Source organism: Streptomyces sp. NPDC051822 (assembly GCF_044452745.1).
Classification (GTDB): Bacteria; Actinomycetota; Actinomycetes; order Streptomycetales; family Streptomycetaceae; genus Streptomyces.
In genome coordinates this window covers 46721-104391 of the sequence record NZ_JBITBZ010000014.1, presented here as the reverse complement: position 1 = coordinate 104391, position 57671 = coordinate 46721, and the positions used below count along the sequence as shown (strand labels likewise).

The 57671-nt window shown below is 71.9% G+C and carries 36 protein-coding genes and 3 pseudogenes (1 of these 39 cut by a window edge); 17 read left to right on the top strand and 22 right to left on the bottom strand.

Features of this window, described 5'->3' with window-relative positions:
* The 6 genes and pseudogenes from ACIA8N_RS32675 to ACIA8N_RS32650 all read left to right on the top strand — a co-directional run.
* On the top strand, positions 1–466 hold the end of the coding sequence (locus ACIA8N_RS32675) for a right-handed parallel beta-helix repeat-containing protein (RefSeq protein ID WP_365781158.1). Its footprint begins 2939 nt before the window's first position; 466 of the gene's 3405 nt are visible here — the last part of the coding sequence; the start codon falls outside the window, past its left edge; the stop codon is at positions 464–466.
* 26 nt (positions 467–492) lie between these two features.
* A complete protein-coding gene (locus tag ACIA8N_RS32670) occupies positions 493–1773 on the top strand; it encodes a S8 family serine peptidase (RefSeq protein ID WP_365781157.1) in 1281 nt (426 codons plus the stop codon).
* Positions 1774–1952: 179 nt separating this feature from the next.
* Positions 1953–2555: a sigma-70 family RNA polymerase sigma factor gene (locus tag ACIA8N_RS32665; RefSeq protein ID WP_365781156.1), complete on the top strand. Its 603-nt coding sequence runs from the start codon at positions 1953–1955 to the stop codon at positions 2553–2555.
* 106 nt (positions 2556–2661) lie between these two features.
* Positions 2662–4071 (top strand): MinD/ParA family protein, encoded by a 1410-nt coding sequence (locus tag ACIA8N_RS32660; protein WP_365781155.1) that lies wholly within the window; start codon positions 2662–2664, stop codon positions 4069–4071.
* A 72-nt stretch (positions 4072–4143) separates the two neighbouring features.
* Positions 4144–4698, top strand: coding sequence for a hypothetical protein (locus ACIA8N_RS32655; RefSeq protein ID WP_365781154.1), 555 nt, complete (start codon positions 4144–4146; stop codon positions 4696–4698).
* 86 nt (positions 4699–4784) lie between these two features.
* A pseudogene (locus ACIA8N_RS32650) lies at positions 4785–5575 on the top strand (transposase).
* 598 nt (positions 5576–6173) lie between these two features.
* Here the strand turns inward: ACIA8N_RS32650 and ACIA8N_RS32645 are convergent.
* A protein-coding gene (locus tag ACIA8N_RS32645) for an IS5 family transposase (protein ID WP_365781153.1) occupies positions 6174–6967 on the bottom strand; the annotation gives its coding sequence in 2 pieces (ribosomal slippage) (positions 6174–6649 and positions 6649–6967; 795 coding nt in all).
* Positions 6968–7452: 485 nt separating this feature from the next.
* Here ACIA8N_RS32645 and ACIA8N_RS32640 point away from each other — a divergent pair.
* Entirely contained in the window at positions 7453–7785 is a 333-nt protein-coding gene (locus tag ACIA8N_RS32640; RefSeq protein ID WP_365781152.1) for a hypothetical protein, read from the top strand.
* A 196-nt stretch (positions 7786–7981) separates the two neighbouring features.
* On the opposite strand, the gene ACIA8N_RS32635 is transcribed toward ACIA8N_RS32640, so the two are convergent.
* The 10 genes from ACIA8N_RS32635 to ACIA8N_RS32590 form a co-directional block, all read right to left on the bottom strand.
* On the bottom strand, positions 7982–8200 hold the full coding sequence (locus ACIA8N_RS32635) for an MbtH family protein (RefSeq protein ID WP_365781151.1): 219 nt from the start codon (positions 8198–8200) through the stop codon (positions 7982–7984).
* 89 nt (positions 8201–8289) lie between these two features.
* Positions 8290–18390 carry an amino acid adenylation domain-containing protein gene (locus tag ACIA8N_RS32630; RefSeq protein ID WP_365781150.1) on the bottom strand — a complete coding sequence of 3367 codons (10101 nt, stop codon included), beginning with the start codon at positions 18388–18390 and terminating at the stop codon, positions 8290–8292.
* A 101-nt stretch (positions 18391–18491) separates the two neighbouring features.
* A complete protein-coding gene (locus ACIA8N_RS32625; RefSeq protein WP_399416860.1) occupies positions 18492–19445 on the bottom strand; it encodes a TauD/TfdA family dioxygenase in 954 nt (317 codons plus the stop codon).
* A 74-nt stretch (positions 19446–19519) separates the two neighbouring features.
* On the bottom strand, positions 19520–20296 hold the full coding sequence (locus ACIA8N_RS32620) for an SDR family oxidoreductase (protein WP_365781148.1): 777 nt from the start codon (positions 20294–20296) through the stop codon (positions 19520–19522).
* An 85-nt stretch (positions 20297–20381) separates the two neighbouring features.
* On the bottom strand, positions 20382–26726 hold the full coding sequence (locus tag ACIA8N_RS32615; protein ID WP_365781147.1) for an amino acid adenylation domain-containing protein: 6345 nt from the start codon (positions 26724–26726) through the stop codon (positions 20382–20384).
* A gap of 225 nt (positions 26727–26951) precedes the next feature.
* Positions 26952–27710, bottom strand: coding sequence for an alpha/beta fold hydrolase (locus ACIA8N_RS32610; RefSeq protein WP_365781146.1), 759 nt, complete (start codon positions 27708–27710; stop codon positions 26952–26954).
* Positions 27707–28876 (bottom strand): 50S ribosomal protein L11 methyltransferase, encoded by a 1170-nt coding sequence (locus ACIA8N_RS32605; RefSeq protein ID WP_365781144.1) that lies wholly within the window; start codon positions 28874–28876, stop codon positions 27707–27709. Before ACIA8N_RS32605 ends, ACIA8N_RS32610 begins: the two co-directional genes overlap by 4 nt.
* A gap of 6 nt (positions 28877–28882) precedes the next feature.
* The gene (locus ACIA8N_RS32600) at positions 28883–29152 is read right to left on the bottom strand and encodes a phosphopantetheine-binding protein (protein ID WP_365781143.1); all 270 of its coding nucleotides are present in this window, start codon (positions 29150–29152) and stop codon (positions 28883–28885) included.
* A 14-nt stretch (positions 29153–29166) separates the two neighbouring features.
* Positions 29167–32352 (bottom strand): amino acid adenylation domain-containing protein, encoded by a 3186-nt coding sequence (locus ACIA8N_RS32595; protein WP_365781142.1) that lies wholly within the window; start codon positions 32350–32352, stop codon positions 29167–29169.
* 31 nt (positions 32353–32383) lie between these two features.
* Complete coding sequence (locus ACIA8N_RS32590) at positions 32384–33715, bottom strand: cytochrome P450 (RefSeq protein WP_365781141.1); 1332 nt, start codon at positions 33713–33715, stop codon at positions 32384–32386.
* Positions 33716–33933: 218 nt separating this feature from the next.
* Here ACIA8N_RS32590 and ACIA8N_RS32585 point away from each other — a divergent pair, with 218 nt between their 5' ends.
* Positions 33934–35265, top strand: a complete 1332-nt coding sequence (locus ACIA8N_RS32585; RefSeq protein WP_365781140.1) for an MFS transporter — start codon at positions 33934–33936, stop codon at positions 35263–35265.
* A 153-nt stretch (positions 35266–35418) separates the two neighbouring features.
* On the opposite strand, the gene ACIA8N_RS32580 is transcribed toward ACIA8N_RS32585, so the two are convergent.
* Positions 35419–36705, bottom strand: coding sequence for a helix-turn-helix domain-containing protein (locus ACIA8N_RS32580; RefSeq protein ID WP_365781139.1), 1287 nt, complete (start codon positions 36703–36705; stop codon positions 35419–35421).
* 223 nt (positions 36706–36928) lie between these two features.
* Positions 36929–37717, bottom strand: coding sequence for an alpha/beta fold hydrolase (locus tag ACIA8N_RS32575; RefSeq protein ID WP_365781138.1), 789 nt, complete (start codon positions 37715–37717; stop codon positions 36929–36931).
* A gap of 373 nt (positions 37718–38090) precedes the next feature.
* Between ACIA8N_RS32575 and ACIA8N_RS32570 the strand changes: the two genes are divergently transcribed.
* A complete protein-coding gene (locus ACIA8N_RS32570) occupies positions 38091–38306 on the top strand; it encodes a hypothetical protein (RefSeq protein ID WP_365781137.1) in 216 nt (71 codons plus the stop codon).
* A 104-nt stretch (positions 38307–38410) separates the two neighbouring features.
* Positions 38411–38563, top strand: coding sequence for a hypothetical protein (locus tag ACIA8N_RS32565; protein WP_365781136.1), 153 nt, complete (start codon positions 38411–38413; stop codon positions 38561–38563).
* A 45-nt stretch (positions 38564–38608) separates the two neighbouring features.
* Here ACIA8N_RS32565 and ACIA8N_RS32560 read toward each other — a convergent pair whose 3' ends face one another.
* From ACIA8N_RS32560 to ACIA8N_RS32550, 3 genes and pseudogenes are all read right to left on the bottom strand, one after another.
* Positions 38609–41653: a BTAD domain-containing putative transcriptional regulator gene (locus ACIA8N_RS32560; protein WP_365781135.1), complete on the bottom strand. Its 3045-nt coding sequence runs from the start codon at positions 41651–41653 to the stop codon at positions 38609–38611.
* Between the two features lie 162 nt (positions 41654–41815).
* Positions 41816–41929: pseudogene (locus ACIA8N_RS32555) on the bottom strand (TIGR03842 family LLM class F420-dependent oxidoreductase); the annotation flags it as partial.
* 46 nt (positions 41930–41975) lie between these two features.
* Positions 41976–42203: pseudogene (locus ACIA8N_RS32550) on the bottom strand (dihydropyrimidinase); the annotation flags it as partial.
* 376 nt (positions 42204–42579) lie between these two features.
* Between ACIA8N_RS32550 and ACIA8N_RS32545 the strand changes: the two are divergent.
* On the top strand, positions 42580–43947 hold the full coding sequence (locus ACIA8N_RS32545) for an MFS transporter (RefSeq protein WP_365781134.1): 1368 nt from the start codon (positions 42580–42582) through the stop codon (positions 43945–43947).
* 59 nt (positions 43948–44006) lie between these two features.
* On the opposite strand, the gene ACIA8N_RS32540 is transcribed toward ACIA8N_RS32545, so the two are convergent.
* The 6 genes from ACIA8N_RS32540 to ACIA8N_RS32515 all read right to left on the bottom strand — a co-directional run bounded on the left by ACIA8N_RS32540 (position 44007) and on the right by ACIA8N_RS32515 (position 50626).
* Positions 44007–45899, bottom strand: coding sequence for a GAF domain-containing protein (locus ACIA8N_RS32540; RefSeq protein ID WP_365781132.1), 1893 nt, complete (start codon positions 45897–45899; stop codon positions 44007–44009).
* Positions 45900–45967: 68 nt separating this feature from the next.
* On the bottom strand, positions 45968–46807 hold the full coding sequence (locus tag ACIA8N_RS32535; RefSeq protein ID WP_365781131.1) for a 3-hydroxybutyrate dehydrogenase: 840 nt from the start codon (positions 46805–46807) through the stop codon (positions 45968–45970).
* Between the two features lie 55 nt (positions 46808–46862).
* Complete coding sequence (locus tag ACIA8N_RS32530) at positions 46863–47345, bottom strand: NUDIX domain-containing protein (protein ID WP_365781130.1); 483 nt, start codon at positions 47343–47345, stop codon at positions 46863–46865.
* Between the two features lie 124 nt (positions 47346–47469).
* Positions 47470–49071, bottom strand: coding sequence for an apolipoprotein N-acyltransferase (lnt, locus tag ACIA8N_RS32525; protein ID WP_365781129.1), 1602 nt, complete (start codon positions 49069–49071; stop codon positions 47470–47472).
* A gap of 80 nt (positions 49072–49151) precedes the next feature.
* Entirely contained in the window at positions 49152–49718 is a 567-nt protein-coding gene (locus ACIA8N_RS32520) for a hypothetical protein (protein WP_365781128.1), read from the bottom strand.
* A 113-nt stretch (positions 49719–49831) separates the two neighbouring features.
* On the bottom strand, positions 49832–50626 hold the full coding sequence (locus tag ACIA8N_RS32515) for an aspartate/glutamate racemase family protein (protein WP_365781127.1): 795 nt from the start codon (positions 50624–50626) through the stop codon (positions 49832–49834).
* A gap of 58 nt (positions 50627–50684) precedes the next feature.
* Between ACIA8N_RS32515 and ACIA8N_RS32510 the strand changes: the two genes are divergently transcribed.
* The 6 genes from ACIA8N_RS32510 (at position 50685) to ACIA8N_RS32485 (ending at position 57624) form a co-directional block, all read left to right on the top strand.
* The gene (locus ACIA8N_RS32510) at positions 50685–51887 is read left to right on the top strand and encodes a glycosyltransferase (protein WP_365781126.1); all 1203 of its coding nucleotides are present in this window, start codon (positions 50685–50687) and stop codon (positions 51885–51887) included.
* A gap of 186 nt (positions 51888–52073) precedes the next feature.
* Positions 52074–53582, top strand: coding sequence for a right-handed parallel beta-helix repeat-containing protein (locus ACIA8N_RS32505; RefSeq protein ID WP_365781125.1), 1509 nt, complete (start codon positions 52074–52076; stop codon positions 53580–53582).
* 361 nt (positions 53583–53943) lie between these two features.
* Positions 53944–54195, top strand: a complete 252-nt coding sequence (locus tag ACIA8N_RS32500; RefSeq protein ID WP_030213131.1) for a hypothetical protein — start codon at positions 53944–53946, stop codon at positions 54193–54195.
* 132 nt (positions 54196–54327) lie between these two features.
* Positions 54328–55134: an HlyD family efflux transporter periplasmic adaptor subunit gene (locus ACIA8N_RS32495; RefSeq protein WP_365781124.1), complete on the top strand. Its 807-nt coding sequence runs from the start codon at positions 54328–54330 to the stop codon at positions 55132–55134.
* Complete coding sequence (locus tag ACIA8N_RS32490; protein WP_399416859.1) at positions 55119–57422, top strand: NHLP family bacteriocin export ABC transporter peptidase/permease/ATPase subunit; 2304 nt, start codon at positions 55119–55121, stop codon at positions 57420–57422. The genes ACIA8N_RS32495 and ACIA8N_RS32490 overlap by 16 nt, the downstream gene beginning before the upstream one ends.
* 1 nt (position 57423) lies before the next feature.
* The gene (locus ACIA8N_RS32485) at positions 57424–57624 is read left to right on the top strand and encodes a hypothetical protein (protein ID WP_399416855.1); all 201 of its coding nucleotides are present in this window, start codon (positions 57424–57426) and stop codon (positions 57622–57624) included.
* The last annotated feature ends 47 nt before the right edge of the window (positions 57625–57671 follow it).

The window sequence follows — 57671 nt, the reverse complement described above, 5'->3', positions numbered from 1 at the left end:
GACGCCCCGCGGCGGTACGGGCAACGACTTCGGCCAGGAGGCGGTCGACACCCTGATGAAGCTGATGGAGGACCACCGCGACGAGGTCGTGGTCATCGTGGCCGGGTACGCCGACGAGATGCAGGGCTTCCTGGACTCCAACCCGGGTCTGGCCTCCCGGTTCTCGCGGTCCGTCTCGTTCGAGCACTACACGGACGAGGAGCTGGTGCGGATCGTCGAGGCGCTGTCCGAGAAGGCCGGTTACGTGTGCCCGCCCGAGACGTCGTCGGCTCTCGGCGAGTTGTTCGCCTCGGTGCCGCGCGACCGTACGTTCGGCAACGGCCGCTTCGCCCGCCAGACCATGGAGTCGATGATCACCCGGCAGGCCGGGCGGCTCAGCCGGCTCGACATCGACGACGTGGCGGAGCTGAGCCTGCTGCTGCCGCAGGACGTGCCCTGGGACCGCGTGCCGGGCGGTGTCGCGTGAGCCGTCGGGCGAGAGGGGGTACGACGGTGATCGCGACGGCCCTGCTGTGCGGGACGGTGGCCCCCCTTCCGGGGAGCGCCGCTGCCGCGACGGCCGGTCCCATCGCCGCGGTGGCCCCGGCGACGGCGACGGCTCCGGGTACGGACCCCACCTCGCTGCCCGCCCTCACGCAGCGGCTCTCCAGCGACGCGTGCCGCAAGGCGTCGAACCGGATGGTCACCCGGTTGCCGTGGCCGCAGGCCCGGTTGCGTCCGGAGATGGTCTGGCCGCTTTCCGAGGGCGCGGGGGTGACGGTGGCCGTGGTGGGCTCGGGTGTGGACGACGCCGCAGGGCTTCTGGGCGACCGGCTGAAGCGGGCACCGCGCCTGTTCGACGCCGGCCCGGCGAAGGACTGCGCGGGTCACGGCACCTTCACGGCCGGTCTGATCGCGGCGGCCCCCACCGCGGGAGCGGGGTTCGCGGGGTTCGCGCCCCGAGCGCGGATACTCGACGTCCCGGTCACCGACCGGCGGGGGAACACCACCCCCGACCTCCTCGCCCAGGGCATCCGGGTGGCGGCCGACGACGGCGCCCGGGTGATCGTCACCGTGGCGGTGGTGGGCCGGGACAGCCCGGCGCTGTCGAGCGCCGTGCGGTACGCCGTCTCCAAGGGCGCACTCGTGGTCGCGCCGGCCGCTCCGGACGGGGCTACCGGGGTGAACGGCGGCGGCACAGCGTATCCGGCGGCGCACCCGCTGGTGCTGTCCGTGGCGGCGACCGGCCCCGGCGGGGAGGTACCCCGTCAGGGGATCGTGGGCCGGGTGGACCTGACGGCGCCGGGCGAGGCCGTGATGGGCCCCGGACCGGGCGGCAGGGGCAAGTTCACGGCCTCGGGGCCGAGTTACGCGGCCGCGTTCGTGGCCGGAACGGCGGCCCTGGTCCTCGGCTACCACCCGGACCTGGGCGCCGAGGCGCTCGCGCATCGGCTGCAGGCCACCACGTCGAGTCCGGGCGGCCGTCTGCCGGACCCGGTGCGGGGGCACGGACCCGTAGACCCGGTGGCCGCCGTCACTGCCGTCCTCCCCGAGGAGGGGCACGGCGCCTCGCCCTCCGGTGTCCGCGCGACGGCGCCGGGGGTGGCGATGCCGCCCGGTGCCGGGCCCTCCGCCGCGGGATCCGCCTGGTGGGTGTCGGCAGGCTGTCTGGCGCTGCTGGCGGCGGTGACGGGCGCAGCCGCCGTGGTGCCGCGCGGGCGCCGGCGGCGGTGGCGGCCGGGTGTCTACCGGGCCCCGGAGGCGGACCGGAACCGAGGCCCGGAGCCCCTTTAGGAAGACGCAAGCGAGGCGTTACCACGCGGGGCGCGAAAGGCACCTGATCGTTAGCAAAGCATTAGTCAAGGTTGCGATTCTGCCGGGACGAGCCCGACGAGCCTTCAGAGGCGGTCGGTTGGTGTCGCCGTCGAGCGCCGAGGAGCCGTCGACGGCGCAGCGCGGGAGGAAGCACCGGGATGGGAATGCAGGGGGACAGTGCCGACGGCGCACCGGCGGGCGCGACCCGTGCGGGGGCGGGGCCGGGCACACGCGCGGAGGCGCGCCCCACGATGGACCGGGACACCCTGGCGGAGTTCTACCGGCTCCACTCCTCCGCCCTGCTCCGCACGCTGCTCCGCCTGACCAGCGGGGACCGGGGCAAGGCCGAGGACATGCTCCAGGAGACGTTCCTGCGCGCCTGGCAGAACCCCCAGGCCCTGGTCCGCGGACCGGAGCACGGCCGCCCCTGGCTCTTCACCGTCGCCCGCCGCATCGCCATCGACCACTTCCGGACACAGTCCGCCCGCCCGAAGGAGCTGGGCGACGAAACGCCGGAGGACCGGGCGGCCCCGGACGACCCGTTCGAGGAGATCCTGTCGGCGCACGCCATCGGCGACGCGCTCGCCGAACTGGCCCCGCACCACCGGGACGTGCTGGTGGAACTGCACCTCAACGACCGCTCGACCGCCGACGCGGCCGTCGCGCTCGGGATACCGCCGGGCACGGTCAAGTCCCGCAACTTCTATGCCGTACGGGCGCTGCGCCCCGTCCTGGAACAGCGCGACCTCGCCCCGGCCTGATCGACCGACACATCCTCACCTGAACCGGTCGCGTCCGCCGGCCCGTTCCTCCGGACGACCGACGAGAGGGGACCGCCAGGTGGTTACCGTCGTAGCCAGAAACGACATGGACGAACCCGGGCATTGGACGGACGCACCCGACTACAGCCCGGAGGAGTGGCGTACGGGCCGGGGCGAGCGCCTGCCGGCGGCGAGACCGCCGAAGGGCGACGGGGGCGACGGGGCGACGCACGGGGAGGGCCAGGGGGGCGCGGGAGGCGCGCACCCGGGTCCGACGGACGACGAAGACCTGCCCACGGCCCCGGCGACCGACGGAGACAGCGACGGAGACAGCGACGGAGACAGCGACAGCGACAGGCCTACGGATCCCGAGAGCGACGGAAACGTACGCGCGGACACGGAGGACGACGGAGACGTCACGGCGGCCGCCACGACGACGGACCCGGGCGAAGCGACACTCCCGGACCCCGCCCCGACGGCGTCGGAGCCCGACGCCGAACACTCCGTACCGGAGCCCGACGCTGAGCACTCCCTACCGCAGCCCGGGGCGACGGGAGCGCGGCCCGCGGAGGCAGCGGACCCGAACCCGGCGACGCCGCCCCCTCCCACGGAACCCGCCGCGGCACCGGCACGGCGTATCGGCTGGGCCGCGGACCGGGAACTGTCCGGCGAACGTCTGGTGCGCCGCACGGCCCGCGAGCGTTTCCGGGTCGGTCTCCGCCGGGCCCCTGCCCATGTGCCCGACGCGCTCCACACCCCGCTGCTCCGCAGCCACCGGATCGCGGTGCTCAGCCTGAAGGGCGGCGTCAGCAAGACCACCACCACCCTGGCGCTCGGCGCGGTGCTGGCCCGCGAGCGGGCCGACCGGGTCGTGGCCGTGGACGCGAACCCGGACTCGGGCACCCTCGGCCGGCGCGTCCCGCGCCAGTCCGGCGCCACCGTACGCGACCTCGTCACCGCGATCCCCGACCTGCGCACCTACATGGACATCCGGGCGTTCACCTCGCAGGCGCCCAGTGGTCTGGAGGTGATCGCCAACGACTCGGACCCGGCGGTCTCGCAGACCTTCGGTGACCAGGACTACCGGCGGGTCGTCGAACTTCTCAGCGGCCACTACCCGATCGTCCTCACCGACTCCGGGACCGGCATGCTGCACGACACCATGCGCGGCATCCTGGACCTCTCCGACCAACTCGTCGTCGCGGCGACGCCGAGCGTGGACGGTGCCAGCAGCGCCAGCGTCACCTTCGACTGGCTGGCCGCCCAAGGCTACGAGGAGAAGGCGCGCGAAGCGGTGACGGTCGTCTCCGGAGTGCGGTCGTCCTCGGGACGGCTGATCCGGGTCGACGAGATCGTCGCCCACTTCCGGCAGCGCTGCCGGGCCGTGGTCAGCGTTCCGTACGACCCGTATCTGGCCCGGGGCGGCGAGGTCGACCCCGAGTGGATGCGCGGCCGGACCCGGGCCGCGTACTACGAACTCGCGTCGCTGGTGGCGCAAGAGTTCGACCGAGGCTGACGCCCCGCCTCCCCCGCCCCATACGCGCTCCGCGACCCCGACTTCCCCGCACAAGAACACCGGAGGACACCCATGGCCTGGTACGAAGGCCCCTGCCGCATCACCGTCGTCGACGTCGACGCCGACTGGCCACAGCGCGCGGTCGTCGCGGTGTCCGGCTCGCGCGGTGCGCGCATCGAGATCCCAGGCGAGGCGGGAACGGTCCGGCACATCGACGCGCCGAGCTGGCACCTGGAGGTGGAGCACCTGCACGAGGGGAAGTGGCGTCCCAACGTCCGCGCGATCCGCAGCCGTTGGGAGACCATGGACGGCATACGGACGCAGCTGATCACCAGTAAGGACGTGGATTGGCCCCAGGGCAACCAGCACGAGCGCAATCTGGTGCTGCGCCTGGAACGGATCGGCGAGGTGGACGAGCGCGCCCATGAGGTGGGCAGGGAGGCGCCGGCACGGGCCGCCACCCAGTCGACGTCGACCACCCCGGTCCGCCTCACGGCCGCCGGGCGGGCACACTCTCCCACGGAGTCGTCCTCGGGCGGCTCCGCCTTCGACGCCCGGCCCACCACCGCTCCGGCGCACACGACCTCCCCCGGCCCGACGTCGACGAGCAGCAGCAGCCCCTGGTGAGACAGGGAACCGGCTTGCCGGCCGTCGATGCCTGCACCGGCGCCACGCGATTCCGTACATGACGCCGGCCTACGGCGATGCGGGCCATGGAGCAAGAGCCATACCCCAGCGACTTATCGGACGAGCAGTGGGCGCTGATCCAGCCGATGATCACGGCCTGGAAGCAGGACCGGGTGGCACGGTCGGCGACCGGTGATCCCGGGTCCTGTGACCTGCGGGAGGTCGTGAACGCGATCTTCTACCAGAACCGGACGGGCTGCCAGTGGCGCTACCTGCCCCACGACCTGCCGGCCTGGCCGGCGGTGTTCTACTACTTCACGCTGTGGCGCCAGGACGGCCTCGACCAGCGCATCCAGGAACTCCCGTGCTGCCAGGTGCGGGAGAAAACCCGGCGACTGGACGACCCGTCCCTCGTGACCATCGACACCCGGTCCGTCCGCGCCGCGGCGGGTGTCCCGAAGACCACGACGGGACTGGACTCGCACAAGAAGCTGTCGGGCCGCAAGCGGGGCCTGGCCGTCGACGTCCTGGGGCTGGTCATCGGCGTCGTCGTGCTGGCCGCCTCCGCCCCTGACAACGCCGCCGGCACCGCCCTGCTCGACCAGGCCGCCGAGCGGTGCGGCAACCGCCTGGAGAAACTCGAGATCGTCCGCCGCAACCGGGCCGATCAGGGCAAAGGCTTCGTTCCGCAACCGAAGAGGTGGATCGTGGAGCAGTCAACGGCACGTTGATGCTGCACCGCCGCCTCGCCGGTGAGTACGACCACCGGCCCGACACCTCAGCCTCACGCGTCTACTGGACCTCGATCGCGCACATGACCCGCCGTCTCACCACACCCTCTTCGGCCTGGCGCGACACCCTCGGGCTGGCCGCGTGAACGTCAGCGAGCTCCTGGCCGGCCTCCAGGCCCAGCACGACGAGACCACCGTCCGGGCCGGTGAACTACGCGACCAGGTTCAGCACTTGACCGCAGCCCTGGCCGAGGCCGAAGCGCGACTCGCGGACTCTGGCCACCACCGCCGAGATCGTCGCCGAACTCGCACCCGCTGGAGGCGACCCCGATCCGCCCGAGTCGAACACCGCCTACCAGGCGATCGTGAACGCCGTCCACCCAGTCAGCACCAAACCAGCACGGGAGTCAGCACCGCACCACCAAAACGGCCCCGATCAGCGCAACCCGGACAGGCTCTCTCCCGGCCCCTCTCGGGCCTTCGACAGGGTCACCACAGCAGGCCATGGAGGCCGGGCGCACACGGCACACCCGAACTATGGTGTCCCACCACATACGCCCCTGACCTGCGACTTCCTACGGTGTGGCGACACCGAATCGTCCCCGCACATGCCTGGAAGTGGTGCACATGGCCGCCGCAACACCCTCCCCGACGCCACCCAACTCCCTCAAGAAGATCGTCGCCGCCAGTCTCATCGGGACCACCATCGAGTGGTACGACAACTCATCAGACTGAGAGGATGTCTCACGTGGTGAGTTTGGCGAGTTTCTTGTAGCAGGCGAGGGCTGCGGCGAGGCCGAGGAAGGCGAGGAAGTGGCTGCCTTTTCGCTCGTACCGGACGGTGAGGCGGCGGTAGCCGAAGAGCCAGGAGATCGACCGCTCGATCTTCCAGCGGTGCCGGCCGAGTCGCTCGCCGGACTCGATGCCGGGCCGGGCGATCCGTGGGACGAGATTCCGGCCGCGGAGCCAGCGGAGGTGTTCGGCGGAGTAATACGCCTTGTCCGCGCGGATCTTCACCGGCCGTCTGCGGCGTGGTCCGCGCCGGGAACGGACGGCGGGTATGCCCATGATCAGCGGCTTGAACGCCTGGCTGTCGTGCACGTTCGCACCGGACACCGCGACGGCCAGCGGCAGGCCCTGGGCCTCGGACAGCACATGCAGTTTGCTGCCCCTCTTGCCCCGATCGACCGGATTCGGACCGGTCAACGAGCCCCCCTTTTCGCCCGCACCGACGCGGCATCGACGATCGCGGACGTCCAGTCCAACTCGCCCCTGGCACCCAGCTCGTCCAGCACCGCCCGGTGCAGCCGCCGCCACAACCCCGCTTCGGTCCACACAGTGAACCGGCGGTGCGCGGTGGCCGGGGAGACACCGAAGGACTCCGGCAGATACCGCCAGGCGCACCCGCTCGTCAGTACGTACACCACGGCCGCGAACACCGCCCGCTCGTCCACCGGAGCAGTACCCCCGCCCTGCGGACGGGTGGCGAACTTCGGCAACAACGGAGCTGTCAGCTCCCACAGTTCATCCGGAACCACCGGCGCGACAGATCAACCCTCACGGGACAGCATCATGCCGCACCATCAACTCTCCACGTGACAAATCCTCTTATTGATCCGGAAGAATTGGGGTTCTGAGTCGTTGCTACCTGCGTGAGTGAACTGGTGGGGACGCGGCAGTTCTCGCCTTTGGCGCAGGAGGCCCTTGGAAACCTGTTACGACTCACGGGAGTTCCTGGCATCCCCGTGGCCCGGCAGTTCATGGCCACGCCGGTCCGACGGGGCTGCTGGGCCGTTGGCGGTGACCGGCTGATCACCTCGGAGGTCATTGATGCCCTTCCGTGGGCCCGCCTACCTTCGGCACCGATCAGCGGCCCCACCGAGAGGCCGCTTCCGATCAGGGCAACGCCCTGATGTACGAGAGGAAGACGACAGTGGCTTCGACGCAGTACGACCGGGTTGCCTCATCCGCAAGGGCGACAGGATCCGACGGTTTCGCGAGGCTGGCGCTCAGGCTGGACGCCGTGGTCACCGGTCTCAACGGCATCGCCTACCTGGCGCTCGCCACGGCCCTCGAATCCTTCTTCGGCGTCCCGACGGCGGTCCAATACCCGGTCGGGGTGTTCCTGCTCCTCTACTCGCTGGGAGTGCTGGCCCTCGGGACGCGGAAGGAGATCAACCGCACGGGACTGGCGGCGGTCATCGTGGCGAACCTGTTGTGGGTCGTGCTCAGCCTGGTGGCGGTGGGCTCCGGCCTGCTGTCCCCGGCCGGCGTCGGCGCGGTCTGGACCGTGCTGCAGAGCCTGGTGGTCGGTGGCTTCGCCGCCCTCCAGTACGTCGGACTCAAGCGGCTGTGACCTCGTCCGGGCCCGGCCCGGGAGGGCCGCGGCGAGCAGCACGGCGCTCGGCGCCGGGAACACCCGCGAAGCAGCGCCACGTCATCGAGACGTCAGGGGTGCCCGGCAGGCGTTCGAGCAGGCGGACCCGTGCGTGGACGGGTGGACGGTAGGAGGCCCGGCCGCCGGGCGGCCGGGCCTCCTACTGGTTCTCTGCTCAGACCGCTGTGGCGCTCATCGCTGCGACGAGGCTCTTGGGGCGCATGTCCGTCCAGTGCTCGTTGATGTGGCCGAGGCAGACGTCCCTGTCCGCAGGGCCGCGGACGACTGTCCAGCCTGCGGGCACCTCGGCGAATGCGGGCCACAGGGAGAACTGGCCTTCGTCGTTGACCAGTGCCAGGTAGGAGTAGTTCTCGTTCTCGAACGGGTTCGTCATGACGTCCTCAATTCCTTCGGTGTGTGGAGTGGGGTGGGGGGTGTGGAGTGTGGGGTGGGGTTCGGCTCTTGGGTGGCGGAGCGGGCGTCTCACTCGTCCCAGGACGCCTCGAACTCCTCCAGCTCCTCGGCGCTGAGTGAGATCAGCGGAGCGGTTGCCGGTACCGGCGTCGGCGTTCCCGCCGCCGGAATCTCGATCACGGTGGCGATGCGGGCGATGCCAGCCACCGTCTTCGCTTCGAAGACGTCGCGCGGGGCCAGCCCGAGGCCGACCTTGCGTGCCCGTGCCACCAGTTGGATCGAAGCGATGGAGTCCCCGCCCAGCGTGAAGAAGTCGTCGTCGATGCCGGCCCTCGCGATGCCGAGCACGTCGGCGAACAGGTCGCACAGCAGTTCCTCGTGCGGGGTGCGGGGCGCCCTGCTGTCCGGTGCACCGGCGAACTCCGGCTCCGGCAGGGCCCGGTGGTCGAGCTTTCCGGTCACGGTCACCGGCAGCGTGTCCAGGGCGACGAAGGCGGACGGCACCATGTAGGCGGGCAGGCTCGACTCGACCCGTCGGCGCAGTGCGTCGAGGTCCAGCCGGTCCGCCGGGCCCGCCGCCGGGACCACGTACGCGATCAGGCGCTTGGTACCGGGCTGGTCCTCGCGGGCGACCACTGCCGCCCCTGCGACCTCGGGGTGGGACCGCAGGGCCGACTCGACCTCGCCGAGCTCGATCCGGAAGCCGCGGATCTTGACCTGGTCGTCGGCGCGTCCGACGAACTCCAGTTCACCGTCCGCCGTCCAGCGCACGACGTCACCCGTGCGGTACATCCGGGCACCCGGTGCGCCGAACGGGCAGGCCACGAACCGCTCGGCGGTCAGAGCGGATCGGCCGACGTACCCCCGGGCCAGTCCGGCGCCCGCCACGTACAGCTCACCCGCGGTGCCGGGAGCAACCGGCCGCAGCATCGCGTCGAGGACGTACACCCCGGTGTTGACGAGCGGGCGGCCGATCGGCGGCGTTTTTTTCGCGAGCAGCGGCCGGGAGATCGTCGCGCAGATGGTCGACTCGGTCGGACCGTAGGCGTTGTGCATCTGCCGCCCCGGGGCCCATCGGTCCACCATTTCCTGCGGCAGTGCCTCACCGGCGACGACCAGGGAGGAGATCGACGGTACGGACTCCGCGTCGATCGCCGCCAGCACCGAGGGGACGACGACGGCGTGCGTGACGCCCTGGGCGGCGATCAGGTCGACCAGCTGGTCGCCTGGCAGACGTGACTCGCCGGGGGCGAGCACCAGCCGGGCCCCTGTGAGGAGCGACATGCACAGCTCGAACACGATGGCGTCGAAGCCGGGCGAGGAGAACTGGAGCACCACGCTCCGGGGGGTCAGCCCGGTGGCGGCCACCTGGGCCCGTACCAGGCTCGCGATGCCCTGATGGGTGACCTCGACGCCCTTCGGCACGCCGGTCGAGCCGGAGGTGTAGATCACGTACGCCGCGTTCTGCGGACGGGCGGCGGCCGGTCGTTCGGCCGGGCCGAGTCCGGCGGCCGACCGCCTGGCCACGGAGTCGCGGAAGGCCGCGTCGTCGGCGAGGATCCGGTGTCCGGCGAAGGGTTCCCCGGCCCAGACCGACCCTGCCGAGGTGATCAGGCAGAACGGTGCGGCGTCGGCCAGGACGTGCCGTACCCGCTCCGGCGGGTACGCCAGGTCCACCGGCGCGAACACACCGCCGGCCTTGAGCACCGCCAGTACCGCGGTCACCCAGTCCAGGCCGCGGGGCAGGGCGACGACCACCCGGGTCTCGGGGCCGACCCCGGCGGCGAGCAGCTCGCGGGCCCACTGGTTGGCGCGGCCGTCGAGCTCGGCGTACGACCACCGGGTGCCCTCGCACACCACGGCCACCGCGCCACCGTCGCGTGCCACGTGCCCCTCGAACAGTTCCGCCATCGTCGCGGCCTCGACCGGGCTGTGGGTGTCGTTCCACTCCTTCACCACCAGCGACCGTTCCCGCTCGGACAGTGCGTCCAGCCGTCCGACGAGCCGCCCGGGGGCCTTCGCCGCCGTCACGAGGAAGCTCTTCAGCCGCTCCAGCAGCTGCCGCCCCTGCGCCGCGCCGTAGAGGTCGGGCCGGTAGTTCACCTCCAGCCGGAGCCGCGCGCCCGGGTAGACCGTCAGGCTCAACGGGTAGTGGATGACCGGGGTGTCCTCCTCGGTGAGGGGGCCGACCTCCAGGCCAGGGGCGCGCAGGGTGTCGGCGTCCCACGGGACGTTCTGGAACGCCGTGGAGGTGTCGAAGAGTTCGCCGAGTCCCAGGTGGCGCTGGATGTCGGTCAGCCCGAGGTGGTGGTACGGGGTGAGGTCGGCCTGCTGCCGCTGGATCTCGGACAGGAGCCCTTCCAGGGGCTGGGCGGGGTCGATGCGGACGCGAACGGGGACGGTGTTGATGAGCAGGCCGACGATGTCGTCCATGCCGGGGATCTCGGGCGGGCGGCCGGAGACGGTGGCGCCGAAGACCACGTCCTGCTGCCCGGTGAGGCCCGCCAGCAGGAGCGCCCAGACGCCCTGCACGACCGTATTCATGGTCAGTCCGCGGCTACGGGCGACGGCGGTCAGCCGCCGGGTGGTCTCCTCGTCGAGGTGGTCGAGGGTACGCACGGGGAGCACGGTCAGCGACGTCTCGGCCCCGGGGGCGACGAGCGTGGGTTCCTCCAGCCCGTCGAGGGCCTGGCTCCACGCGCCGCGGGCCTTCTCACCGTCCTGGGCCGAGAGCCAGGCCAGGTAGTCCCGGAAGGAGACCGCCGCGGGCAGTGCGCCGTCGTCGCCCCGGGTCTCGTAGAGGTCGAAGACGTCGGCCAGCGCCCGGGTCATCGACCAGCCGTCCCAGATGAGGTGGTGGCTGGTGAGGACCAGCGCGTGCCGCTCGGCGCCGAGACGGACGAGCAGGACCCGCAGCAGCGGCGGTACGGCCGGGTCGAACCGGTCGAGCCGGTCCTCGCGCAGCAGTCGCTCGATATGCGTCCGCTGCTCGGCCTCCGGCAGGTCGCTGAGGTCGAGTTCCCGCCAGGGCACCGTCAGTGCTTCCGGTACGACCTGGACGGCGTCACCGGAGCGGCGCACCAGGAAACCGGCGCGCAGGCTCGCGTGGCGTCGTACCAGTCCCTGGAAGGCCGCCTGGAGCGCGGTGACGTCCAGTGCACCGGTCAGGACCATCGGCGCCTGCATCACATAAGGGTCGGCCTTCTGGTCGTCGTAGTGGGCGTGGAAGAGGAGGCCTTCCTGGAGGGGGGTGAGCGGCCAGATGTCGTGGAGCGGACCCGAGGGCGCGAACGCTGTCTCGATCTCGGCGCGTTCGTCGGTGCTCAGCGTCACCAGCGGCCCGTCCACGGGGGCGAATCCGGTGGTGGGCGCCGCCTCGTCGGAGATCTCCGCCAGGGCTGCGACGGTCCTCGCGGTGAACAGGTCGCGAGGGGTGAGGTGGAGTCCGGTGTTGCGGGCGCGGGCGGCGAACTGGATGGAGGCGATGGAGTCGCCGCCGAGTTCGAAGAAGCTGTCGTCGATGCCGACGCCGCTCACGCCGAGGATTTCGGCGAACAGCTCGCACAGGATCGCTTCGCGCGGGGTGCGCGGGGCGCGGCTGTCGGCTGCTCCGGTGAACTCCGGCTCGGGCAGGGCCCGGCGGTCCAGCTTGCCGATGGGCGTCAGCGGCAGCGCGTCCAGGGCCATCACCGCGGCGGGCACCATGTAGTCGGGAAGGCGCGCGGCGACCGCCTCGCGCAGTGCGTCGGTGTCGAGGCCCTCGGGAGTGCCGGTCGCGGGCACCACGTAGGCGACCAGACGCTTCACCCCTGGCTGGCCCTCACGTGCGAGCACCACCACCTGGCCCACCGGTGCCTGGGCTCCCAGCACCGCTTCGATCTCCCCGAGTTCGATGCGGAAGCCGCGGATCTTGACCTGGTGGTCGGTGCGTCCGACGAACTCCAGCTCACCGTCCGCCGTCCAGCGCACCACGTCCCCGGTGCGGTACATCCGGGTGCCGCTCTCACCGAACGGGCAGGCCACGAACCGTTCCGCCGTCAGGCCCGCTCTGCCGAAGTAGCCACGGGCCAGTCCCGCGCCGGCGATGTACAGCTCGCCCGGGACCCCCGGCGGCACCAGGCGCAGCGCCGCGTCGAGGACGTACACCCGGGTGTTCTCCAGGGGGCGGCCGATGCGGGCCCGGGTACCGCCGATCACGCGGCCGTACGTCGAGTCCACGGCGCATTCGCTCGGTCCGTAGAGGTTGTAGGTGGCCACGCCGCTCGCGCCGAGCTCGCTCCACAGCGACTCGTCGACCGCCTCGCCGCCGAGCGAGATCAGCCGCGGCCGGTATCCGGGGGTGCGCAGCAGGCCGGCGGACAGCAGTTGCCTGGCATGCAGCGGAGTGAGGTTGAGCGAGTCCACCCCGTGCCGTGCGCAGTAGTCGACCAGGCCCTGCGCGTCCCGGCGCAGTTCGTCCCCGATCAGGTGCAGTTCGTGGCCCGAGACCATCCGCAGCAGGTCGGCCCATGCCGCGTCGAAGCCCAGGGCGGCCACCAGCGCGACCTTGAGCCTGCGGGACCCGGTGCCGGATTCGGCGGGCAGGGAGGCGCTGATCTGGGCGTGGTGCAGGTTGACGAGGTTGCGGTGGGTGATGGCGACCCCCTTGGGGCGGCCCGTCGACCCCGAGGTGTGGATCACGTAGGCGAGGTGCGAGGGCAGCAGCGGCCGGACGCGTTCCGTGTCCCGCGGGTCGTGGGACGGGGAGCCGGTGCCCGGTGTGTCGACGAGCAGGAACGGTGAGCCGTTGTCCGAGGGAACCTTGTGGGCGGCGTCGGTCACGGTCAGCACCGCGGCCGGGCGCACCTCGGCGAGGAGCGAGGCGATGCGATCGGCCGGCCAGGACAGCTCGACCGGCAGGTGGACGCAGCCGGCCTTCATCGTTCCCAGCACCGCGACAACCGCGTCGACGGAGCGGGGCACCATGACCGCCACCGGCTCGTCCGGTCCTGCGGCCAGGGCGATCAGCCGGTGGGCGAGTCGGTTGGCACGACGGTTGAGTTCGCGGTACGTCACCTGCTCGTCGCCGAACACCACGGCGACGTCGTCGGGGGTCGCGGCGGCCTGGGCCTCGAACAGCTCCGGCACGGTCAGTTCCGGCACGGGAACCTGCGTACCGCTGCCCGCGTCGAGCAGCGGGAGGCGCTCCTGCGGGGTGAGGGTGTCGACCCTTCCGACGAGGCGTGCGGGGTCGTTCGCGAAGACGGTGAGGAGTCCCTCGACCCGCTCCGCGACCCGCTCGGCCTCCGGGGCGGTGAACACGTCGGGCCGGTAGCTGACTTCGATGCGCAGCTCGTTCCCGGGGAAGACGTCGATGCTGAGCGGGAAGTGCGTGAACCCCTGGGTCTCGTCGTCGAACGGGCTGACCTCCAGGCCCGCGGTGCACAGCACGTCGTCGTCCCACGGGATGTTCTGGAACACGGTCGAGGTGTCGAAGAGTTCGCCGAGTCCCAGGTGGCGCTGGATGTCGGTCAGTCCGAGGTGGTGGTACGGGGTGAGGTCGGCCTGCTGCCGCTGGATCTCGGACAGGAGCCCTTCCAGGGGCTGGGCGGGGTCGATGCGGACGCGAACGGGGACGGTGTTGATGAGCAGGCCGACGATGTCGTCCATGCCGGGGATCTCGGGCGGGCGGCCGGAGACGGTCGAGCCGAAGACCACGTCCTGCTGACCGGTGAGCCCCGCCAGCAGGAGCGCCCAGACGCCCTGCACGACCGTGTTCATCGTCAGTCCGCGACTGCGGGCGACGGCGGTCAGCCGCCGGGTGGTCTCCTCGTCGAGGTGACCGAGGCAACGGGTGGGCAGGGCCGCCGCGGTGCTGTCGGCACCGGGGGCGGCCAGGGTGGGTTCCGCCAGGCCCTCCAGGGCCGAGGCCCACGCGGTGAGTGCTTCGTCCTGGTCCTGGACCGACAGCCAGGCCAGGTAGTCCCGGAACGGCACCACGTCGGGCAGCTCCGCGCACCCGTCCTGGGCCTCGTACAGGCCGAAGACGTCACCCATCGCACGCGACATCGACCAGCCGTCCCAGAGGATGTGATGCCCCGTCAGCACGAGGACGTGGCGCTCGGGTGCGAGCCGGACGAGCAGGGCGCGCAGCAACGGCGGGGCGGTCAGGTCGAACCGGACGTGGCGGTCCTTCCGGAGGAGGTCGCGCAGGCGTGCCTCGCGCTCCGGTTCCGGGACGACGGTCAGGTCGATCTCCCGCCAGGGGATCGTCGCCCCCGCGGGGATCACCTGCACGGGCCGGCCGGCCCGGCGCACCAGGAAACCGGCACGCAGATTCGCGTGGCGCTCCACCAGCCCCTGGAGCGCACCGCGCAGCGCACTCGGGTTCACCCTTCCCGACAGGACCAACGGCATCTGGGTGAGGTAGGCGTCCGGCGGCCCGGCGGAATCCCGGTCCGTCCCGACGCCGTGTCCTGCGCCCTGCCCGTCGTACAGGGCGTGGAAGAGAAGGCCTTCCTGGAGGGGGGTGAGCGGCCAGATGTCCTGGACCGGGCCCGCCGCCGCGAACGCGGCCTCGATCTCGGTGCGCTCCTCGTCCTCCAGGGCCACCAGGGGGCCCTGGACCGGTACGAAGGCGGGGGCGTGCGTCGTGAGGGTGGCAGCGGTCTCGGCGAGCGCGGCCACGGTCAGGCGGGCGAAGACGTCGCGTGGTGTGAGGTTCAGTCCGGCGCTGTGGGCGCGGGCGGCGAGCTGGATGGAGGTGATGGAGTCACCGCCCAGCTCGAAGAAGCTGTCGTCGATGCCGACCGTCGCCACGCCGAGGACCTCGCAGAACAGCTCGCAGAGCAGCACCTCGCGCGGGGTGCGCGGGGTGCGGCTGTCGGCGGCTGCGGTGAACTCGGGTTCCGGCAGGGCCCGGCGGTCCAGCTTGCCCGTCGCGGCGACCGGGAAGCTCTCCAGCACGACGAAGACCGCGGGCACCATGTAGTCGGGGAGGCGCGCGGCGACCGCCTCGCGGAGGGCGTCGGTGTCCAGTGCGGCGGGAGTGCCGGTCGCGGGTACCACGTAGGCGACCAGACGCTTGGTGCCCCGTTCGTCCTCACGGGCCATCACCACCACCTGCCCGACCTCGGGCACAGTGCTGAGCACGGCCTCGACCTCACCCGGTTCGATGCGGAAGCCGCGGATCTTGACCTGGTGGTCTGTGCGTCCGACGAACTCCAGCTGGCCGTCCGCCGTCCAGCGGACCACGTCCCCGGTGCGGTACATCCGGGTGCCGCTCTCGCCGAACGGGCAGGCCACGAAGCGTTCCGCGGTCAGGTCCGGACGGTTCAGATAGCCCCTGGCCAGCCCCGCACCTGCGATGTACAGCTCGCCCGAGACGCCCGGGGCCACCGGCCGCAGGGCGGGGTCGAGGACGTAGGTCCGCATTCCGTCCAGCGGGCGCCCGATGGGCATCGACGCGGGCAGGCCGTCCGAGGGGGCCAGGGCGAAGGCGGTGGCGAAGGCGGTCGTCTCCGTCGGCCCGTAGACGTCCACCACCACGAGGCCGGGGCAGGCCTCGCGCACCCGTCGCACCGCTTCCGCGCGCACGGCCTCGCCGCCGGTCCACAGTTCGCGCAGTCCGGCCAGGCAGCCGGGGTCGTCCTGGGCGAACGAGTGGAACAGCGCCGTCGTCAGGAACATCCCGGTGACGCGGTGCCGCTCGGTCAGTTCCCGTACGAGCAGGGCGGTCAGGGGTTCGGCGGGCGCGAGCACGACCCGGCCGCCGGAGAGCAGGGGCACCCACAGCTCGTAGGTGGAGCCGTCGAAGGTGAGTGCCGAGTGGGCCAGTACGACCTCGTGCCCCTCGGAGAACCGGCTGTCCCGTGCCAGCGCCACCACGTCGGCATGGGTCGCCTCGACGCCCTTGGGCACACCGGTCGACCCCGACGTGAACATCACGTACGCGGCACTGCTGGGGAACAGTCCGCCCGCGCGCTCCGCCTCGGTGAGGTCGGCCGGGGAGCGGCCGGCGACGGCGGTCCTGGTCGCCTCCTCGTCGAGGAGCACGTGGGTTCCCGCGAAGGGCTCCCGGGACCACGGGGAGTCACCCGAGGTGACCAGCAGTGCGGGGGCGGCGTCCGTGAGGACGGCCCGGGACCGCTCGTTCGGGGAGGCGGGGCCCACCGGTACGAACGAGCCGCCCGCCTTGAGCACCGCCAGCACGGCGGTCATCCAGTCCATGCCGCGGGGCACCGCCACGGCGACGCGCGCTTCGGGGCCCATGCCCGCGGCGATGAGTTCGCGGGCCAGCCGGTTCGCCCGGTCGTTCAGCTGCCGGTAGGACCACTGGTCGTCACCGTGGGCCAGGGCGATCGTGTCGGGGTCGCGAGCGACCTGTGCCTCGAACGCGGCGACGATCGTCGAGGTGGCGCCCTCGCGCACGGCTCCGGCGCCGCTCCACTCCTTCAGTACCAGCGACCGCTCCTGTCCGGAGAGCAGGTCGATCCGGCCGACGGGGAGGCCGGGGTCGGCGGCGAGGAAGGTGAGCAGCCTGCACAGCCGCTCCACCAGGGCTTCGGCGAACGCGGTGTCGAACAGGTCGCTGCGGTAACTGACCTCGAAGTTCAGGCCCTTGCCCGGGAACACCGCGAGGCTCAGCGGGTAGTGGGCGAATCCCGGCGAGTGGCTCTCCTCGGACGACAGCAGGTCCATGTCCTGGCCGCGGAGGAATCCGGCGTCCCAGGAGTCGTCGTGGGCCGTTTCCCTGGAGAAGTTCTCGAACGCGGTGGAGGTGTCGAAGAGTTCGCCGATTCCCTGGTGGCGCTGGATGCTCTGGAGGCCGAGGTAGTGGTACGCCGTGAGCGCCGACTGCTGCTCCTGGATGCGGGCCAGCAGCGCGTCCACCGGCTCCTGCGGTTCCAGACGGACCCGGACGGGGACGGTGTTGATGAGCAGGCCCACGATCTCCTCGACGCCAGGTACCTGCGGCGGGCGGCCCGAGACGGTGGAACCGAAGACCACGTCCTGCTGTCCGGTCAGACCGGACAGCAGGAGCGCCCAGGCGCCCTGCACCACCGTGTTCATGGTCAGCCCGCGGGTCCGTGCGACCGATTCCAGCCGGGCGAAGGCTGCCTCGTCCAGGCTGCCGACGGTCCTGGCGGGCAGCGAGGGCAGCGAACCGTCGACGCCGGGGGCGACCAGGGTGGGCTCTTCGAGTCCCTCCAGGGCCGCGGCCCACGCGGTGAGCGCCTCGTCCTGGTCCTGGACCGACAGCCAGGCCAGGTAGTCGCGGAACGGCACGACCTCCGGAAGTCCGGCGCTCCCCTCCCCCAGCCCGCGGCCGAAGACCTCGCCCAGCGCCCGCGACATCGACCAGCCGTCCCACAGGATGTGATGGCTCGTCAGTACCAGGACGTGCCGCTCCGCCGACAGGCGGACCAGCGTCGCGCGCATCAACGGCGGTGCCACCGGGTCGAACCTGTCCAGCCGGTCCTGTGCCAACAGTCGGCCGAGCCGTGCCGGGTGCTCCGCTTCGTCGACGCCGCTGAGGTCGACCTCGCACCACGGGAGCTCGACCCCGGCCGGCACCACCTGCACCGGCGTACCGGTACGACGTACCAGGAAGCCCGCGCGCAGGCTCGCATGCCGGTCCAGCAACTCCGCGAACGCCGCCCGCAGCCGCCCGGTGTCCACCTCTCCCGACAGCACCAGCGGTGCCTGGACCAGATAGGGGTCGGCCTTGTCCTGGTCGTACAGGGCGTGGAAGAGCAGGCCCTCCTGGAGCGGGGTGAGCGGCCACACCTCCTGCACCGGGCCCGACGAGGCGAACGCGGCCTCCACGTCCGCCTGCTCGTCGGCGTCGAGCGGCACCAGCGGCCCCTGGGCGGGTACGAAGTCCGACCCCGCCACGACCTCCGTGGCGGCCTCGGCCAGCGCCGCGACCGTCTCGCCCTCGAAGATGTCGCGGTACTCCAGGGCGAGGCCCGCCGCGCGGGCCCGGGTGACCAGTTCGATCGAGGCGATGGAGTCGCCGCCCAGTTCGAAGAAGCTGTCGTGGATGCCGACGTCCGTCGCCCCGAGGATCTCTTCGAACAGGGTGCTCAGCAGATCCTGGCGGTGCGTTCGGTGTGTTCGCGGCGTGCGGGAGTCCGCCGTGCTGATGGCCTCCGGCGCCTGCGCGGTCTGCACGGCGGGCTGGTTCATGTCTCTTCTTTCCCTTTGCTGATCGGCGAATGCGGGGGGCGGCGTGTGCCGGTGTGGCGGGCGAACGCCGGTGTGGCGTGCGTCCGGGAGGGCTACGGGGGCTACAGCAGGACCCGGCTCAGGGGCCGGACGCCGTCGGTGGACAGGTCGCGGCTGACGACGATCTTGCGGAGCCAGCGGTCGGTGCCGTCGTAGCGCGCCTGGAAGGACTCGCGGGCGTGCACGACACTGCGGTTGTCGAGGATCAGGAGCGTTCCGCGGGCCGCGACCAGTGGCCGTCGCACCCGTTCCAGCTCGTCGAGCAGGGCGCGCAGCGCCCGTTCGGCCGCCGGGTCGTCATCGACGCAGCGCATGAACGGCACGTCCAGCCGGACGTGGGGGTTGCGCGGATCGTCGAAGAGAACGGAGACCGGCTCCGGGCGGTCGCGCATCTCGACGGCACGCCGGAGCGCGGGATCGCCGGGCGCCCTCAGCGCCAGCTGCCGTATGTGCTCGTCGTCGGGAAGGATGTGGAAGCGCTTCTCGGACAGCAGGGCACGGTCCTCGTCACGGAGGACGACGTCCTGCACGGCCGCCACGTACGTCGGGACGACGTCGGGGTTGCGCACGCCGAAGAGCAGCAGGTAGTCGCAGGAGTCGGGGCGGAACGCGTCGTCGGTGTGGAAGTTCAGATACGCGTCGCTGCCGTGCCCGCTCTCGCGCCGCTCGTCGCCCCTGATCGGGAAGACGTCCTGCACCATGCGTCCGTACTGGAGCGTCGCCCAGGCGAACGGTTCGCCCAGCGCCGAGCCGCACATGGCCAGGTAGATGTCCGACTCGACGGTGGACCCGTAACCCTCGGGCCGCTCCCAGTGTTCCGGGGTCGGCCCCGCGGCGGCGTCGTCGACGGGGAATCCGTGAACCTGGCAGACGGCCGATGCCGGGTCGTCACGGAATTTCTCCAGGAATCTCCGCAGGCCGACCGGAAGGATTTCCTGAAAGTCCTGGTACTTGTCGTAGAACTCCGGTTCGACCGGCGAGAGGCCGCCTTCTCTCAATTCGCTCACGGATTTCATGAGGCCATCGATCTCGTCGCCGCTCAATGTGTAGTCAATTGAATTTCTCATGACGTCTCCCCTCGGATGGTGCGTTACCGGGAACGGATTTTGATTCGGTCCGTCTCGGCCGTCGCGCAATGCGCCGTACCGAAGTCGGAAGTCGTGGAACCGGTGATCTCCCCGCCGTCGATGACGAGTTCCTGGCCGGTCATGAAGCCGGCCTCGGGCGAAGCGAGGTAGTGGAAGGCCGCCGCGATCTCCGCAGGATCTGCGTGCCGGCCCGCGGGAATCCGGGCGTTCACCTCCGCCAGCATCCGCGGCGTGTACTCCGCCAGCTGCATGGGCGTCAGCACCGCGCCGGGCGAGACGCAGGCCACCCGGACCACGGGGCTCAGCTCCATCGCGAAGGTCCTGCACAGTGCCGCCACACCGGCTTTGGTGGCGTTGTAGTCCGCGTAGTGGGGGAACCCTCTATGGCCGTTCACCGAGGCGGTGGCCAGCAGGATTCCCTCGCCCCTGACCACCATCCGGCGCGCTGCCGCCCGCCAGGTGCCCAGCACGCCGAGCAGGTTGACGTCGACGACCCGGCGTGCCTGCTCCTCGGTGATGTCCAGTACGCCGTGCCGGATGCTGATGCCCGCGTTCGCGATCACCACGTCGAGGCGGCCGTGCTCGTCGTGAATGCGGCCGAGCGTGCTGTCGACGGCGTCCCAGCCGGCGACGTCCGTCTCGCACCACGTCACGCCCTCGTGCCGGGCCAGGGGCCGCTGCGTGTCCAGGTTGTAGACCCGGTCGCCGCCCTCGGCGAAACGTTCCGCCGTCGCAAGCCCTATTCCACTTGAGGCACCGGTTATCGCGATTATCCGCACGGCCGAGCTCCTTGCTGCTGAGGTTCGTTGCTTTTTCATGGTGGCAAAGTGCGGATTCCCGGAACAGGCAGCGGCCCGGCAATTCTCATGAGGTGTGGCGCACTCCGGAAATACCGGTTCCCTGCCGTGCCAGTACTGCCGCCATTCCGGCAGGTGTGCGGCCGCGGAATACGACAGAGACATCGACAGGAGCGCCGAACACCTCGCGCATACGTCCGGCCAGTCGCAATGCCCGAAAGGAATCGCCGCCGAGCGCAAAGAAGTCGGCGTCCGCGGAGAGCTCCTGCCTGCCCAGTACCGCCCCGGCCAGGGCGCACAGTTCCGCCACCGCGCGGGGTGCCCCCCGCGTGACGGGGGCGGGCGCGGCGGGGCCCGTGGTCACGGGAGCGACGGGCTCAGACGCGGGCCGCAGCAGGCCGTCGACCCGCACGGACGGGTCGGCGGCGAATTCCGTCAGCAGCGTCCGCAGGCGCCCGAGGGCCTCCTCGGCCTGTGCGGCGGTGACGAGTTCGGGACGGTGGCTGACCTCCAGGTACAGCCGGTCACCGGGAACGGCCATGAGCTTGAGCGGGTAGTGGTACGCGTCGCGGCCCGAGAATCCGGCGATCCGCAGGCCCGTACCCGGCAGCTCGGGATGATCGGCGGTACGCGGGAAGTTCTCGAACACCATGGAGGTGTCGTACAGCGGCCCCAGCCCGGCCACGCGTTGTACCGCCGCCGGGCCCAGGTGCGCGTGCGGGGCCAGCGCGACCTGCTCCGTCTGCACCCGGTCGAGGAGAGCCGCCAGTGTCTCGGCGGGGTCCAGCCGGACCCGTACGGGCACCGTGCTGATCAGCAGCCCGACCATTTCCTCGACGCCGGGCAGCTCCGGCGGGCGCACCGACACCGTCGCCCCGTACACCACGTCCCGTTGGCCGGTGAGGTGGTGGAGCACCAGCGCCCACGCCCCCTGCACCACGGTGTTGAGCGTCAGCCCGCAGGAGCGTGCCCGGGCGGCCACTTCGGCCGTGAGGTCCTCGGGGAGTTCGACGCCGGAGCTCAGCGGCAGCGACGGCAGGGAACCGGTGTCCGCGGCCGCCGCGAGCAGGGTGGGGCCACTCAGGCCGTCCAGCGCCGCCCGCCAGGCGCACTCCGCCGCGGCCGTGTCCTGTGCGGCCAGCCACTCGTAGTAGCGGCGTACCGGCACCGGGGGTGTGCGGCCGACGTCCTGGGCGTCCTGCGACCAGAGCGCGAAGAGGTCCCGCAGCATCAGCGAGACCGACCAGCCGTCGGCGAGCAGGTGGTGGCTGGTGAAGACCAGCGCGTGGCGCTCCTCGCCCAGCCGCAGCAGGGTGAAGCGAAGCAACGGGGCACGGGACGGGTCGAACCTGCGGATCCGGTCCTCGGTGAGGAACGCGTCCAGCCGTTCTCGTGCACGGCCGTCCTCGGTCGGCCCGTCGCCCTGCGGTCCGTCGCCCCTCCGTCCGTCGCCCCGCAGGTCGTCCTCGTGCCACGGCACCGGCACGCTGCCGGGGATCAGCTGCACCGGGGTGCCGGAAGCCGTCTGGGTGAAGGCCGCGCGCAGCGCGGGGTGCCGGTCGGTCAAGGCCTGGCACACGGCACGCAGTCCCTCCGCGTCGAGTGCGCCCTCCAGCTCGACGACCAGCTGTACGTGGTACACGTCCGGTGCCTGCCTGTCGTAGCAGGCGTGAAAGAGCAGCCCCTCCTGTACGGGGGTCAGCGGCAGGACGTCCTGAAGTCCGCGGTCCGCCCACGCCGACTCCAGAAGTTCCAGCTCCCGCTGCCCCACCACGGCCGGCAGCACGTCCGTGGGGGTGAGCCCGCCGGAACCCTGCCGGGAGGTGTGCGCGACCAGCGCACGGAGCGCGGCCAGCCAGGCCTCCCCCAGCCGTCGCACATCGTCCTCGGCCAGCAGCGCGCCGGGCCAGGTGAACGAGGCGACCAGCTGCGGGCCGGTCGGCAGGTCCTCGGTCACCGCGTTGATGTCGAGCACGTGCGGCAGGGACAGCCCGGCGTCCGCCGCCGGACCCGTGGCGTCCGACTCGGCCGCGGGCTGCCAGTGTCCGCCGTCGGAACCCGCGAAACGGCCCAGGTAGTTGAAGCCCAGCTGCGGGACGGGCAGCGCGCCGAGCACGGCGGCCGTCTGCGGATTGAGGTGGCGCAGCATTCCGTAGCCGATGCCGTGGTCGGGAATCGCGCGCAGCTGCTCCTTGACCCGCTTGAGGGCCGTGCCCAGCAGGGGTCCTACCCCGTCCGCCTCCTCCCAGTCCCGCACGCCGGGATCGAGGCGTACTGGATAGAGACTGGTGAACCAGCCCACGGTGCGCGACAGGTCGAGCTCCGCCGCGATCTCCTCGCGGCCGTGCCCCTCCAGGTTCACCAGCACCCCGGTGCCCTCGCCCAGGCCGCGCTCCCGCCGCCACGACGCGACCGCCAGTGCCAGCGCCGTCAGCAGGACGTCGTCGATTCCCGCGCGGTAGGCGGCAGGCACCGTGGTGAGCAGGGGCTCGGTGTGTTCGGCGGTCAGTCGCAGGGTCAGCGACCGGGCGGTGCCGTGCACGTCACGTGTGTGGTCCAACGGGCTCGCCGCCAGCGCGGGATCGTCTCCGGCACGCAACATGCCCTGCCACAGCGGGAGTTCGGCGGTCCTGGCCGGATCGGCGGCCGCTTCGGACAGCCGGTGCGCCCAGGTGCGCAGCGAGGTCGGGACGGGGGCGAGGTCGGGTGTTCCGCCGCCCTCGACCGCCTCCCACGCCGCCCGCAGATCAGGCAGAAGGATCCGCCAGGAAACGCCGTCCACGACGAGGTGGTGGGCCACCACGAGCAGCCGTCCCGCGTCCCGGGGACCGGCGTCGAACCAGACGAAGCGCACCATCCGCCGCTCGTCGGGGGCGAGTTCGGCGACCGCGCGGGCCGACTCCGTGGTGATACGGGCCCGCAGAGCGGCGGCGTCCAGCCCCTCGACTCCGACGCGGCGCACGCAGTCCTCGGCCCGTACGGCCGCGGCCGGTGCGATGTCCAGCTCCCACGTGGGGCCCGCGTCCCGCGCCGTGCGCCGCATCCGCAGGGCGTCGTGTCTGTCCAGCACCGCCTGTACGGAGGCGGTGAGCAGGTCCGTGCGGGCGAGCGGGGGCACCTGGAGCAGGGTCGCCTGGTGGAATCCGTCGCTCGGCCCCTTGCGCTCGCTCAGCCAGTGCGTGATCGGGGTCGCGGGCATCTCTCCGACGCCGGCCCCGGGCGCCTCCTGCAGGGCGTCCCGCGCCGGGCGCGCCACCAGGGCGAGCGCGGCGACGGTGCGGTGGGTGAACACGTCCTTGGGGGTGAGCGCCAGTCCGGCCCGGCGGGCCCGCGCGACGAGCTGGATCGAGACGATCGAGTCGCCGCCCAGGTCGAAGAAGCTGTCCTCCGCTCCCACCTCCGGCACGGCGAGCACCGCCGCGAACAGCTCCGCGAGCTGCTTCTCGACGGCGCCGTGCGCCGCTCTGCCGCCGACGGCGCGAACGAGCGCGGGAGCCGGCAGCGCCTTGCGGTCGAGCTTGCCGTTGGGCGTCAGGGGCAGCTCGGCCACCTGTACGAGCGCCGTGGGCACCATGTAGTCGGGCAGCGCGGCCGCCGCCAGGTCCAGCAGCTCCTGCGGGTCAGCCGCAGGTCCGGCCGGCACGGTGTAGGCGACCAGGCGCTGCACGCCCGGCTGGTCCTCCCGCACCACGACCGCGACCTGGGCGACGGCTTCGTGCCGGGCCAGTACCGCCTCGATCTCGCCGAGCTCCACGCGCAGGCCGCGGATCTTCACCTGGTCGTCCGACCGCCCGAGGTATTCGAGGTCACCGTCGGGGGTGCGGCGCACCACGTCCCCCGTGCGGTACATCCGCTTTCCCTCGGGGGCGAACGGGTTGGCGACGAACCGTTCGGCTGTCAGCCCCGGCCGGTCCACGTATCCCGAGGCGAGCTGCCGCCCTGCCAGGTACAGCTCGCCGGGTACGCCCGGGGCGACCGGACGCAGGGCCGGATCCAGCACGTACACCTGGGTGTTCCACACTGGCCTGCCGATCGGGACGGACGTACTGGCCGTGTGCTCCTCGTCGGGGCGGCAGTCCCAGTGGGTGACGTCGACGGCCGCCTCCGTGGGTCCGTAGAGGTTGTGCAGGCTCGCGCCGAGGCGCTCGAAGAAACGGTTCTGGGTTTCCGAGGACAGCGCCTCCCCGCTGGAGAAGACCTGCCGCAGGCTGGTGCAGCCGTCGGCGGTCGGCTCCTGGAGGAAGACCTGGAGCATCGAAGGGACGAAGTGGGCGACGGTCACCGACTCGCGCCGGATCAGGGCGGCCAGATAGGCGGCGTCCTTGTGTCCGCCCGGTGCGGCGACCACCAGCGCCGCACCGGTCTGCAGCGGCCAGAAGAACTCCCACACCGATACGTCGAACCCCGACGGGGTCTTCTGCAGTACCCGGTCGCCCGGCTCCAGCGGGTAGCGGTCCTGCATCCACAGAAGCCGGTTGACGATCGCGGAGTGCGGCACCACGACGCCCTTGGGGCGCCCCGTGGAGCCGGAGGTGAAGATCACGTAGGCCGGGTCGGCGCCGACCGGCCGCCGGGCCGGGGCGGCCGGGGCGGCCGGGGCGGCCGATGGCAGCGGCTGGTCGAGGAGGAGCCGGGGCACCGGGCACGGCGGCAGGAGCGCCGCGACCGCGGCGGTGGTCAGCAGCAGCCGGGGGGCCGAGTCCTCAAGGATCCAGCCGATCCGCTGCGCCGGGTAGTCGGGGTCCACAGGGACGTAGGCGGCCCCGGCGGCCAGTACCGCGTGCAGCGCCACCACCAGTTCCACCGAGCGGGGCACCGCCACCGCCACGAAGTCCCCGGCGCCCACTCCGCGCGCCCGCAGCACATCCGCGAGCTCCGCCACCCGGCGGGCGAAGGCCCCGTAGGACAGCGAGCGGTCCTCGAACACCAGGGCCGTGGCCTCGGGCGTGCGGGCGGTCTGTGCCGCGAACAGGGCGGGCAGAGTCGTGTCCGGCACCGGCTGCCGGGTGTCGTTCCCCTGGTGCACGGCCCGCGCCCGCTCCTCCTGCGTGAACAGCTCGATGCGGCCGACCAAGGTGCGGGGGGCATCCAGATACGTGCTGAGCAGCATGCGCAGCCGGGTCATGAGCCGGTCGGCGGCAGGTCCTTCGAAGAGGTCGCCGTCGTAGCTGAGTGCCAGTCGCAGGGTCCGGCCCGGCTGGGCGGACAGGTTGAGCGGATAGTGGGTCCAGCCCTCGGGCTGCTCCTGGGCCGCGTCCTCCGCAAGAGTGACCCGCAGGTCGCGGTAGGTCGGTACGGCATCCCAGTCCAGCGGTGCGCTGGCGAACGCGACGGCGGTGTCGTACAGGTCGCCCAGACCGGCGCCGCGCTGTATCTCGGCCAGACCCAGGTGGTGGAACGGCTCCAGATCGGCCTGCTCGCGCTGTACGCGGGCGAGGAGCGCCGCCAGCGGCTCGGCCGGGTCGAGCCTTACCCGTACGGGAGCGGCATTGATGAACAGGCCGACCATGCCCTCGACGCCGTCCAGCTCGGCGGGCCGTCCCGACACCGTCTGGCCGAACACCACGTCCTGGCGTCCCGTCAGACCGCTGAGCGTCAGCGCCCAGATGCCCTGGAGCACGGTGTTGAGGGTCAGCCCTGCGGCGCGTACGGCTTCCGTCAGGTCGGCGGTCAGCTCCGGGGAGAGCTCGGTGGAGGCCAGCCTCGGCAGCGTCGCCGGTCCCCGTGCGGGGCGGCCGGCGGCGATGAGGGTCCCTTCCTCCAGCCCGTCCAGGGCGGCGGCCCAGGCGTCCTGCGCGGCCTGCCGGTCCTGGGCGGCCAGCCAGGCCAGGTACCCCTCGAAGGGCACGACGCGGACGAGACCGGCCGGGTCGGCGTCCTGGGCGTACAGCGTGAACAGGTCGTCCAGCACGATCTGGAAGGACCATGCGTCGAGGAGGATGTGGTGGTACGTCATCACCAGGACGTGACGCCGGTCGGCCAGGCGCACCAGTGTCAGCCGGATCAGTGGCGGACGTGCCATGTCGAAGCCCTCGGCCCGGTCCGCGGCCCGGTAGCGGTTCAGCCGCCGTTGCTGCTCGTCCGGCAGCAGGCCGCGGAGGTCCAGCTCGGACCATGGGACGCGGACGTCGCGGCGGACGAGCTGGACCGGCAGGCCGGACTTGCGGAGCTGGAAGCCGGCGCGCAGTGCCGCGTGCCTGCCGAGCACCTCGTCCGCGGCCGCCCGCAGCGCGTCCGCCGACAGCGGCCCGTCCAGCGCGAGCGCGACCTGGATCGCGTAGACGTCGATCGCCTCGTCGTCGTACAGCGCGTGGAAGAGCATTCCCTCCTGGAGCGGAGTCAGCGGCAGTGCCGCCTCCAGGGACGACCGCGCGGGAGGCGGGCTCTCCTGCGTCCTTGTGCTGGTGGGCATCGCGGCTCCTTCGTCCGGCTCACGGGCTTACCCCCGAATCTTGCCGACCGGCCGCCCGCCGACTCCAGGCAGCGGAAGGGCAGTTGAGCGATGAAGCGCGGCGGCCCGCCCCTGCCGGTTGTCTGCCTGCTTGCCGGTGCGCGCACGCGGAAGCGGTGAAGGGTCCCCACGGATGCCTGGTGCGTTCCGTGGAAGCCCTCCACCACCTGGGGGCCGCGCGTGGTCTCAGACCGGCAGCGGCTCGGACACGGCGTGGACGAGACCGGCAATCGCGTCGAGCACCGCCTGGCTGGTGTCGGTGTCGAGGAGGAAGAAGTGCCCGCCGGGGAAGACCTCGACCGTGCATCCGCCGGTGGTCAGCTCCGCCCACTCGCCCAGTTCGCTCACGTCGATGTCCGGGTCCTCGCTGCCGCCCAGGACCAGGAGCCGCTCCCGCAGGACGCCTCCGGCGATGACCTCCGCGGTCCGCAGGTCGAGTGCGGCGTCGCTCCGGAACAGCTGGAGCAGCCGATCGCGCCAGAACGCGTCGCGGACCAGCTCGGGACGGGTGTTGCCGACCCTGGCGAGGAAGGAGACGATCTCCTCGTCGCTGAACCCCTGCAGGGCGGAGCGCCCGGCGGAGCGCGGCGGGCGCCCGCTGAGGACCAGCCCCTCGCAGGATCCGGGATGTGCCAGGGCGAAGGCCACGGCCAGTCCGGCACCCATGCTGTGGCCGAAGAGATACGTGGGCAGTTCCTCCCGTGCCGCCAGTCCTTCGGCGATGCCGCTCACGATCTCGGCGACCGTGGTGGCCGGTGGTTCCCCGAAGCGGCGCTCGCGCCCCGGCAGGGCGGCGCCCAGCACCTCCACCGTCTCGGGCAGCCGGTTGAGCAGGGGGCGCAGGGACGTCGGGCCCGAGGCCCCGTAGGGGAAGACGACCAGCCGCGAGGTGGGGCTCCCGGTCGGTTTGCGCAGGGGGAATATCCAGTCCGGTGCCTTGGTCATGGGAATCTGGACCCTTCTGTGGAGGAGGTCCGCAGCGCGACGAGCACCGGCACGACGGATCCGGTGCCTCGTGCGGCCAGGGCGGACAGCAGTTGCTGTGCGTGGGCGGTTCCGGACGAGAGCAGGCTCTGCCTGTCCAGCCGTCGGTCCTGGAGCTGGCGTTCGGTGACCCGGAGGTACGGGGAGTCGACCTCTTGGACCGTCACATCGGCGGCGTGGGTGCCGGTCAGCCAGCCCTCGACGACCTCGCGGGCCGACCCGGCCGACCGGGGCACCTCGACGACGGTCAGTACGTGCGCGGTGCCGCCGGGGCGCAGGACGTACGGGGCGACGGCCGCGGTCCGCCGGAGCACCTGCCGTGCCGTGCTCTGGCCGAACTCGCCGGCATCGCTCTCGATCCGCGGCATGGTCGGACTGTTGAAGACGAGGCTGCCGAACCTGCCGGTGTCGCCCAGCTCTGCGCGGCCGAGCGCGGTCGGGTCGGTGAAGTCCGCGACCGTGAAGCGGACGTCGCGTCCGTTGAGGAGGGCGTTGGCCCTGGAGAAGCGGACGCTGCGCGGGTTGAGGTCGAATCCCGCGACCCGGCCGCATCCCGGGCCGGCGTTCAGCGCCAGGAATCCGCTGCCGCACCCCACATCGAGGAACGACCCGTCGATCCGGTCGACCGCGTCGAGTGCCAGCAGGCTGGACGCGTGCGGCGGCATGGCGAGTTCGGCCGCGTCCCTCGTCACCACCTGCTGCGGAGCCGGGTTGTCGAAGAGCCGGTCGGACAGGAAGAACCGGGAGCGGTAGGGGGTCAGGGAGGCGGTGCCCAGGTAGTGGTCGCCGGACCTGGTAAGGAGGGCGAGTTCCTGGAGCAGGTCGGTCAGTTCGGGCTTGAGCGCGGCGTGCACCCACAGGTCGGGCACCGCGCGGTTGAGGAGGAACAGGGACGTCAGGACGCTCGGCGGCGCGTCCGCCGGGGCGGGGCGCGTGTGGTCACTGAAGAAGGCGTACCGGGCGGGATTGCTCAGCAGATGCCCGGAGCTTGGCGCCCGGAGCAGCCCGGCTGCCCGTTCTTCGCCGTACTCCGCCTCCCGGAGGAGGGCGGCGACCGAGCGCAGGGCTTCCCCCGCCTCCCGCGAGGTGAACACCGGGCCGTCGGCGAGGCTCGTCGCAGCGGTCATCGGCGATCACCCCGCCTGCGGGGTCGCGAGCCGGTTCTCGGCGATGAGCCCGGCGATCTCCCGCAGCACGGGGTGGTCGTAGAAGGCGTCCAGGGGCAGGACTCCTTCGCCGAAGGCGTCCTCGACCGAGGCGATCAGCCGCATGGCCGCCAGCGAGGTGCCGCCGCACGAGAAGAAGTCGACGTCCGCGTCGTCCACCCGCAGGCCCAGGCCGCGGCAGGTGGCGACGACCCATCGTTCGATGTCATCGGCGGTGTGCGTGTCACGTGTATCCATGTTCCGGTCTCTTCTCAGGTCGAAAGGGCGTGGTCGTCGGCGCGGAGCAGCGCGGCCAGTTCGTTGATGGTGGAGAAGGCGTAGAGATCGGCGACCGTGAGGCGCCGGTCCGGCAGCGCGTTGTCGAGGATCGTGTGCACGCGCACCAGGCTGAGCGAATCGCCGCCCACGTCGAGGAACCAGTCGTCGGGTCCGAAGTCCCGGTGCCCGAGCACCTCGTGCCAGGCCTGGGCGATGATGTCCTCCATCGAGGCGACACCCGTGCAGGGCAGCTCCTGCGCATGCGCCTGCTGCTGGTCCTTCTCTTCCAGTACGCGGCCGGGGTGCGCCGCCTGTGCCGGCGGGGTGGCGGCGGTGCCGACGGGGGCGGCTCCCGCCGTCAGCGCGGCGATGTCGATCTTGCCGTTCTTCGTCATGGGGAGCTCGTCGACCACCGTCCACAGATGCGGGACCGAATAGGCGGGCAGCGTGCGGGAGACGAAGGCCCTCAGCGCGGCGGCCTGCGGGGTCACGCCCTGCGGGGTCACGGCGGCGAGGATCTGCTTGTCGCCGTTGCCGACGGAGACCACGACGACGGTGGCGTCGTGCACCTCCGGGTGTTGACGCAGGAGCCGGGCCACACTGTCGGGTTCGATCCGGAAGCCGCGGACCTTCACCTGGCTGTCGCGGCGTCCGTGGAAGCGCAGGTTACCGTCGGCGTCCCAGCGCGCGAGGTCGCCGGTGCGGTAGAAGAGACGTCCGTCGTCGTCGGTGCCGAACGCGCGAGCGGTCTCGTCCGGCATGCCCACGTACCCGAGGGCCACTCCTTCGCCGAACGCGACCAGTTCGCCGATTCCGCCCGGTGGCACGGGGCGCCCCGTACCGTCGAGGATCTTGATGCCGGTACCCAGGATCGGCCGCCCGATCGGCAGGGCGCCGCCGGTGACGCCGGCGAGGTCGTCGATGTGGTGGGCGGCGGTGATGGTGGTGTTCTCGGTGGGCCCGTAGCCGTTCGTCACCCGGATTCCCGGACAGGCGCGCACGATGGCCGCCACGTGCGGAGGAGAGATGACGTCGCCGCCGGTCATCAGCTGGACGAGACCGCGGAAGGCGTCCGGACGGAAGTCCGCCACCAGCCGGAAGAGACCGGACGTGAGGAACATCCCGGTAACCTCGCGCCGCTCCAGGAAGGTCGCCAGTGCGTTGGGGGTCACATGGGCGTCGGGGTGGACCTCGATCGTTCCGCCCGCCAGCAGCGGGTAGAAGATCTCGATGGTGGAGGCGTCGAACGCCAACGGGGCCAGGCGGACGTAGCGTTCGTACGCCCCCGCAGGGAACAGCTCCGTGTCCAGGGCGAGTCTGACGACGCCGCGGCAGGGAACCATTGCGCCCTTCGGGACCCCGGTCGTACCGGAGGTGAAGGCCACGTACGCGGCGCGTTCGGGGTCCGCCGGTGCGGCGGCGGGCGCCAGTCCCGTCCGCGGCGGGTCCGCGGGATCGACGACCGCCATCGCGATACGGCCTTCCGTGGCCGGACCCAGCGCCGCGAGCCCGTCGGCTGTGCCGAGGATCACCCGTACCCCGGCCCGTTCCAGGATCGACGAGGTCGTCCTGGCGGGGCTGCCGGAGTCGATGCCGACATAGGCCGCACCCGTCCGGAGAATCGCCAGGACGGCGATGATCTCCTCGATGGAACGGGGGGCGACGAGGGCCACCCGGTCGCCCTCACGGACGCCCGCCTCGCTCAGCAGGGCCGACTGGGCGGTGACGGCGGCCATCAGCCGACGGTAGGTCACCCTGCGGTCCGGGTCGCCGTCCCGGACGGCGACGGTGTCCGGACGGCGCTCCGCCGCTGCCTCGATCAGCTGCCACAGTCCCTCGGTGGGCTCGGTACCTGTGCCCTGCTCCCACTGGTCCAGCAGTCGGCGCTGGGCGCCGGTCACGGTGGTGATCGCGGCCAGCGGGCCTTCCGGGTCGGCGGCCATGTCGACGAGCGCGCGGTCGAAGCCACCGGCCAGCGAGGTGGCCTCGCCCGGCGTCAGTACGGTGGTCGCGTATTCGAGTTCGAGCGCGGCAACCGGATCCCAGGACATCACGTGCAGCATCGCGTCGTACATCGTGCCGCCGGTGTGGCCGATGCGGATGCTGAAGCGCACGTCGCCCGCGGTCAGCGTCGCGGGCAGTACGTCGTTCTGCGCGGCGAAGACGATCTGCGCCAGGGGGTTGCGGGCCGGGTCCGCGCCCGTCGAGAGTGCCGTGGCGATGTCCTCGAAGGGGACGTCACCGTGCCGGAAGGTGTCCCGCAGCGCCCGGGCCGTCAGCCGTACGTAGTCCGCGACGCTCGCCTCCGCCGGTGTTTCGCAGGCGATCGGGGTGAGACCGGTAGCACCGCCGATGACCTGCATGGTGGTGCGGGAAGTCCGGCCGTTCGTCGGCACGCCGACCACCAGCCGGTTCTGTCCGGCGCGGCGGGCGACCGTCAGGGCCCAGGCCGCCAGGAGGACGACATTGCGGCTCACCTTCAGGGTGCTCGCCAGCTCGACGCATCCCGTCCGGGCCGCCTCGGTGAGCAGGAAGGGAACCCTGGCCCCCGTGAAGGCACGGGTCTGCGGACGCTCCAGATCACCCGGCAGTTCGACGACGGTCGGCCAGCCTTCGAGCAGGGCCGCGCGGGCGGCGACGGCTTCGGGAGCAACCCCGGTCCGCTCCGCCGCGACGAACACCTCCATGCCCGGCGCCTCGGCGTCTGCGGGGTCCCCGTCGGCGTATCCCTCGGCGATCTGCTCCCACAGCAGGCCGTAGCTCCAGCCGTCCAGCAGCACGTGGTGGGCGAGGACGGACAGCACCGTGCGCTCCGGTCCGGCGGCGGTGAGTACGAAGACCAGGGGCGGTTCGGCGTACGGTCGCAGCAGCTGCGGCGCCAGCGGGGAGATCAGCCTTTCGGCCAGGCCGACCACGTCCGTACCCGGCGGCTGCGGCGGCAGTTCCTGCTCGATGACCTTCGGGCCCCGGGAGCGGGCCACCCGGCGGCCGACCATGCCCGTGTCGGCGTCGCGTGTGAAGACGGTGCGCAGCGCGGAGTTGCGCCGCACGACCCGGGCCAGCGCGACGGTGAGCCGTCCGGTGTCGAGCGGACCGGTGATCTCGGCGCTGGTGAGCACGTGGAAGGGGGAGGGTCTGCCGGTCAGGGTGCCCTCGACGGAGAGCATTCCCTCCTGCACACGGGTCGCCCTGGTGTGTACGTCGTGTGACTCATCGGGAAGCACGGTGGCTGGCCTCAACTCTCTCGTGGACCGACGGAACGGACAGGGTGTCGAGTCCCCTCTCGTCCGGCGTGAAGTGGACGGGCAGGGAACTGAGCCCGGTCAGGAAGTTCGAGTGGAAGTGCTGGACCTCTCCGGTGACCTCGATCTCCGCGACACAGGTCCGCAGCGCGTCGAGCAACGCGGTCACCTCCACCCGCGCCAGATGGGCGCCGAGGCAGAAGTGGGGTCCGTAACCGAAGGTGAGGTGCTTGTTCGGGGTACGCCCCAGGTCGAAGGTGTCGGGGGCGGTGAAGACGCTCTCGTCGCGGTTGGCCGAGGAGTGCCACACGGTGACGATGTCGCCTGCCTGGATCTCCTGGCCTGCCAGCACGACGCGGTTCAGTGCGGTCCGGCCGAAGTGCATGGTGGGTGAGGCCCAGCGCAGGGCCTCTTCGGCGGCCGAGTCGAGGGTGACACTGCCCTCCCGCAGGCGCCGCCACTGCCCGGCGTCACCGGCCAGCATGTGGACCACGTCGTTCATGGTGAGCCGGCTGGTCTCCTCGCCGCCGAGGATCAGGCTGTAGCAGTTGAGCACCACCTCGTCCCGGGTCAGCGGCTTGCCGTCCACGAGGCTGTTGGTGAGGACGGTGATCACGTCGTCGGTCGCGTGGCCCCTCCGCTGTTCCATGAGGTCGGCGAAGTACAGCAGGATGTCGCTGCGTGCGGCCCAGGCCTCCGGTACGGACTGGCCGGCCGTGTCGGAGCTGAGGGCGGCCCGGGTCCGCGACAGCAGGAACTCCCTGTCGCTGTGCGGGACTCCGAGCAGGTCGGAGATGGTGGAGATCGGGATGTTCTCCGAGATCTCGGTGGCGAAGTCGCACTCGCCCCGGCGTACCGCGTCGGCGACCAGCCGCCGGGTGTTGGCCCGCACGCGGCGGGTCACGCCTTCCATGGCCCGAGGCGAGAACGCCTTGAGCAGCGCGTTGCGCATCTGGCGGTGCCGGGCGCCGTCGGTGACCGCGCACATGCGGCCTGCCGCCGAATCGCCTCCGGCCAGCAGCGTGACGAGTACGTTGCCCTTCTCCGACGTGTAGTTCCGGGTGTCGCGGTACACCGTCATCACGTCCTGGTACCGGCTGACGACCCAGAAGCCCGGGCGGCCCTCGGCCCCGGGGTGCCGGTGGACGGGGCGCTCCCGGCGCAGCGTTCTCCAGTAGCCGCTCAGATCGGTTCCCGCGAACGTCTCGGGGTCCGTCAGGTCGACGGCGTCGAGGGACTCGTCGGGCCAGGTGGTTCCAGAAGCCTCGGCATGCACGAAGCGACCTCCGGTGCGTGGCATGCAGGGCGCATGCGGAAGGGAATCGCCGCCGGGATTCCGGTGGCTCGAAAGGGATGCGTCGATTGGAGTCCAGGGCCTGCCACCGCCGCCAGGCAGCGGACCGGCAGATTCGCGGCCGGTGAATTGCCCACGACCTTGCCCGCGCAGTGCCTGGCCGTGAACCGGTGCACTGCACAAGGCTCCTGGCGGAGCATCGTCAGCAGAAGGAGACCCCCTCGATGGACCGGCCCGATGACAGCGCGCCCGATGACAAAGAAGTCGATGGCAGAGGAGCCGACGGCAAGGCCCCCGTCGTTTCGCTGTGGCGGAACACGGACTACCTCGGATGGTGGACGGGCAATACGCTCTCCGCGGTGGGGACGAGCGTCTCGTCCATCGCCTATCCGCTGCTGGCCCTGTCCCTCACCGGGTCGGTGACGAAAGCCGGGTTCATCGGTTCGGCGAATCTCATCGGGGTGCTCGTCACCACGCTGTGGGGCGGCGCGCTGGCGGACCGGGTGTCGCGCCGCGCCATCCTGGTGGCCGGGCCGCTCGTACAGGCGGCGGTCCTGACCGCGGTCGGCCTGTCCGTGCACAACGGTCGCATCAGCATCCCGCTGCTGGCCGTCACCGCGCTGGTGAGCGGACTGTGCTCAGGGGTCATCCTCGGTGCCAGTACGCCGTCGCTCCGGCGGATCGTTCCCAAGGAGCAGTTGGCCACCGCCAACGGGCAGGCGATGAGCCGCGACATGGCCGCGCAGCTGGTGGGACCGCCCCTGGGCGGTGTCCTGTTCGGGCTCGGCCGCAGCATTCCCTTCTTCGCCGACGCGCTCTCCTTCGTCTTCGCCGCGCTGGGGGCGCTCAACATCCGGCGTCCGCTCGGGCCCGACCGGGCGCCGGACGGGCCGCGCACCACGATGCTCCAGGACGTCGGCCAGGGGATCGGGTTCGTCCGGCGGCATCCTTTCCTGCGGTTCGTCGTGGTCATGGCGTCCCTGCTCAACATGATCGACCAGGCGTTCCTTCTGCTGCTCATCGCCGTGGTCGCGCACCGAGGCGGCGGCCCGACCGAGATCGGCCTGGTCAGCGGTGCCGCGGTGGCCGGGGCGCTGGTCGGCGCGGTGTTCGCCTCCTCGGTCATGAAGCGGGTGTCCGCACGCCCTCTGCTGTGCGTGTCGGTCTGGCTGCTGACGGGTTCCTTCGCGCTCACGGCAGTGGTGCCCGAGGTGTGGCAGATCGGCGTGGTCGTCTGCCTGGCGGGGCTGACCGCGGTCCCCGTCAACGTCATCCTGCAGACGTACGTCATGCAGCTCGTCCCCGACGAACTGCTGGGCCGGGTGGCGGCGGTGAACCGGTTCGGGGCGTACTCGCTGGAGTGGGCCGGCCCGATGCTGGCCGGCGGTCTGGTCTTCGTGTTCGGAGTGGCGGGAGGCGTCCTGGCGCTTCTCGTCCTGCTGGTTCCGCTCGGTGTCACGGTCACGGCTTCCCGGTCGCTCGACATCCTCGCCACCCCGGTCAACGAGGTGAACGAGGCGACCGCAGAGCGACCGTCCCTCCAGCCCGCGGCCTGACCGCGTGGCTCGTATCACCCGGTGGCCCGGTCGGGACAGGACGCTCGGGCGGTGGCCCGGTCGGGGCAGGAGCCTCGGGGCGGGCGCGAACAACCCCGTGGAGGTGCCTCCCTGTCGGGAGGCACCTCCACGGGGCCATGGTCCTGCGGGGGCTCACCCGCTCAGCGCCAGAGCCTGTTCCTCCGCGACGGATCTGAGGGGCTCCGCGGCCGGCGCTGCCGCCAGGAAGGCGTGGACGTGCCGCAGCATGCGGTACTCGTACCGGCTCCCCCGGTCCACCTGAAGGAGGGAGGAGTCGACCAGCTCGGAGAGCATGTCGATCGCTGCCGTGTCCCAGGCCTCCTTGCCTGCGGCCCCCCGGCCGTCCGCGGCGAGGACCTGGGCCGCGGGGAGCCGGGCCAGACCGGCCAGGAAGTCCCGCTGACGTTCGTCCAGCAGGTTCAGGCTCCAGCGGACGCTGGCCTCGACCGACTGCTGGTGGGGCAGCATCGAGTGGTCCGCCGAGCCGAGCAGCCTCCGCGCACGGCTGTCGGAGCGCAGCGTGGGCAGCGACACCATCCGCAGCCGCTGGGCCGCGAACTCGACCAGCCGGGGCAGCAGATCCAGGTCCCGGCACAGCTCGCCGAGCTGTGCGCGTTCACCGGACAGGTCCAGCGTCGGGCAGACCCTCTTCAGTCTTTCCAGCAGCAGTTCCACCGCCGCCTCCACCGTCAGCGACGGGATCTCCCAGAGGGTGACCCCGCTCCACCGCGGAGGGCGGCGGGAGGTGATGAGTATGCGCAGCTGTGGATGGCCGGCGATCAACCGGTCCACCAGCCGGTCCGTGGTTCTCGGCAGGTGCTCGGTGTTGTCGAGTACCAGCAGCAGGCGCCGTCCGGTGTCCGGCGTCCCGTCGTCGAGCAGCCCCTCGACGGCTCCCCACGCCAGCTCCATGACCGAGTCGAGGTCCAGGTCCTGTTCCGAGGGGATTCGGCCCATCTCGGCGACGGCCACGCCGTCGGCGAACAGGCGGCAGACCTTTTCGGCGACCGCCTGGGCCACCCGCGACTTGCCGACTCCGCCAGGTCCGGTCAGCACGGTCACCTGATTTTCAGTCACCAGTTCCGCTATCTGCCGCACTTCGCTCTCCCGCCCGATCATCGGTGTGCGCGGCGGTTTCGGCCCTCGCCAGACGTCCTTGCCGGGGCTGACCATGTGCATCCATTCGGCGACGGCGGAGGAGGACGAGTCCGCGCCGTCGGCGGGCAACGCATGCAATTCCCGGCGCAGGCCGGGGTCGAGAACGGCGAGGAGCATGTCGACGGAGCTGCGGCGCGGCTTGACGATCTGCCCGCGTTCCAGATTCCTGATGGTCCGGACACTGATTCCCGACAGCACGGAGAGTTCCTCCTGCGTGTATCCGCGCAGCAGACGCAAACGGACCAGTGCGTTGTTGGACATGTCAGTTCCCCCAGTTCCCTTCGTGCGGCGTTGCCGCAGGCTTCCGGCAGCGGGACGCACCAGCGGGTGCGTCGGCAAGGGGAGTATCCGTCCGACCGTTCCCGTTCGCCTCCCGCGGGGATACCGAAAGGGGCCATTCGGGGAATGGCCCCTCGCCGCGCCGCGGGGAAACACCCTGCGACGCGGCGTCCGACTGCTTCGTCCGGCCGCTTCAGCTGTGTGCTCAGCTGTGTGCGGGCTCCCTCCCGGGCCGGACTGCCGCCGGGCTGGTGGGAAGCAGTCGGCCGATCGCGGCCATCATCGCCCCGGGATCGGCGTACGGATATCCGTGGTCGCCCGGAAGCGTCGTGACGGTGAACTCCCCGGCGGCGCAACGCTCCCAGTGCGGCAGGGCATCGGGCGGCGTGACCAGGTCGTCGGCCCCGCCGAAGGCGTACAGCGGAGTGTCGATCCGCGTCGGTTGCGGCACGAGGTAGGACTCCGCGTAGCCGAGGTCCATCCGTACGGCCCGGGTGACCTCCGTCAGGAACGCAGGGTAGTCCAGCAACTCGGCGGGCAGCCCTCCGTTGTCGGACAGCCAGGTGAGCAGGGTCCGTTCGTCGCTGTGGGCGAGCCTGCGACGCGGCGGCACCTGGGGAGCCCGGGTGCCGGAGATCAGGGCGGCCAGTGGGGCGCGCACGTGGTCCCGTTCGGCCCGTACGGCAACCTCGTAGGCGAGCATTCCGCCGAAGCTGTGCCCGAACAGCAGGTACGGCATGTCGAGTTCGGGGCGCAGCCCCTCGTAGAGCGCGTCGGCCAGGGCGCCCATGCCCACCGGCATCCGTTCGCGGGCCCGGGTGCCCCGCTCCGGGAGTTCGACCGGAGCCAGTTCGACACCGTCCGGGAGGTGCGCGCGCCAGCTGGAGAACGCACCGGCTCCACCACCGGACTGCGGTATGCAGATCAGCCGTACCCGCGGCGTTCCGGCGCGGCATCTGCCGGTGATCCAGCGACTCTGGGGCTCAGGTCTCATGCTTTCGGCTCCCTGTTCCTTCTCCTGCTCGGGACGACCTCACCGGCGGTCCGGGACAGGAGCCTCCCAGTGCGGGACGGCGGGCCGCCAGGACAGAGAGGGGCAACTCAACGGCAAATGGCGGCTGTTGTGGGCGAGGTAACGCCGAGGGAGAGGAACGGTATGGCGTGCGGAGATCCTTCCACCCGGAAGAACGTTCACGGAGGAGTACCACATGACACATCCCACGCCCCCTCACGATGACGGGCTGGTGGAGATCGAACTGAGCGATGTCCTAAGGGAATTCGCGGCGACGGAGCGATGCTCCCGGAGCTCCGCGGCCTTTCGTAGGTGCGAAGGCGCCGAGCCCGGAAGGAGATTCACCATCGAGACCATGACCACGGACGGCATGCACCGCGTTGTCGCACTCCGGTCCGAGGACTGTGTGCCTGTGACCGGGGAGGACCGGGCCGTGCTGCGGTCCACGGTCACGGCTCTGCTCGATCTCACCGACCATCAGGAGGGAGCGGCACGGACCGAGGTGACCCTGTCGGCGCACGGCCCCCGCATCGCGGCGTGCTTCCTCGAAGGAGGTCACAAGACCCCCTGAATCTCCGGGGGAACGGGGGCGGGAACCGCACAGGAACCGTTCGGGAAGCCCTTCGGCGAATGTCTGTCTCGTCAGCAGGACACCAAGCGGGGGGAAGCGGAATCATGGGACGCAATCTGACGGGACTCATCGCGGTGGCCATGACGGTACTGGTTCTCGGCACGGCGGCCGCGGTGGAGTCCGGTGCGTCGGACGGGCCGGGGAAGGGATACCACGTCCTCGCCGAGGACAAGGGACCCACCGCTGTCAGGGTGTGAACTCCGCCCGAGGTCCGCACTCCGCCGCACCCTGCTCCGGTGCGGTCAGCTCCTGCGGCAGGACCCGGGAATCCCCAGTTCCGCGAACAACTCCTCGGCGGACTCGCGATGTTCGTCGGCGGTGCGTCCGTCGCCCAGTGCCCCGGCCGCCTCGGCCATGCCCGCCAGCGCGTACGCCTCCTCGGCCCGGTAGCCGACCGAGGAGGCGAGTTCGTACGCGCGGCGGTGCACGGTCAGCGCCTCGTCGTACTGGTGGTTCCTGCGGAGCAGGCGCGCGACCAGGTTCTCCACCTTGGCCCTGCGGAGCGGGGAAAGGCTCTGCCGGACAAGGGCCCGGGCCTGCTCCGTGAACTCGGACTCCTGCCGGGAGCGGCCGAGCCGGTGGGCACTCTCGGCCGACAGGGCCAGGACCAGGGCCACCTGCCCCGGCTCCCGCGTGCCGTCGCACAGCTCCCGCGCACGCGCCAGCCGTACCTCGGCCTCGGCGTACTCTTCGAGGCCGAAGTGGGCGAAGGCCAGATCGGTGAGCGCCACCAGTTCGTTCTCGTGCTGCTCCAGCCGCCCCGTGAGTTCGACGGCCCGCAGGGCCGCTTCGACGGCCTCGCGGTAACGGCCCCACTGCTCGTACAACGCGCTCAGAATGGTGAGGCTCTCGGCCTCGGCCCGGACGGAGCCCAGCTCCCTTTCCGTCGCGATCGCCTCCTGGAGGTCGGCGAGCGCCTCGGGGAAGCGTCCGAGGAGACTCTTGTACAGACCCAGCGTGCTTCCGCAGTGGGCTTCCGTGTGCCGGTCTCCGAGATACTGGGCCACCTTGCGCCCCTCCTCGGCCACCTCGATGCCCTCCGCGAAGCGGCCGAGCTTCCAGCAGGCGACGCCCAGGTTGGACAGGGCCACACCCAAGAGAGCCAGGTCGTTGAGGCGACGGGCCGCGGCGACCGCGGTCCGGCTCAGATCCGCGAACTCCTCAAGAGAGCCACGTGCGTTGAGCTGGAACGACAGATTGCGTGCCAGGCAGGCCGCATGCCGGTCGTACCCGCGTGCCTCGGCCAGGCCGACGGTGGCGAGCAAAGTGGTGTGCTCCCGCACGAACCACGCCCCGGCCTGGGCGGCACTGTGGATGTCGGGCAGTTCGGTGGGAGCCTCGGACAACCCGGTGGGCCGCCGCCGACGGCCGGGGAAGAGGAACTCGCACGACACCTCGGTCGCCGCGAGGTAGTAGTCGAGGAGCCGCCCGACCGATGTGGCGTCCTCCTCCTCGGTCGTCCCGCAGCGCAGGCCCCGGGCGAAGGCGCGCACCAGATCGTGCAGGCTGTAGAGGCCCATCTCCGGTTGCTGCAGCAGGTGGACGTCCAACAGGAACTCCAGGACGTCCTCGGCCTCCCGGGTGGCCAGACCCAGCAGCGCCGCTGCCGAGCAGAGGTCGATGTCGCCCCCCGGGTGCAGCGCGAGGACCCGGAAGGCGGTACGGCACTCCTCGTTCAGCGCCTGGTAGGAGAGTCGCAGGGTGGCGGCGACGCTGCGCTCGCCGAGACTCAGCTCGTCCAGCCTGCGGGTCTCGTCACGAAGCCGGTCGGTCAGGTACTGCACGGTCCAACGGGGCCGGTTGTGCAGCCGGGCGGCCGCGATGCGCAGGGCCAGCGGCAGGTGCCCGCAGAGCTGGGCGAGTTCCCTGGCGGCCTCGGGTTCCGCGGCGACCCGGTGTGCGCCCACCGTCTCGGCGACCAGGGCGGCGCTCTCGTCCGGGGCCAGCACGTCGACGGATATCCACTTCGCTCCGTCCAGGTCGACCAGCCGCGCACGGCTGGTCACGATGGCCAGGCAGCCGGGCGACGTGGGCAGCAGGGGGACGACGCCGGCGGCGTCCGGTGCGTTGTCGAGCAGGAGCAGCACCCGCTTTCCCGCAAGAGTGGACCGCCACAGCGCTGTGCGGCCCGGCACGTCCTCCGGGATGCTCCCTCCCGGCACATCCAGTGACCGCAGCAGGATGTCGAGTGCGGTGCCCACGGTGACGGGCAGCTCTCCGGGGGTGTGGCCGCGCAGGTCGATGTGCAGCTGTCCGTCCGGGTGGGCGGCTGCGAGCCGGTAGGCGGCTCGTACGGCCAAGGAGGTCTTGCCGCTGCCGCCCATGCCGTCGATCGCCACGATCCGACTGCGGTCGTCCGCCTCGTGCGCGCACGCCAGCAGTTCTCTCAGCTCCCGCTCGCGCCCGGTGAAGTCCGCCAGGTCGTACGGCAGGTCGCAGGGCACCCGGTGCGCGGTGGGAGGGGTGACGGCCGGAGTCACTGCCGGAGGGGAGACGGGAGCGGCAAGTTCCGGGCTCTCCCGGAGGATGCCCTCATGGAGCCGGGACAGCTCCGGTCCGGGGTCGATGCCGAGCTCCTCGGCCAGTAACTCGCGGACGGCGCCGTACTCCCCCAGCGCCTCGGCCTGCCTGCCCGACCGGTACAGCGCGAGCATGAGCTGTCCCCGGAAGGCTTCCCGCAGCGGATGGCTGGTGACCAGCTCCCGCAGTTCGACCACCAGCATCGATGCCTCGCCCAGGCGCAGCCGGAGATCGAAGTACCTCTCCGCCGCGGCCAGCCGCCCCTCTTCGAGTGCTACCGCCGAGGCGTCGACAACAGGGCCGCCCTGTCCGGAGAGCACCGGGCCCCTCCACAGCGCGAGGGCCGCGTTCAGTGCCTCGACCGCGTCGGCGGGCGCTCCCGCCGCCGACGCCAGCCTGGCGTCGTGGACCCGCGCCTCGAACTCGCACAGGTCCAGTTGGGGCACCGACACCACGGCGCGGTAGCCCGGCCCGTCGGTGACCAGCACACTGCTGCCTTGAGGAATCCGCCGGCGCAGGTCGGCGACGGCCTTGCGCACCTGATGCGCGGCGGTCGCCGGAGGCTCCTCGTCCCAGACACCGGCCACCAGACGGGAGACGGGCAGTACTTTGCCGTGCTCCAGGAGCAGCATGACGAGCACGCGCTCCTGAATCGCTCCGCCGAGCCGCAGCCGGTTCCCGTCCGTCCACACCTCCAACGGCCCGCAGATGTTGAAGCGCAACTGTCTCTCGTCCGGTTCGGTCCCTGTGGATTCCGATTCCGTCATCCGTAGCCCTCCCACGTACCCCATGGTTAGCTGGATGATAGACGCCGCGATCACGCTTGGATACGCAACGTGAAATCGGAGTCGCGCAGGCCTCTGGCAGGACTACCTCCCCTCGTCGAGTGCACGGCCCGGAGGAGATGTCACCGGCTCCAAAGGCGCTGACAGACCGGAGTCGAAGGTCCAGCCGTAGCGGAAGCCGTTGCGTTCCGCGCGGCGCATCAGGCCGACGACCTGCGAGGCGGGCGGGTCGGTCTGCAGGACGAGTCCGAAGTCCACGCGGGACCTCCAAGTTCGAGTCGGTGCGAGGGGACCACTGGGCCGTTCAGCCCAGGTACTGGCAGAGACCGCGCGGCACGAACGCTCCGTGGCCGGCGTGACCCACGTACTTCCGCTGATCGATGACGACATCGCCACGCGAGAGGACGGTATCGACCTGGCCGGTGACCGTCTTGCCCTCGTACGCCGAGTAGTCGACGTTCATGTGGTCGGTCTCGGCGGACAAGGTCTGGGTGGCGTGCGGGGCGTAGATGACGACGCCTGCGCCCGGCGCGAATCGCAACCTACGACCGACCTTGGCGCATCCATCGGAACCGGCCTGTCGCAGATGTCGGAGTTCAACGCTGCGTAGTCAGCACCAAGTCAGCACGGGAGAGGTCGGCAGGGGTGCTGACATGGGACTTCAGTCAGCACCAAACCAGCACGGGAGTCAGCACCGCACCACCAAAACGTGCCCGATCAGTGCAACCCGGACAGCGCCTCTCCGGGCCTCTCGAAGGCCTTCGCCAGGGTCACCACAGCAGGCCATGGAGGCCGGGCGCACACGGTCCAGCCGAACTATGGTGTCCCACCACATACGCCCCTGACCTGCGACTTCCTACGGTGTGGCGACACCGAAACGTCCCCGTACCTGCCTGGAAGTGGTGCACATGGCCGCCGCAACACCCTCCCCGACGCCACCCAACTCCCTCAAGAAGATCGTCGCCGCCAGTCTCATCGGGACCACCATCGAGTGGTACGACTTCTTCCTGTACGGGTCCGCCGCGGCGCTCGTGTTCAACAAGCTGTTCTTTCCCGAGTCGGATCCGCTCGTCGGGACCCTGCTGTCCTTCCTGACCTACGCGGTCGGGTTCGCCGCGCGGCCCCTCGGGGCGCTGGTGTTCGGGCACTACGGTGACCGGCTCGGGCGGAAGAAGCTGCTGGTCCTGAGCCTGCTGCTGATGGGTGGGGCGACGTTCGCGATCGGGCTGCTCCCGACGCACGCGACGGTCGGGTCCGCCGCTCCCGTGCTGCTGACCGTGCTGCGGCTCGTGCAGGGCTTCGCGCTCGGCGGTGAGTGGGGCGGGGCAGTCCTGCTCGTGTCCGAGCACGGGGACGCGAAGCGGCGCGGGTTCTGGGCCTCGTGGCCGCAGACCGGCGCGCCGGCCGGGCAGTTGCTCGCGACCGGTGTGCTCTCCGCGCTGACCGCGCTGCTCTCGGACGACGCCTTCGTCTCGTGGGGCTGGCGCATTCCGTTCCTGCTCTCCGGCGTCCTGGTGATCGTCGGCCTCTGGATCCGGCTCTCGGTCGACGAGTCGCCCGTCTTCAAGGCGGCCCTCGCCGCAGCGGAGGAGCGCAAGGCGGTCGCCGGGCAGGTCGAGAAGATGCCGCTGGTCGCCGTCCTGAAGCACCACTGGCGGGACGTGCTGATCGCCATGGGTGCCCGCATGGCGGAGAACATCTCGTACTACGTGATCACCGCGTTCATCCTCGTGTATGCGACCACCCAGGTCGGGCTGTCCAAGCAGACCGCCCTCAACTCCGTCCTCATCGCGTCCGCCGTCCACTTCGCGGTCATCCCGCTCTGGGGCGCGCTCTCCGACCGCCTCGGCCGCCGCCCCGTGTACCTGATCGGCGCGGTCGGCGTCGGCGCCTGGATGTTCCCGTTCTTCGCCCTCATCGACCGGGGCACCTTCGGCAGCCTGCTGCTCGCGGTGACCGTCGGCCTCGTGTTCCACGGGGCGATGTACGCGCCGCAGGCCGCCTTCTTCTCCGAGATGTTCGCGACCCGGATGCGGTACTCCGGTGCCTCCATCGGCGCCCAGTTCTCCTCCGTGGCCGCCGGCGCGCCCGCCCCGCTCATCGCGACGGCCCTCCTGAACGACTACGGCGACTCGACGCCCATCGCCCTCTACGTGATCGCCGCCGCGCTGCTCACCGTCGTCGCCATCGCGTGCGCCCGGGAGACCCGCGACCGGGATCTCTCGGAGATCGAGGAGCGGACCCCCGCCGACTCCCGGGTCCGCGCCGACGTCTGACCCCGGGCGAACCGGCCCGGTGCCCCGCTCGACGAGAGCGGGGCACCGGGCCGGGTGTCTCACTTTCCGGTGACGGCGTCCGAGAGCGCGTGCAGGCGCAGCGCCAGCTGGATCTCCAGGGCGCGGGACGGGGACTGCCAGTCGGGGCCGAGGAGCCGGCCGACGCGCTCCAGGCGCTGGGCGACCGTGTTGACGTGGACGTGGAGTTCGTCCTTGGTACGGGCCGGGCTCATGCCGCTCGCGAAGTAGGCGTCCAGGGTGCGGACCAGGTCGGTGCCGCGGCGCCTGTCGTAGGAGACGACCTGGCCTATCGTCCGGTCGACGAAGCCGTCGATGTCGCGGCCGTCGGCGAGGAGGAGGCCCAGGAAGCCGAGGTCCTCGGCCGCCGCGCCCTGGCCCGAGCGGTGCAGGAGGAGGAGCGCGTCGAGGCAGCGGCGGGCCTCCTGGTACGCGACGGCCACCTGGTCCGGCCGGTCCAGGGGTGCCCGTACGGGGGCGGAGGCGCCGACCGTGACCGGTTCGCGCAGGGTGCCGCCGAGGCTCCGCGCGGTCTGGCGGGCCAGCTCGGCGGCGCTCTCGCCGTGGCCGAGCGGCAGCAGCAGGACCGTACCGCCGTCGCGAGCCGAGGCCAGTCCGTGGCGGGTGGCGGCCAGGTGGGTGGCGGCCGACCACAGGCGCTGGCGGTCGGCGCTCTCCCGGCCGCCCGCGTCGGGGTCGGCCGTGCCGCCGGCCCGGTCGACGCGGGCGGCGAGCACGACGTGCGGGGCTTCGCTGTCGGTACGGAGCCGAGCCGCGCGCTCCTTGAGCAGGCGGCGGTCCCGGTCGGGGGCGTCGAGGAGGTCGTCGAGGAGTTCGCCCCGTACCCGCTGTTCGGCCTCGCCCGCGGAACGGCGGGCCAGCAGCAGGAGGGAGGTGACGAGCGCGGCCCGCTCCAGGGTGCGCTGGTCGACCGGGTCGAGGTCGGGCTGCCCGTGGAGGACGAGGGCCCCGAGGCTCTCCCCGCCCGCGGAGACGGCGGCCACCCAGTCGTCGCCCTCGCGGACCGCGTGGCCCCCGGCGCGGCGGGCGGCTCCGGCGCCCTCGTCGCTGAACTCGACCGTGCCGCCGAGGACTTCGGAGACGGCCTCGGCCACGTCGTGGACGCCGCCGCCGTGCAGGACGAGCTCGGAGAGCCGGTCGTGGACCTCGGAGGCCCGCTCGATGACGCCGCTGTGCTCGCGGATGATGTCGTTGGCGCGCTCCAGCTCGGCGAGGGCGGAGCGGGTCTCGGCGAGCAGGTTGGCCGTGTCGATGGCCACGGCGGCGTGCGCGGCGAAGGAGCCGAGCAGCGCGACCTGTTCGCGTTCGAAGACCCTGGCCCTGCGGTCGGCGGCGAAGAGGACTCCGATGACCTGGCTGCCGAGGCTGAGCGGGACGCCGAGGATGGCGACGAGGCCCTCGTCCCGTACGGCCGTGTCGATGGTCCTGGTGTGCTGGAAGCGCGCGTCGTCGAAGTAGTCGTCGGTGACGTACGGGCGGGCGGTCTGGGCGACGAGGCCGCCGAGTCCCTCCCCCATGCCCAGTCTGAGCTGTTGGAAGCGCGCGGAGACCGAGCCCTCGGTGACCCGCATGTACGTGTCTCCCGCGGCGGGGTCGTTGAGGCTCAGGTAGGCGACCTCGGTGCCGAGGAGGGAGCGGGCGCGCTGCACGATGGCGCGCAGCACCGCGTCGAGGTCACGGAGTCCCGCGAGGTCGTGGGCGGTGGCGAAGAGGGCGGACAGTTCCGCCTCGCGGCGCCGCCGCCCCTCCAGCTCGGCCCGGACGCGCAGGGCGAGCTGCTTGGCCTCTTCGAGCTCGGCCAGCGCCTCGGGGCCCGCGCCGCTCGCACGGGCGAGCAGCACGGGCCGGTCGTAGGCCTCCGTGGCTGCTCCCCGGGCGAGGAGTTCCAGGTAGGAGACGTGTTCGTGGGACATGGACACAGGGATACCTGCCGAACGTGTGGTCGCACCACCCCTGTGGACAACCTTCACAGGGACGTCCTTCAGTGGGCGGTCCAGCCGCCGTCGAGGGTGAGGGAGGTGCCGGTGATGAACGAGGCGTGGTCGGTGCAGAGATAGAGGACGGCCTCGGCGACCTCCTCCGGTTCGATGAGCCGCTTGAGTGCCGAGTCCTTCAGCAGGACCTCGGAGAGGACCCGCTCAGGGGGGATGCCGTGGGCGGTGGCCTGGTCCGCGATCTGCCGTTCGACGAGCGGGGTGCGCACGTAGCCGGGGTTGACGCAGTTGGAGGTGACGCCGTGCGGGGCGCCTTCGAGGGCTGCGGTCTTGGAGAGGCCCTCCAGGCCGTGCTTGGCGGCGACGTACGCGGACTTGAAGGGGGAGGCGCGCAGGCCGTGGACGGAGGAGAGGTTGACGATCCGTCCCCAGCCCTGGGCGTACATGTGGGGCAGGGCGCCCCGGATGAGCCGGAAGGGTGCCTCCAGCATCACCGTGAGGACGGTGTGGAAGACGTCCGGCGGGAACTCCTCGATGGGGCGGACGAGCTGGAGTCCGGCGTTGTTGACGAGGATGTCGGCACCCGCGGCGGCGGCCTCCGCGGCGTCGAGGTCGGTGAGGTCGAGGAGTCGGGGTTCGAGGCTTCCGGGGAGCGCCGCGGCCTCCTCGGCCAGGGTCTCGAGGCCCTCGGCGGCGCGGTCGACGGCTCTGACCCGGGCTCCTGAGGCGGCGAGCCGCAGCGCGCAGGCGCGCCCGATGCCGCCGGCCGCGCCGGTGACGAGCGCGGTGCGGCCGGTGAGGTCGAGGACGACGGCACGGGGCCGGGGTTCGGCGGAGACGGATCCGGTACCCGTTGCGGCACCGTGGGCGGTGAGGGAGGTGCTCATGCTCCGCACCCTATGAAGCGCCTCTTCCCCCACCGATGTGTGCCGGGGCCATAGTTCAGCTGGTCACTGTGGTGCGGAACCATGTGGGTTCGTCGGCCAGGGCCTTCTCGATCCGCAGGTACGAGAAGCGCTTCATGTCCGGCAGGTCGTCCACGTCGAACCAGCGGACGTCGGTGGACTCGTCGTCGTTGACGCGTGCCTCGCCGCCCACCGCGCGGCAGCGGAAGGTCACGTCCATGAACTGGCACTCGTCGCCGTTGGGATAGACGACGGGCTTGCTGAGGGTCTCGACGAGCACGATCCGCTCGACCTCGCAGCGCACCGCGGTCTCCTCGTACACCTCGCGCACCGCGCAGTCTGCGGGCTGCTCGCCGGGTTCGACGATGCCGCCGACGATCGCCCACCGTCCGGTGTCGGCCCGCCGGCCGAGCAGCACCCGGCCCTCGTCGTCGAAGACGACGGCGCTCACTCCGGGGAGGAAGAGGAGCTGATGGCCCGCCGTCGCGCGCAGGGCCTGGATGAAGTCAGGGGTAGCCATGGACCGACCCTAGGTCATGGGGTCGTCGACGGATCGGGCCGTGGGACCCTGCGGGCCCTGGGCCCGGGCCGTCGAATCCGAGCCGTCGGGCCCGGCCGTGGACCGATCGGGCCCCGGGGCCGTGTCACTCGCTCCGGCCGCCGCGGCGGGCCCGTACGGAGCGGAACGCCGACCAGCCGAGACCGGCGGCGGCGAGCGCCACGAGCAGGGCCTCGGGCAGCGTGCCCATCCGGGTCGCCGGGGTCAGCGAGGAGCGCAGCGGCACCTCCTCGACCAGGACGTCGGGGGTGAACATCCTCGTCTGGGCGACGATCTCGCCGTCGGGGCGGATGACCGCGCTGACCCCGCTGGTGACGGGCACGACCACGGACCGGCTGTGCTCGACGGCCCGCACCCGGGACATCGCGAGCTGCTGGTAGGTCATCTCGGTGCGGCCGAAGGTGGCGTTGTTGCTGGGGACGGTGATCAGCTGGGCGCCGTGGGTGACAGTGTCGCGCACGGCCCAGTCGAAGGCCGCCTCGTAACAGGTGGCGAGGCCCACCTTGGTGCCGGCCAGGTCGAAGACGCCGACCTTCGTGCCGGCGCCGAAGTCCCGGCTCACCCGGTCGACGTTGCTGTTGAAGACGCGCACGAGGGACCGCATGGGGATGTACTCGCCGAACGGCTGGACGTGCCGCTTGTCGTACGTGGCGACGGGGCCGCGCTCCGGGTCCCATTCGATGAGGGTGTTGCGGAGCTTGCCGGTCTCGGGGGCGACGACCGCGCCGATCACGGTCGGTACGCCGATCGCGCGGACGGCTCCGTCGATGACGTCGGCCGCGTCGGCGTTCGCGTACGGGTCGATGTCCGAGGAGTTCTCCGGCCACAGCACGAAGTCGGGCTGCGGCGCGCGGCCCGCCTCGACGTCCGCGGCGAGCTCGCGGGTGCGGGCGACATGGTTGTCGAGGACGGCCCGGCGCTGGGCGTTGAAGTCGAGGCCGAGGCGGGGCACGTTGCCCTGGACGGCGGCGACGGTGGCGGTGCCGTCCTCGGCCGAGTCGTCGACGAGGGGCAGCGCGGCGAGGGCACCAGCGACGGGGAGGAGTACGGAGACCGCGGCGACGGCGACAGGGCCGCGGGGGGCGGCGCCGGTGGCGCGGTAGGCCCGGATCCGCCGGTAGGCCTCGTACAGGCCGAAACCGCACAGGGCGACGGCGAAACCGAGCACCGGCGTACCGCCGAGGGCGGCGAGCGGCAGGAAGACACCGTCCGCCTGTCCGAAGGCGATCTTGCCCCAGGGGAAGCCGCCGAAGGGCACGCGCGCGCGTGCCGCCTCCGCGAGGATCCACACCGCGGCGGCGAGGACGGGCCACGCCGGGAGCCGGGAGACGGCCGCGATGCCGAGGCCCGCGCCGGCCACGAAGAGCGCTTCCAGGGCCGCGAGGGCGAGCCACGGTCCGGCGCCGACCTCCTCGCCGGTCCAGATGAGGAGCGGCAGGAGGAAGCCGAGCCCGGCGAGGTACCCGAGGCCGAACCCGGCGCGGAGGCGGCGGCCCCGCAGGACCCAGCCGAGCAGGGCGAAGGCGGGCGGCGCGAGCCACCACAGGGGGCGCGGCGGGAAGCTCAGGTAGAGCAGGAACCCGGACAGCAGAGCCGCCCCGGGCCGCACGAACCGCAGCAGCCGGGAACCCGGCGTGGGTGCGGGGTCGGTTCCGGACGCGTCGACGGGGGTGATGGTGGCGCTCACCTTGCGGAGTCTACGGGGCGTCCCTGTGGTCCCCGCGGTCCGTCCCCGCGGGCCGGGGTGCCTGTTCGGCCTGGGCGGGGTCAGACGCCCGTCGGTGTCGGCGGGGCCGGTGGGGCCGGGTGGCGGAGGTGGTCGCGGATGACGCGGACCGCGGATTCGGCGTCGTCGACGGTGACCGTGAACGTACGTCCGTCGCCGAGGCGCAGGACCAGGCCCTCGCCCCGCCGGACGATCACGGCCGTGCCCTTCTCGGGGCGCCAGCGGTATCCCCAGCCGCCCCAGTGCCGCGGGGTGACGCTCGGTGCGAAGTCCGCGCCGACGACGTGGGAGAGGGGGATGCGGCGGCGCGGCACACCGATGTGGCCGCAGCGGACCTCCATGGCGCGGTCGTCGACCTTCACGGCCACGTGGACGAACGCGAGCGTGCCGAAGAGGACGAGCAGTCCGGCGGCGACACAGCCGATCACGGCCATCAGCAGGGCGAGGACGCCGGAGGTCCAGGCCGATGCCACGGCGATGGTGATGCCGAGGGCCAAGCAGGCCGCACCGGCGAGGGCCGCCAGCCACTGGAAACGGTTGGTGGCGCGGCCGGTCCAGACGGCGGGTGTCGCGTCGTCGGCGTGCGGGGTCCGGGCGTGCTGCCTCATAGGGTAAGACTACCCAGGATCGGCCGCGACAGCGCGCCGGAGCGAAGCCTTCCGCACACGCTCAGTGAGCGAACCGTCCGCGTTCCCTCGGCGAGCGAGTCTTCCGTACACGCTCAGTGAGCGGGGGCGACCGCACCCAGGATCCGGCCTTCGGCATAGCCGAGGGCCGTGCCGGGCAGCGCGCCGGGGCGTCCGCTCAGCAGGACGGAGAGGCCGCCGGTGGGGTCCGCGTCGGGGGCGGGCTCGGCGCCGAGGCGGCGCAGCGCCTGCGCGGCGACGGCGTCCGCGGAGCCGTGGAAGACGAGCGGGGGCAGTCCGGCCCTGCCGCGGGCTTCGAGGGCGGCGAGGATGCGCTCCTCGACCAGTTCGTAGTGGGTGCAGCCGAGGACGACGGTGCGGACGTCCCGGGGGGTGAGCGCCGCCGCGGCGGCGACGGCACGGTCCACGGCCGCCGGGTCGGCGTGCTCGACGGCGTCCGCGAGCCCCGGGCAGGGCACCTCGGTGACCTCGGCGCCGTCGGCGAAGTCGCGGATGAGTCCGCGCTGGTAGGCGCTGCCGGTGGTGGCCGGGGTGGCCCAGATGGCGATCTTGCCGCCGCCGGCGGCGGCGGGCTTGATCGCGGGGACGGTGCCGATGACGGCGATGTCCGGTTCCAGCGCGGCGCGCAGCGCGGGCAGGGCGTGCACGGTGGCGGTGTTGCAGGCCACGATCAGCGCCTGCGGGCGGTGCTCGGCGGCGGCGAGCGCGACGGCGAGGGCGCGCCGCGTGAGGTCCTCGGGGGTACGAGGTCCCCAGGGCATGCCGTCGGGGTCGTTGGAGAGGAGGAGATCCGCGTCCGGCCGGAGCCGCCGCACCGCGGCCGCCGCCGGGAGGAGGCCGATTCCGGAGTCCATGAGCGCGATCTTCACCCGGTCACCCTAGCCGATGAGCCTTGTACGCCCCGCGATCTGGGGCAGACTGCCGCGAATGAGCACCCTCGCCTGGTTCGCGCTCGCTTCCCTGGCCGTCTGGGGCTGGCTGGCCCTGGGCCAGGGCTTCTTCTGGCGTACGGACCAGCGGCTGCCACCGGCCACGCGCGGGCACGCGGGCGGGGAGGCCGGTGAGGTCGACCGACGCGACCCCTGGCCGTACGTCATCGTCGTCGTTCCCGCACGGGACGAGGCCGAGGTGCTGCCGCTGAGCCTGCCGTCGCTGCTCGCCCAGGACTATCCGGGGGTCGCGGAGGTGATCCTCGCGGACGACGGGAGTACGGACGGCACGGGCAGGCTCGCCGCCGACCTTGCGGGACGGTACGGGGGGCTGCCGCTGACCGTGGTGTCGCCGGGTGAGCCGGAGCCGGGCTGGACGGGGAAGCTGTGGGCGCTGCGGCACGGCATGGCGCTCGCACGCGCGCGTGGACCCGAGTTCCTGCTCCTGACGGACGCGGACATCGCCCATGAGCCGGACAGTCTGCGGCTCCTGGTCTCGGCGGCGGTGGCGAACGATCTGGACCTGGTGTCACAGATGGCCCGGCTCCGGGTGGAGAGCCTGTGGGAGCGCCTGGTCGTGCCGGCGTTCGTCTACTTCTTCGCGCAGCTGTATCCCTTCCGGTGGATCAACCGGGCGCGGCCCCTGGCGACGGCCGCCGCGGGCGGTTGTGTGCTGCTGCGGACGGAGACGGCGGTGGCGGCCGACGTGCCGGACGCGATCCGGCAGGCGGTGATCGACGACGTGTCGATGGCGCGGGCGGTACGGCGGGTCGGCGGGCGGATCTGGCTGGGGCTGGCGGAGCGGGTCGACAGCGTGCGCCCGTACCCGGGGCTCGGGGAGCTCTGGCGGATGGTCGCCCGCAGCGCGTACGCGCAGCTGCGGCACAGTCCGTTGCTGCTCGTGGGGACGGTGGGCGGTCTGGTGCTCGTCTATCTGGTGCCGCCGGTGGCCACGCTGGCGGGTGTGCTCGGCGGGGACGCGGTGGCGGCCTGGGCGGGTGGCGCGGCCTGGGCGGTGATGGCGGGGACGTACGTGCCGATGCTCCGCTACTACCGGCAGCGGCTGTGGCTCGCTCCCCTGCTGCCCTTCACCGCGTTCCTCTATCTCCTGATGACGGTGGACTCGGCGGTGCGGCACCACCGGGGCGGCGGGGCGGCGTGGAAGGGCCGGACGTACTCCCGCCCGGAGGCGACCTCCTGAGCCGAAGCCGCCTGGCCCAAAGGGACCTGGCCCAGAGCCACCTGAGCCGGAGTCGACCTCTGAGCCGGAGTCGACGAAACGCCCAGATACTGATCGAAATTCGATCAATCGACAAAGGTGCGTTGACTCGATCATCGGCCGCACCTAGCTTCTGGCGGCAGCAGACCGTCAGAAGGGTGGTACGTCATGACCATCGGAGCGTTCAAAGGCCGTCGGACGGTGGGCCGTTGGCTCGCCGTCGCCGGTCTCGCCCTCAGCGGGACCGGCGCTCTCGCCGCCGTCCCCGCCTCCGCCGCGGGCAGCATCACGTACGTGGACTGCTCACGGCCGGCCGCCGGTGACGGCAGCCAGGCATCGCCGTTCAACAGCATCGGCCAGGCCAACGCGAGGACGTACGGCCCCGGCGACACGCTCGCCCTCGCGTCCGGCACCACCTGCACCGGCTCCCTCGCGCCCCGGGGCAGCGGCACCGCCACCGCCCCCGTCACCCTCACCGCCTACGGCACCGGGGCCCTGCCCGTGATCGACGGAGGCGGAGCCGCCGACGCCCTCTCCTTCACCGACCAGGACCACTGGCGGGTCAGCGGCCTCAAACTCACCAACCCGGCCTCCACCCTCGCCCGTCGTACCGGTCTGCGGATCTCGGCCACGGACGGAACAGCGCACCGCGGGTTCGACATCGGGCATCTCGTCGTCGACCGTGTGGCCGGCCAGACGAACAAGAACAGCCCCACCACCGAGGACTTCGTCCAGTCCGCCGGCGTCGTCACGGGCGCGAGCGGCACGAACTCGACCCTCCACGACATCCGGGTCCATCACAACCAGATCAGCAACACGGGCGGCGGCGGCCTCAAGATCCGCGTCGGCGCCATGGCCGTCAAGGGCTCCGGCGTCCTGATCGAGCACAACGTCATCAAGGACGTCGGCGGTGACGGCATCATCGCCAGCTACGCCGACGCACCCATGATCCAGTACAACAACGCGTCCGGCGTCGGCAACGGCGTGTACCCCTTCTCCGGCGGCAACTTCGCCGGCATCTGGGTGCTCGGCGACCACAACCCGACCATCCAGAAGAACGCCGTCCACGGCATCACACGGATGTCGGTGGCCGACAGCCAGGCCTTCGACTGCGACTGGGGCAACACCGGCACCTGCACGATCCAGTACAACTTCAGCCGCGACAACATCGGCGGCTTCTTCCTCGACTGCGACGGGTGCGGCACCATCGGCGGCGCCAAGCAGATCATCCGCTACAACATCTCCGAGAACGACTGCCGCATGAGCAGCGTCAGCGCCGGCCGCTCGGCACTGCACATGTACAACAACGTCATCTACTGCACCGACAGGAAGCTCGACATCAGGGTTCCCGACGAGAGCGTCGTCGAGAACAACATCTGGGTCGGCACCACCGACTCCCGGCTGCCCACCGGCCCCGGCGTCCAGTGGCTGTGGAACGTCTTCCAGGGCGTGCCGCGTCCGACCGCCAACGGCATCGTCGGCGACCCGCACTTCCTGAACCCCGGCACCGGCGGAGACACGATCCACTCCGTCGACGGCTACAAGCTGCGCGCCACCTCCCCCGCCCTCGGCAACGGCTCCGTGATCAGCGGCGACGGAGGCCGCGACTACTGGGCCAACCCCGTGTCCGCGACCCTGAAACCGCACCGCGGCGCGTACAACGGCCCCGGCCTGTAGGGCCCCGGCACTCCCGGGGTGACCACACGCCCCTCCCTCCCGGAAACCTGCACAACGTGTGCGTGGGGAGGGGCGACGCCTTCACCGTTCCCCGACACCGGCGGGGAACGGCCCGCCCGGACAGCACCCTTCTGTCCCTTTAGGTTCCCCCCGCGTGGCGACGTGGCCGAATCTGTTACTCGGATCCGAGGAGAAGCCGTCAGCATTCGGTGAATGTGGACGCACGGCCGCTTCCCGAGGTGCAGAAACACCGGAGCGGGAGCGTCAACCGAATTAGTCGGGTCAACCGTTCGCGTGATTGGATCAAACCCGCTGCGGCCGCAGAAGACGGATTCCCCCCCATGAACGAAGGGTGCGCATCATGCGTCACGACCTTGAGACCGTTGAGATCTCCGACGCCGACCTCGACGCGGTCTCCGGTGGTCTCGTCACCGTCTCCGGCGGCCTCGCCGGCGCTCTGACCAGCGACGTCACCAACCTGCTCGGCACCGTCGGCTCCCTCCAGACGGTCCAGGGCGTCGAGGGCATCGCCGCCGGCGTCCCCGGCCTGGCCTCCGGCATCACCGGCGTCTCGGTGAACACCGCGGGCATCACCGGCCTCGCCGGTATCTGAGCCACAGGTAATCCGTGAACCCCGGAACCACCCCGGTTCCGGGGTTCACGGCCGCCCCTGAGTCCCACCGCGGAAAAGACGTCCGCGATGAATGCAAAACAAGGCGACAGAACGCAGCCGAAGGAATAGTCCGTGCAGTTCCGCCGCAATGCGCTTTCCAAGCTGCAAGCACCCGAAGAACTCGACGTGCCCGTGCGTTTCGCGCGCCCCCAGGGCCGCCTCGTGCTCGCCGTCACCGTCGTCGTCATGGCCGCCGCCGGCGTCTGGGCCCTCACCGGCACGGTGACGTCCAAGCTGACCGCCCCCGGCCTCCTCACCCACGCCGAGGGCACCTACCTGCTCCAGAGCCCCGTCGCCGGACAGGTCACGGAGGTCCTCGCCGAAGAGGGCCGGGCCGTCGCCCCCGGCGCTCCCGTGCTCACCGTCCGCACGGACCGGGGCGACCGTCCCGTCCGGGCCGTCGCCGGCGGTCGCGTCACCACCCTGCACGCACGGCTGGGTTCCGTCCTCACCACCGGCGCCGACGTGGCGGCCGTCGAGCGCGTGACCGACCCGGACGCTCCCCTGGTGGCCGTCCTGTACCTGCCGGGCGACTCCGCCGCCACGGTCCGCGTGGGCGCCCGCGTCGACCTCGGCGTCCAGTCCGTCCCGCGCGACCGGTTCGGCGTGCTCCGCGGCCGGGTCGCCTCCGTCGGCCGCACCCCCCAGTCGGCGGCCCAGCTCGGCTCCTTCCTCGGCGACGCGGGACTCGCCGCGCGCTTCTCCCGGCAGGGCGACCCGGTCGCGGTCCTCGTGACCCTTGACCGCTCCGCCGCCACCACCTCCGGATACGTCTGGTCCTCGGCGGACGGACCCCCGCACGCCCCCGCCTCCCGTACGCCCGTCACCGGCGCCGTCCACCTCGCCGCGCAGCGCCCCGTCGACTGGCTGCTCCCGTGAGCGCGCGGCCCAGGGCGGCGACCCGGGCCCGGCCGTCCTCGCGCAGGCTCCCGCCCGCCGCCGGACCCCGACGCCGTACCCCCGCCCCCAGGCAAGCCAAGGCGGCCAACGGAGCCAAGGCGGCCAGGGGCCGTCGGCCCCGGACCGTCCGTACCCCCACCGTCCTCCAGATGGAGGCGGTCGAGTGCGGCGCCGCCGCCCTCGCCATGGTGCTCGGCCACCACGGCCGCTTCGTCCCCCTCGAGGAGCTCCGCATCGCCTGCGGCGTCTCCCGCGACGGGTCCCGGGCCGGCAACCTCCTCAAGGCCGCGCGGGGTTACGGCCTCCAGGCCAAGGGCATGCAGATGGACGTGGCCGCGCTCGCCGGGGTGGCCGGACCGGCCGTCCTCTTCTGGGAGTTCAACCACTACGTCGTCTACGAGGGCATGGGCCGCCGCTTCGGGCGCCCCGGCGTGTACGTCAACGACCCGGGCAGCGGACGCAGGTTCGTCCCCATGGACCAGTTCGACACCAGCTTCACCGGCATCGTGCTCACCTTCGAACCGGGCCCCGGCTTCCGCCGCGGCGGAAGCCGGCCCGGCGTCCTCGCCGCCCTGCCCGCCCGGCTGCGCGGCACCTCCGGCACCATGGCCGCGGCGGTCGTCGCCAGCCTGCTCCTGGTGGCCGTCGGCGCCTGGGTGCCGGCCCTGAGCCGTACGTACATCGACATGTTCCTCATCGGGAACCAGACGTCCCTGCTCGGCGTGGTCTTCGCGGCGATGGCGACCACCCTCGTCCTCACCGCCACCCTCACCGCCCTCCAGCAGGCCAATCTGCTGCGCGGGCGCATCATCGCCTCCACCCTGGGCAGCGCCCGCTTCCTGCGGCACCTGCTGCGGCTCCCGCTCGCCTTCTACTCCCAGCGCAGCCCGGCGGACCTCGTCCAGCGCCTCCAGTCCAACGACGCCGTCGCCGAGACCCTCGCCCGCGACCTGGCCGCCGCGGCCGTCGACGCCGTCGTCGTGCTGCTCTACGCGGTACTGCTCTGGACGTACGACCCGCAGCTCACCGTCGTCGGCATGCTCATCGCCCTGCTCAACCTCCTCGCCCTGCGTGTCGTCATCCACCTGCGGGCCACCGGCACGCAGCGGCTGCGCGCCGAGAGCGCCCGGCTGACCAACACCGCGTACAGCGGACTCCAGCTCATCGAGACGATGAAGGCCACGGGCGGCGAGGACGGCTTCTTCCGCCGCTGGGCCGGACAGCACGCCACCACCCTCGACGTGCAGCAGCGGCTCGGCGTGCCCAGCGCCTGGCTCGCGGTCGTCGCGCCCGCCCTCGCCGCGCTCAACAGCGCGCTGATCCTCACGATCGGCGGGCTGCGGGCCGTGGAGGGACACCTCACCGTCGGGCTGCTCGTCGCCTTCCAGGCCCTCGTGACCGGCTTCACGGCACCGATCACCCGGCTCAACGGCGTGGCGGGCCGCGTCCAGGACTTCGCCGCCGACGTCGCCCGCCTCAGGGACGTCGAGGACTTCCCCGTCGACCCGGTCCACACCCGGCGCGCCCCGCACGCCCCGACCCGCCGGCTCACCGGGCACGTCGAACTGGAGGGCGTCACCTTCGGATACAGCCCCCTGGACGCCCCCCTGCTCAAGGACTTCCGGCTCACCGTGGGCCCCGGGCAGCAGGTCGCCCTGGTCGGCGGCTCCGGCAGCGGCAAGTCCACCGTCTCGCGGCTGATGTCCGGCCTCTACACCCCGTGGGAGGGCGCGATCCGCATCGACGGGATGCGCCTGGAGGACATCCCGCGCAGCGCCCTCGCGGCCTCCGTCTCCTTCGTCGACCAGGACGTCTTCCTCTTCGAGGGCACCGTCCGCGACAACGTGGCGCTCTGGGACCCCTCCGTGCCGGACGAGGCCGTCGTCGCCGCCCTCCAGGACGCCGCCGTGTACGACGTGGTCGCCCGCCGCCCCGGCGGCATCCGAAGCCGCGTCGAGCAGGACGGCCGCAACTTCTCCGGCGGCCAGCGCCAGCGCCTGGAGATCGCCCGCGCCCTGGTGCGCCGCCCCAGCGTCCTGATCCTCGACGAGGTCACCAGCGCCCTCGACGCGGCGACCGAGCAGATCGTCATCGACAACCTGCGGCGGCGCGGCTGCGCCTGCGTGGTGATCGCCCACCGGCTGAGCACCGTGCGCGACAGCGACGAGATCGTCGTGCTCGACCGGGGCACGGTCGTGGAACGCGGGCGCCACGAACAGCTCGTCGCCGCGGGGGGCGCGTACGCGGCCCTGGTCAAGGAGCACTGAGGTGACGTTTCCCCATCCGCCCGCCGACCCCGCCGGCGTACGGCACGGCAGCGGCGCGCCCGACCCGGTCGTGGCCGCCCTGGGCGCCCTGGGCACGGCGGTCGACTGCGCAGGCCTGAGCAACGTCCCGCTCGAAGGCCCGCACGTCCTCTGGCTCGTCGCCGCGGGGGGCGCGTACGCGGCCCTGGTCAAGGAGCACTGAGGTGACGTTTCCCCATCCGCCCGCCGACCCCGCCGGCGTACGGCACG

Bases quoted from the DNA above. Each gene is read 5' to 3' on its own strand.
- ACIA8N_RS32540 (WP_365781132.1), bottom strand. From the start codon at position 45,899: ATGTCCCACGAACACGTCTCCTACCTGGAACTCCTCGCCCGGGGAGCA.
- ACIA8N_RS32575 (WP_365781138.1), bottom strand. From the start codon at position 37,717: ATGAGACCTGAGCCCCAGAGTCGCTGGATCACCGGCAGATGCCGCGCC.
- ACIA8N_RS32530 (WP_365781130.1), bottom strand. From the start codon at position 47,345: ATGGCTACCCCTGACTTCATCCAGGCCCTGCGCGCGACGGCGGGCCAT.
- ACIA8N_RS32580 (WP_365781139.1), bottom strand. From the start codon at position 36,705: ATGTCCAACAACGCACTGGTCCGTTTGCGTCTGCTGCGCGGATACACG.
- ACIA8N_RS32660 (WP_365781155.1), top strand. From the start codon at position 2,662: ATGGACGAACCCGGGCATTGGACGGACGCACCCGACTACAGCCCGGAG.
- ACIA8N_RS32635 (WP_365781151.1), bottom strand. From the start codon at position 8,200: ATGACGAACCCGTTCGAGAACGAGAACTACTCCTACCTGGCACTGGTC.
- ACIA8N_RS32630 (WP_365781150.1), bottom strand. From the start codon at position 18,390: ATGAACCAGCCCGCCGTGCAGACCGCGCAGGCGCCGGAGGCCATCAGC.
- ACIA8N_RS32520 (WP_365781128.1), bottom strand. From the start codon at position 49,718: ATGAGGCAGCACGCCCGGACCCCGCACGCCGACGACGCGACACCCGCC.
- ACIA8N_RS32560 (WP_365781135.1), bottom strand. From the start codon at position 41,653: ATGACGGAATCGGAATCCACAGGGACCGAACCGGACGAGAGACAGTTG.
- ACIA8N_RS32605 (WP_365781144.1), bottom strand. From the start codon at position 28,876: ATGACCGCTGCGACGAGCCTCGCCGACGGCCCGGTGTTCACCTCGCGG.
- ACIA8N_RS32565 (WP_365781136.1), top strand. From the start codon at position 38,411: ATGGGACGCAATCTGACGGGACTCATCGCGGTGGCCATGACGGTACTG.
- ACIA8N_RS32505 (WP_365781125.1), top strand. From the start codon at position 52,074: ATGACCATCGGAGCGTTCAAAGGCCGTCGGACGGTGGGCCGTTGGCTC.
- ACIA8N_RS32570 (WP_365781137.1), top strand. From the start codon at position 38,091: ATGACCACGGACGGCATGCACCGCGTTGTCGCACTCCGGTCCGAGGAC.
- ACIA8N_RS32600 (WP_365781143.1), bottom strand. From the start codon at position 29,152: ATGGATACACGTGACACGCACACCGCCGATGACATCGAACGATGGGTC.
- ACIA8N_RS32655 (WP_365781154.1), top strand. From the start codon at position 4,144: ATGGCCTGGTACGAAGGCCCCTGCCGCATCACCGTCGTCGACGTCGAC.
- ACIA8N_RS32500 (WP_030213131.1), top strand. From the start codon at position 53,944: ATGCGTCACGACCTTGAGACCGTTGAGATCTCCGACGCCGACCTCGAC.
- ACIA8N_RS32535 (WP_365781131.1), bottom strand. From the start codon at position 46,807: ATGAGCACCTCCCTCACCGCCCACGGTGCCGCAACGGGTACCGGATCC.
- ACIA8N_RS32590 (WP_365781141.1), bottom strand. From the start codon at position 33,715: ATGCCACGCACCGGAGGTCGCTTCGTGCATGCCGAGGCTTCTGGAACC.
- ACIA8N_RS32510 (WP_365781126.1), top strand. From the start codon at position 50,685: ATGAGCACCCTCGCCTGGTTCGCGCTCGCTTCCCTGGCCGTCTGGGGC.
- ACIA8N_RS32545 (WP_365781134.1), top strand. From the start codon at position 42,580: ATGGCCGCCGCAACACCCTCCCCGACGCCACCCAACTCCCTCAAGAAG.
- ACIA8N_RS32615 (WP_365781147.1), bottom strand. From the start codon at position 26,726: ATGCCCACCAGCACAAGGACGCAGGAGAGCCCGCCTCCCGCGCGGTCG.
- ACIA8N_RS32625 (WP_399416860.1), bottom strand. From the start codon at position 19,445: ATGAAATCCGTGAGCGAATTGAGAGAAGGCGGCCTCTCGCCGGTCGAA.
- ACIA8N_RS32610 (WP_365781146.1), bottom strand. From the start codon at position 27,710: ATGACCAAGGCACCGGACTGGATATTCCCCCTGCGCAAACCGACCGGG.
- ACIA8N_RS32585 (WP_365781140.1), top strand. From the start codon at position 33,934: ATGGACCGGCCCGATGACAGCGCGCCCGATGACAAAGAAGTCGATGGC.
- ACIA8N_RS32665 (WP_365781156.1), top strand. From the start codon at position 1,953: ATGGGAATGCAGGGGGACAGTGCCGACGGCGCACCGGCGGGCGCGACC.